Source organism: Solicola agrisoli, assembly GCF_049059935.1.
In the GTDB taxonomy this organism is placed as follows: domain Bacteria; phylum Actinomycetota; class Actinomycetes; order Propionibacteriales; family Nocardioidaceae; genus JAURVT01.
This window is the reverse complement of sequence record NZ_JBMGQR010000025.1, coordinates 1-53082: the sequence shown is the minus strand read 5'-3', so window position 1 is coordinate 53082 and position 53082 is coordinate 1. Positions and strand designations below refer to the sequence as shown.

At 73.5% G+C, this 53082-nt stretch carries 59 protein-coding genes and 1 pseudogene; 32 read left to right on the top strand and 28 right to left on the bottom strand.

From position 1 onward, the window contains the following. Positions 1-169: 169 nt before the first annotated feature. The 3 genes from ACI6PP_RS11195 to pcaH are packed head-to-tail and all read right to left on the bottom strand — an operon-like array spanning position 170 to position 2180. Complete coding sequence (locus tag ACI6PP_RS11195; RefSeq protein WP_421111660.1) at positions 170-847, bottom strand: 3-oxoacid CoA-transferase subunit A; 678 nt, start codon at positions 845-847, stop codon at positions 170-172. After that, the gene (pcaG, locus tag ACI6PP_RS11190; RefSeq protein ID WP_421111659.1) at positions 844-1398 is read right to left on the bottom strand and encodes a protocatechuate 3,4-dioxygenase subunit alpha; all 555 of its coding nucleotides are present in this window, start codon (positions 1396-1398) and stop codon (positions 844-846) included. The genes ACI6PP_RS11195 and pcaG overlap by 4 nt, the downstream gene beginning before the upstream one ends. After that, a complete protein-coding gene (gene pcaH / locus ACI6PP_RS11185) occupies positions 1395-2180 on the bottom strand; it encodes a protocatechuate 3,4-dioxygenase subunit beta (RefSeq protein ID WP_421111658.1) in 786 nt (261 codons plus the stop codon). Before pcaH ends, pcaG begins: the two co-directional genes overlap by 4 nt. An 81-nt stretch (positions 2181-2261) precedes the next feature. On the opposite strand from pcaH, the gene ACI6PP_RS11180 reads away from it, so the two are divergent. Together ACI6PP_RS11180 and ACI6PP_RS11175 are read left to right on the top strand one after the other, a co-directional pair. Further along, positions 2262-3038 (top strand): IclR family transcriptional regulator, encoded by a 777-nt coding sequence (locus ACI6PP_RS11180; RefSeq protein WP_421111657.1) that lies wholly within the window; start codon positions 2262-2264, stop codon positions 3036-3038. Positions 3039-3070: 32 nt separating this feature from the next. Further along, positions 3071-4249, top strand: coding sequence for a 4-hydroxybenzoate 3-monooxygenase (locus ACI6PP_RS11175; protein WP_421111656.1), 1179 nt, complete (start codon positions 3071-3073; stop codon positions 4247-4249). A gap of 102 nt (positions 4250-4351) precedes the next feature. On the opposite strand, the gene ACI6PP_RS11170 is transcribed toward ACI6PP_RS11175, so the two are convergent. Next, positions 4352-5401 (bottom strand): aldo/keto reductase, encoded by a 1050-nt coding sequence (locus ACI6PP_RS11170; RefSeq protein ID WP_421111655.1) that lies wholly within the window; start codon positions 5399-5401, stop codon positions 4352-4354. A 122-nt stretch (positions 5402-5523) separates the two neighbouring features. Here ACI6PP_RS11170 and ACI6PP_RS11165 point away from each other — a divergent pair, with 122 nt between their 5' ends. Together ACI6PP_RS11165 and rraA are read left to right on the top strand one after the other, a co-directional pair. Beyond that, a complete protein-coding gene (locus ACI6PP_RS11165; protein WP_421111654.1) occupies positions 5524-6402 on the top strand; it encodes a DUF4349 domain-containing protein in 879 nt (292 codons plus the stop codon). A 98-nt stretch (positions 6403-6500) separates the two neighbouring features. Further along, positions 6501-7019, top strand: a complete 519-nt coding sequence (rraA, locus tag ACI6PP_RS11160) for a ribonuclease E activity regulator RraA (protein ID WP_421111653.1) — start codon at positions 6501-6503, stop codon at positions 7017-7019. Here rraA and ACI6PP_RS11155 read toward each other — a convergent pair. After that, entirely contained in the window at positions 7016-7435 is a 420-nt protein-coding gene (locus ACI6PP_RS11155; RefSeq protein WP_421111652.1) for an ASCH domain-containing protein, read from the bottom strand. The genes rraA and ACI6PP_RS11155 overlap by 4 nt on opposite strands. A 38-nt stretch (positions 7436-7473) precedes the next feature. Here ACI6PP_RS11155 and ACI6PP_RS11150 point away from each other — a divergent pair, with 38 nt between their 5' ends. After that, a complete protein-coding gene (locus ACI6PP_RS11150; protein WP_421111651.1) occupies positions 7474-8457 on the top strand; it encodes a glycosyl hydrolase family 18 protein in 984 nt (327 codons plus the stop codon). A 54-nt stretch (positions 8458-8511) separates the two neighbouring features. Here ACI6PP_RS11150 and ACI6PP_RS11145 read toward each other — a convergent pair whose 3' ends face one another. After that, the gene (locus ACI6PP_RS11145; protein ID WP_421111649.1) at positions 8512-9063 is read right to left on the bottom strand and encodes a PepSY domain-containing protein; all 552 of its coding nucleotides are present in this window, start codon (positions 9061-9063) and stop codon (positions 8512-8514) included. A 116-nt stretch (positions 9064-9179) separates the two neighbouring features. Next, on the bottom strand, positions 9180-9986 hold the full coding sequence (locus ACI6PP_RS11140) for an alpha/beta fold hydrolase (RefSeq protein ID WP_421111647.1): 807 nt from the start codon (positions 9984-9986) through the stop codon (positions 9180-9182). 199 nt (positions 9987-10185) lie between these two features. Between ACI6PP_RS11140 and ACI6PP_RS11135 the strand changes: the two genes are divergently transcribed. From ACI6PP_RS11135 to ACI6PP_RS11120, 4 genes are read left to right on the top strand one after another with little or no spacing between them, the layout of a single operon-like run. Beyond that, a complete protein-coding gene (locus tag ACI6PP_RS11135) occupies positions 10186-11229 on the top strand; it encodes an ABC transporter ATP-binding protein (protein ID WP_421111645.1) in 1044 nt (347 codons plus the stop codon). Then, positions 11226-11903, top strand: coding sequence for an ABC transporter permease (locus tag ACI6PP_RS11130; RefSeq protein WP_421111643.1), 678 nt, complete (start codon positions 11226-11228; stop codon positions 11901-11903). The genes ACI6PP_RS11135 and ACI6PP_RS11130 overlap by 4 nt, the downstream gene beginning before the upstream one ends. Then, positions 11900-12676 carry an ABC transporter permease gene (locus ACI6PP_RS11125; RefSeq protein WP_421111640.1) on the top strand — a complete coding sequence of 259 codons (777 nt, stop codon included), beginning with the start codon at positions 11900-11902 and terminating at the stop codon, positions 12674-12676. The genes ACI6PP_RS11130 and ACI6PP_RS11125 overlap by 4 nt, the downstream gene beginning before the upstream one ends. A gap of 5 nt (positions 12677-12681) precedes the next feature. Beyond that, complete coding sequence (locus ACI6PP_RS11120; RefSeq protein ID WP_421111638.1) at positions 12682-13608, top strand: ABC transporter substrate-binding protein; 927 nt, start codon at positions 12682-12684, stop codon at positions 13606-13608. A gap of 79 nt (positions 13609-13687) precedes the next feature. Here ACI6PP_RS11120 and ACI6PP_RS11115 read toward each other — a convergent pair whose 3' ends face one another. Together ACI6PP_RS11115 and ACI6PP_RS11110 are read right to left on the bottom strand one after the other, a co-directional pair. After that, entirely contained in the window at positions 13688-14359 is a 672-nt protein-coding gene (locus ACI6PP_RS11115) for a GNAT family N-acetyltransferase (protein ID WP_421111636.1), read from the bottom strand. 76 nt (positions 14360-14435) lie between these two features. Then, a complete protein-coding gene (locus ACI6PP_RS11110) occupies positions 14436-15098 on the bottom strand; it encodes a hypothetical protein (protein WP_421111634.1) in 663 nt (220 codons plus the stop codon). A gap of 312 nt (positions 15099-15410) precedes the next feature. On the opposite strand from ACI6PP_RS11110, the gene ACI6PP_RS11105 reads away from it, so the two are divergent. The 5 genes from ACI6PP_RS11105 (at position 15411) to ACI6PP_RS11085 (ending at position 23485) form a co-directional block, all read left to right on the top strand. Beyond that, on the top strand, positions 15411-16634 hold the full coding sequence (locus ACI6PP_RS11105) for a 4-alpha-glucanotransferase (RefSeq protein ID WP_421111661.1): 1224 nt from the start codon (positions 15411-15413) through the stop codon (positions 16632-16634). Between the two features lie 75 nt (positions 16635-16709). Next, positions 16710-20606 carry a Pls/PosA family non-ribosomal peptide synthetase gene (locus ACI6PP_RS11100; protein WP_421111632.1) on the top strand — a complete coding sequence of 1299 codons (3897 nt, stop codon included), beginning with the start codon at positions 16710-16712 and terminating at the stop codon, positions 20604-20606. Further along, a complete protein-coding gene (locus tag ACI6PP_RS11095; RefSeq protein WP_421111631.1) occupies positions 20603-21928 on the top strand; it encodes a M1 family metallopeptidase in 1326 nt (441 codons plus the stop codon). The genes ACI6PP_RS11100 and ACI6PP_RS11095 overlap by 4 nt, the downstream gene beginning before the upstream one ends. Positions 21929-21998: 70 nt before the next feature. After that, positions 21999-22268 carry a DUF7218 family protein gene (locus ACI6PP_RS11090; protein ID WP_421111629.1) on the top strand — a complete coding sequence of 90 codons (270 nt, stop codon included), beginning with the start codon at positions 21999-22001 and terminating at the stop codon, positions 22266-22268. Between the two features lie 32 nt (positions 22269-22300). Next, a complete protein-coding gene (locus ACI6PP_RS11085; RefSeq protein ID WP_421111627.1) occupies positions 22301-23485 on the top strand; it encodes an NAD(P)/FAD-dependent oxidoreductase in 1185 nt (394 codons plus the stop codon). Between the two features lie 156 nt (positions 23486-23641). Here ACI6PP_RS11085 and araA read toward each other — a convergent pair whose 3' ends face one another. From araA to ACI6PP_RS11045, 8 genes are all read right to left on the bottom strand, one after another. Next, on the bottom strand, positions 23642-25156 hold the full coding sequence (gene araA / locus ACI6PP_RS11080) for an L-arabinose isomerase (RefSeq protein ID WP_421111625.1): 1515 nt from the start codon (positions 25154-25156) through the stop codon (positions 23642-23644). 48 nt (positions 25157-25204) lie between these two features. Then, positions 25205-25882: an L-ribulose-5-phosphate 4-epimerase gene (locus tag ACI6PP_RS11075; protein ID WP_421111624.1), complete on the bottom strand. Its 678-nt coding sequence runs from the start codon at positions 25880-25882 to the stop codon at positions 25205-25207. Continuing rightward, on the bottom strand, positions 25879-27558 hold the full coding sequence (gene araB / locus ACI6PP_RS11070; protein ID WP_421111622.1) for a ribulokinase: 1680 nt from the start codon (positions 27556-27558) through the stop codon (positions 25879-25881). The genes ACI6PP_RS11075 and araB overlap by 4 nt, the downstream gene beginning before the upstream one ends. Further along, positions 27555-28595, bottom strand: a complete 1041-nt coding sequence (locus ACI6PP_RS11065; protein ID WP_421111620.1) for a LacI family DNA-binding transcriptional regulator — start codon at positions 28593-28595, stop codon at positions 27555-27557. The genes araB and ACI6PP_RS11065 overlap by 4 nt, the downstream gene beginning before the upstream one ends. Further along, entirely contained in the window at positions 28592-29620 is a 1029-nt protein-coding gene (gene yjfF / locus ACI6PP_RS11060) for a galactofuranose ABC transporter, permease protein YjfF (RefSeq protein WP_421111618.1), read from the bottom strand. Before yjfF ends, ACI6PP_RS11065 begins: the two co-directional genes overlap by 4 nt. Continuing rightward, entirely contained in the window at positions 29617-30747 is a 1131-nt protein-coding gene (locus ACI6PP_RS11055) for an ABC transporter permease (protein ID WP_421111616.1), read from the bottom strand. Before ACI6PP_RS11055 ends, yjfF begins: the two co-directional genes overlap by 4 nt. Then, positions 30744-32315 carry a sugar ABC transporter ATP-binding protein gene (locus ACI6PP_RS11050; protein ID WP_421111614.1) on the bottom strand — a complete coding sequence of 524 codons (1572 nt, stop codon included), beginning with the start codon at positions 32313-32315 and terminating at the stop codon, positions 30744-30746. Before ACI6PP_RS11050 ends, ACI6PP_RS11055 begins: the two co-directional genes overlap by 4 nt. A gap of 111 nt (positions 32316-32426) precedes the next feature. Further along, positions 32427-33413: an ABC transporter substrate-binding protein gene (locus ACI6PP_RS11045; protein ID WP_421111612.1), complete on the bottom strand. Its 987-nt coding sequence runs from the start codon at positions 33411-33413 to the stop codon at positions 32427-32429. A gap of 325 nt (positions 33414-33738) precedes the next feature. Between ACI6PP_RS11045 and ACI6PP_RS11040 the strand changes: the two genes are divergently transcribed. Beyond that, positions 33739-34590 (top strand): 3-hydroxybutyryl-CoA dehydrogenase, encoded by an 852-nt coding sequence (locus ACI6PP_RS11040; protein ID WP_476712933.1) that lies wholly within the window; start codon positions 33739-33741, stop codon positions 34588-34590. A gap of 10 nt (positions 34591-34600) precedes the next feature. Here the strand turns inward: ACI6PP_RS11040 and ACI6PP_RS11035 are convergent, their stop codons facing one another. Further along, positions 34601-35227 (bottom strand): DUF4232 domain-containing protein, encoded by a 627-nt coding sequence (locus tag ACI6PP_RS11035; RefSeq protein ID WP_421111608.1) that lies wholly within the window; start codon positions 35225-35227, stop codon positions 34601-34603. A 140-nt stretch (positions 35228-35367) separates the two neighbouring features. Here ACI6PP_RS11035 and ACI6PP_RS11030 point away from each other — a divergent pair, with 140 nt between their 5' ends. Next, complete coding sequence (locus ACI6PP_RS11030) at positions 35368-35607, top strand: hypothetical protein (protein ID WP_421111606.1); 240 nt, start codon at positions 35368-35370, stop codon at positions 35605-35607. A gap of 139 nt (positions 35608-35746) precedes the next feature. On the opposite strand, the pseudogene ACI6PP_RS11025 reads toward ACI6PP_RS11030, so the two are convergent. Next, positions 35747-35986 (bottom strand): annotated as a pseudogene (locus ACI6PP_RS11025) (type B 50S ribosomal protein L31); the annotation flags it as partial. Positions 35987-36071: 85 nt separating this feature from the next. Between ACI6PP_RS11025 and rpmB the strand changes: the two are divergent. The 6 genes from rpmB to ykgO are packed head-to-tail and all read left to right on the top strand — an operon-like array spanning position 36072 to position 38222. Next, the gene (gene rpmB, locus ACI6PP_RS11020; protein WP_421111605.1) at positions 36072-36308 is read left to right on the top strand and encodes a 50S ribosomal protein L28; all 237 of its coding nucleotides are present in this window, start codon (positions 36072-36074) and stop codon (positions 36306-36308) included. Next, on the top strand, positions 36308-36475 hold the full coding sequence (gene rpmG, locus ACI6PP_RS11015; RefSeq protein WP_421111603.1) for a 50S ribosomal protein L33: 168 nt from the start codon (positions 36308-36310) through the stop codon (positions 36473-36475). Before rpmB ends, rpmG begins: the two co-directional genes overlap by 1 nt. Then, entirely contained in the window at positions 36475-36777 is a 303-nt protein-coding gene (rpsN, locus tag ACI6PP_RS11010; protein ID WP_421111600.1) for a 30S ribosomal protein S14, read from the top strand. The genes rpmG and rpsN overlap by 1 nt, the downstream gene beginning before the upstream one ends. 3 nt (positions 36778-36780) lie before the next feature. Then, the gene (rpmF, locus tag ACI6PP_RS11005) at positions 36781-36954 is read left to right on the top strand and encodes a 50S ribosomal protein L32 (protein WP_421111598.1); all 174 of its coding nucleotides are present in this window, start codon (positions 36781-36783) and stop codon (positions 36952-36954) included. Between the two features lie 22 nt (positions 36955-36976). Further along, positions 36977-38068, top strand: coding sequence for a CobW family GTP-binding protein (locus ACI6PP_RS11000; RefSeq protein WP_421111597.1), 1092 nt, complete (start codon positions 36977-36979; stop codon positions 38066-38068). A gap of 31 nt (positions 38069-38099) precedes the next feature. Continuing rightward, positions 38100-38222, top strand: a complete 123-nt coding sequence (gene ykgO, locus ACI6PP_RS10995; RefSeq protein ID WP_421111596.1) for a type B 50S ribosomal protein L36 — start codon at positions 38100-38102, stop codon at positions 38220-38222. 16 nt (positions 38223-38238) lie between these two features. Here the strand turns inward: ykgO and ACI6PP_RS10990 are convergent, their stop codons facing one another. Next, a complete protein-coding gene (locus ACI6PP_RS10990) occupies positions 38239-38916 on the bottom strand; it encodes a response regulator transcription factor (RefSeq protein ID WP_421111594.1) in 678 nt (225 codons plus the stop codon). A gap of 150 nt (positions 38917-39066) precedes the next feature. Between ACI6PP_RS10990 and ACI6PP_RS10985 the strand changes: the two genes are divergently transcribed. Continuing rightward, positions 39067-39933, top strand: a complete 867-nt coding sequence (locus ACI6PP_RS10985) for a hypothetical protein (protein ID WP_421111593.1) — start codon at positions 39067-39069, stop codon at positions 39931-39933. A 10-nt stretch (positions 39934-39943) separates the two neighbouring features. Here ACI6PP_RS10985 and ACI6PP_RS10980 read toward each other — a convergent pair whose 3' ends face one another. Beyond that, complete coding sequence (locus tag ACI6PP_RS10980; protein ID WP_421111591.1) at positions 39944-40420, bottom strand: PGPGW domain-containing protein; 477 nt, start codon at positions 40418-40420, stop codon at positions 39944-39946. A 64-nt stretch (positions 40421-40484) separates the two neighbouring features. Beyond that, complete coding sequence (locus ACI6PP_RS10975; RefSeq protein WP_421111589.1) at positions 40485-41063, bottom strand: hypothetical protein; 579 nt, start codon at positions 41061-41063, stop codon at positions 40485-40487. 108 nt (positions 41064-41171) lie between these two features. On the opposite strand from ACI6PP_RS10975, the gene ACI6PP_RS10970 reads away from it, so the two are divergent. The 4 genes from ACI6PP_RS10970 to ACI6PP_RS10955 all read left to right on the top strand — a co-directional run bounded on the left by ACI6PP_RS10970 (position 41172) and on the right by ACI6PP_RS10955 (position 45966). Beyond that, on the top strand, positions 41172-41615 hold the full coding sequence (locus ACI6PP_RS10970) for an SRPBCC family protein (protein WP_421111587.1): 444 nt from the start codon (positions 41172-41174) through the stop codon (positions 41613-41615). 64 nt (positions 41616-41679) lie between these two features. Next, positions 41680-43716: a glycogen debranching protein GlgX gene (glgX, locus tag ACI6PP_RS10965; RefSeq protein ID WP_421111586.1), complete on the top strand. Its 2037-nt coding sequence runs from the start codon at positions 41680-41682 to the stop codon at positions 43714-43716. Between the two features lie 140 nt (positions 43717-43856). Beyond that, on the top strand, positions 43857-44546 hold the full coding sequence (locus ACI6PP_RS10960; RefSeq protein WP_421111584.1) for a maleylpyruvate isomerase family mycothiol-dependent enzyme: 690 nt from the start codon (positions 43857-43859) through the stop codon (positions 44544-44546). 28 nt (positions 44547-44574) lie between these two features. Further along, positions 44575-45966, top strand: a complete 1392-nt coding sequence (locus ACI6PP_RS10955) for a mycothione reductase (protein ID WP_421111582.1) — start codon at positions 44575-44577, stop codon at positions 45964-45966. Here ACI6PP_RS10955 and ACI6PP_RS10950 read toward each other — a convergent pair. Further along, a complete protein-coding gene (locus ACI6PP_RS10950; protein WP_421111581.1) occupies positions 45963-46802 on the bottom strand; it encodes an SDR family NAD(P)-dependent oxidoreductase in 840 nt (279 codons plus the stop codon). The two genes, ACI6PP_RS10955 and ACI6PP_RS10950, sit on opposite strands and share 4 nt — an antisense overlap. A 206-nt stretch (positions 46803-47008) precedes the next feature. Here ACI6PP_RS10950 and ACI6PP_RS10945 point away from each other — a divergent pair, with 206 nt between their 5' ends. Beyond that, positions 47009-47245, top strand: coding sequence for a hypothetical protein (locus ACI6PP_RS10945; protein WP_421111579.1), 237 nt, complete (start codon positions 47009-47011; stop codon positions 47243-47245). A gap of 12 nt (positions 47246-47257) precedes the next feature. On the opposite strand, the gene ACI6PP_RS10940 is transcribed toward ACI6PP_RS10945, so the two are convergent. Then, the gene (locus ACI6PP_RS10940) at positions 47258-47419 is read right to left on the bottom strand and encodes a hypothetical protein (protein ID WP_421111577.1); all 162 of its coding nucleotides are present in this window, start codon (positions 47417-47419) and stop codon (positions 47258-47260) included. Positions 47420-47546: 127 nt separating this feature from the next. Here ACI6PP_RS10940 and ACI6PP_RS10935 point away from each other — a divergent pair, with 127 nt between their 5' ends. Next, positions 47547-48245 carry an alpha/beta hydrolase gene (locus ACI6PP_RS10935; protein WP_421111575.1) on the top strand — a complete coding sequence of 233 codons (699 nt, stop codon included), beginning with the start codon at positions 47547-47549 and terminating at the stop codon, positions 48243-48245. Positions 48246-48251: 6 nt separating this feature from the next. Here ACI6PP_RS10935 and ACI6PP_RS10930 read toward each other — a convergent pair whose 3' ends face one another. The 3 genes from ACI6PP_RS10930 to ACI6PP_RS10920 all read right to left on the bottom strand — a co-directional run bounded on the left by ACI6PP_RS10930 (position 48252) and on the right by ACI6PP_RS10920 (position 50574). Then, positions 48252-48881: a hypothetical protein gene (locus ACI6PP_RS10930; protein ID WP_421111573.1), complete on the bottom strand. Its 630-nt coding sequence runs from the start codon at positions 48879-48881 to the stop codon at positions 48252-48254. After that, entirely contained in the window at positions 48878-49333 is a 456-nt protein-coding gene (locus ACI6PP_RS10925) for a MarR family winged helix-turn-helix transcriptional regulator (RefSeq protein WP_421111571.1), read from the bottom strand. Before ACI6PP_RS10925 ends, ACI6PP_RS10930 begins: the two co-directional genes overlap by 4 nt. Before the next feature lie 284 nt (positions 49334-49617). Continuing rightward, positions 49618-50574 (bottom strand): EamA family transporter, encoded by a 957-nt coding sequence (locus ACI6PP_RS10920; RefSeq protein WP_421111569.1) that lies wholly within the window; start codon positions 50572-50574, stop codon positions 49618-49620. 83 nt (positions 50575-50657) lie between these two features. On the opposite strand from ACI6PP_RS10920, the gene ACI6PP_RS10915 reads away from it, so the two are divergent. After that, the gene (locus tag ACI6PP_RS10915; protein WP_421111567.1) at positions 50658-51545 is read left to right on the top strand and encodes a LysR family transcriptional regulator; all 888 of its coding nucleotides are present in this window, start codon (positions 50658-50660) and stop codon (positions 51543-51545) included. A gap of 20 nt (positions 51546-51565) precedes the next feature. Here the strand turns inward: ACI6PP_RS10915 and ACI6PP_RS10910 are convergent, their stop codons facing one another. Further along, the gene (locus tag ACI6PP_RS10910) at positions 51566-51934 is read right to left on the bottom strand and encodes a hypothetical protein (protein WP_421111565.1); all 369 of its coding nucleotides are present in this window, start codon (positions 51932-51934) and stop codon (positions 51566-51568) included. 218 nt (positions 51935-52152) lie between these two features. On the opposite strand from ACI6PP_RS10910, the gene ACI6PP_RS10905 reads away from it, so the two are divergent. Both ACI6PP_RS10905 and ACI6PP_RS10900 read left to right on the top strand, forming a co-directional pair. Further along, positions 52153-52623: an Asp23/Gls24 family envelope stress response protein gene (locus ACI6PP_RS10905; RefSeq protein ID WP_421111563.1), complete on the top strand. Its 471-nt coding sequence runs from the start codon at positions 52153-52155 to the stop codon at positions 52621-52623. Beyond that, on the top strand, positions 52613-52909 hold the full coding sequence (locus ACI6PP_RS10900) for a hypothetical protein (protein ID WP_421111561.1): 297 nt from the start codon (positions 52613-52615) through the stop codon (positions 52907-52909). The genes ACI6PP_RS10905 and ACI6PP_RS10900 overlap by 11 nt, the downstream gene beginning before the upstream one ends. Positions 52910-53082: the final 173 nt, after the last annotated feature.

Below are 53082 nucleotides of genomic sequence, written 5' to 3'. Positions count from 1 at the left end.
GCGGCCCGGCCCATGCCGAGCATCCCGTTCTCGGTGTGCAGGGTGACGCCGTGGCCGACGTCGAGGTGGTCCGCGACCGTGGTGGGCTGCCCGATGCCGAGGTTCACGTACGCACCGGTGGGGATGTCCGCAGCGACCGCCGCCGCGATCTGGTCCTTCGTCCGGGTCATCAGGCTCGCTCCTCTGCTTCGACGCGGACGAGGCGGTCGACGTAGATCCCCGGCGTGACCACGTGCTCGGGGTCGATCCGGCCGGCCTCGACCACCTGCTGGACCTCGACGATCGTGGTGGCCGCGGCGGTGGCCATGACGGGTCCGAAGTTGCGGGCGGTCTTGCGGTAGACCAGGTTCCCGGCGGTGTCGGCGGTGTGCGCCGCGATCAGCGCCACGTCACCGCGAAGGGGTGTCTCCAGGACGTGTAGGCGCCCGTCGATCTGTCGGGTCTCCTTGCCCTCGGCCAGCATCGTCCCGGCCCCGGTGGGGGTGAAGAACGCCCCGATCCCGGCACCGGCGGCACGCATCCGCTCGGCCAGGTTCCCCTGCGGCACGACCTCGAGCTCGACCTTCCCCGCCCGGTACAACCCGTCGAACACCCACGAGTCGGCCTGACGCGGGAACGAGCACACCACCTTGGACACCTGACCCGCAGCCAACAGGGCGGCCAGCCCCACGTCGGCGTTCCCGGCGTTGTTCGACACCACCGTCAGGTCACGCGCCCCCTGGCGGATCAACGCGTCGACCAGTGTGAACGGCATCCCCGCCAGGCCGAACCCACCTACGAGCACCGTCGCGCCGTCCGCGACGTCGGCCACCGCCTCGTCCGCGGACTCACAGACCCGGGCCCTCATGGGGTCCGACCGTAGCGGAGGAACGTCGTCTGCCGGTCGCCCTGCAGGTGCACGTCGAAGCGCAGGCCGGTCGCGTCCTCGACGGCGACGAGTCCCCGACGCCCCTCGTCGTCGAGCGAGGAGAGCAGCGGGTCGGACGCCAGGGCGTCCTGACCGGGCAGGTAGACGCGCGTGTGCAGGCGGTCGAGCAGTCCGCGGGCGAACACCACCAGCGAGAAGAAGGCCGCACGTCCGGGCTCTGACGTCCCCGGGCGCACCGTGACGAACTGGTACCCGCCGCTGCGGTCGGTGGCCGCCCGACCCCAGCCGGTGAACGTGTAGCCGTCCCGGTGCAGGGAGCCGTGGCGCTGCACGACCGTCCCGTCGGCGTCGGCCTGCCAGAGCTCGAGCAGCGCGTCGGGGACGGGATCCCCGGCGCCGTCGAGCACCCGGCCGTGCAGCCGCACCGCCTCGGGGTGCGACGCCGGGACCAGGTCGGGCCCGCCCTCGAAAGGCAGGGCGTAGCCGAAGAACGGGCCGACCGTCTGGCCGGGCGTGGGAGGCAGGCTCATGCGTCGTCCTCGTCGTCGGTCTCGAAGCGGACGGCGTCCGCGCCGTCGAGCACGATGTCCCAGCGGTAGCCGGTGGACCACTCGGGCCGGGTGACGTCGTGGTCGTAGGCGGCCACGAGCCGGTCGCGCGCGGCCTCGTCGGTGATGGCCTGGTAGATCGGGTCGAGCGCGAACAGCGGATCGCCCGGGAAGTACATCTGCGTCACCAGGCGCTGGGTGAAGGCGCGGCCGAACACCGAGAAGTGGATGTGCGCCGGACGCCAGGCGTTGCGGTGGTTCTTCCACGGGTACGGGCCTGGCTTGATCGTGGTGAACGCGTAGGTGCCGTCGGCGTCGGTGAGGCAGCGGCCGACCCCGGTGAAGTTCGGGTCGATCGGTGCGGGGTGCTGGTCGCGCTGGTGGATGTAGCGCCCCGAGGCGTTGGCCTGCCAGACCTCCACCAGCTGGTGCGGGACGGGCCGCCCGTCCCCGTCGAGCACGCGTCCGGTGACGACCATGCGCTCGCCGATCGGCTCGCCGCCGTGCTGGATCGTCAGGTCGGCCTCGAGCGGGTCGACGTCCTGCGGGCCGAACACCGGCGACACCAGCTCGACGGTCTCGGGGTCGGCGTGGCGGAGGTCCTTGGTGGGGTGACGCAGGAGGCTGCTGCGGTACGGCCCGAAGTCCAGCCGCGGCTGGGGCCCGCCGGGGGTCGACGCCGCCGCGATCTCGGCGCTGATCTCGTCCTGGGTCGCGATCGCCGCGTCCGAGGACGTCGCGGGCTGCTGGGTGGTCTGGCTCACGCGAGCACCGTAGGCCGTCCGCCGTGACGCGCCGAGGTGCGACTTCCGTCAGACGGAAGCACCTCCCCTATCCTGTGCGACGTGCCCCGGGACCACGCGTCGCAGCCGCGGACGGCGTCCGCGCGTCTGCTGGCGGTGCTCGGCGCGTTCGACCCCGAGCACCGCCGGCTCGGTCTGACGGCCGTCGCCGACCGGGCCGACCTGCCGCTGAGCACGGCGCACCGGCTCGTCGCCGAGCTGGTCGCGTGGGGTGCCCTGCGGCGCCGCGCCGACGGCGACTACGAGGTGGGGCGCAGGCTGTGGGACCTCGGGCTGCTCGCACCGGTGCAGTCCGACCTGCGCCAGGTGGCCTCGCCGTTCCTGCAGGACCTCTACGCCGCGACCCTGGCCACCGTCCACCTGGCGGTGCGCGACGGCACCCAGGTGCTCTACGTCGACCGGCTGTCCGGACGTGCGTCGGTGCCGGTGGTGAGCCAGGTGGGCTCGCGGCTGCCGATGCACGCCACCGGAGTCGGCAAGGTGATGCTGGCGCACGCGCCCGAGGCCGTCCTCACGCGAGTGCTCCACGACCTCACCCGCGTCACGCCGTTCACCGTCACCCAGCCCGGCAGCCTGCAGCGCGAGCTCGCCCGGGTCCGCCGCGACGGCTACGCGCAGACGAGCGAGGAGATGAGCCTCGGGGCGTGCTCGGTGGCGGTGCCCGTCAGCGCCGGCGACGACGTCGTCGCGGCCCTGGGCGTGGTGGTGCCGAGCCTCAAGCGCGACCGCCCGCGGCTCGTCGCGGCGCTGCAGGTGGCCGCGCAGGGCATCGGGCGGACGCTGACCGTCGGGCTTCCGCCAGACGGAAGACGCGGGTAGCCGCCCGTCCACCCGCGGCGTCTGATGGACCCATGAGGACCCAGGTCGCCATCGTCGGAGCCGGCCCCGCGGGGCTGCTGCTGTCGCACCTGCTCGCGGCGGACGGCGTGGAGTCCGTCGTCGTCGAGACGAGGACGCGCGAGTACGTCGAGTCGCGCATCCGCGCCGGGATCCTGGAGAGCTCGACGGTCGACCTGCTCGACTCGGTCGGCCTCGGCGAGCGCCTGCACCGCGAGGGCGACGAGCACCGCGGCATCTACCTGCAGTGGCCGGGCGAGCGCCACCACCTCGACTTCGTCGACCTCGTGGGCCGCAGCATCTGGCTCTACGGGCAGACCGAGGTGACCCTCGACCTCGGCCGCGCCCGCGAGGCGGCCGGCCAGCAGATCGTCTACGAGGTCACCGACACCGCGGTGCACGACGTGGAGACCGACCACCCGTTCGTCACCTACACCGACGCGGGCGGTGCGGCCGTCCGCCTGGACGCCGACGTGGTCGTGGGCTGCGACGGGTCGTTCGGCCCGAGCCGTGCGGCCGTCCCCGAGCCGCTGCGCCGCACCTGGGAGCGGACCTACCCGTACTCGTGGCTCGGCATCCTCGCCGACGTGGCGCCGTCCACCGACGAGCTGATCTACGCCTGGCACCCCGACGGGTTCGCGATGCACTCCATGCGGTCGGCGTCGGTCAGCCGGATGTACCTGCAGGTGCCGCCGGGCGAGGACGTCGCCGCGTGGTCGGACGACCGGATCTGGGACGGCCTGGCCACCCGCCTCGGCCACGGCCAGGACGGGTGGGAGCTGACGCCCGGCCCGATCACCGACAAGAGCGTGCTGCCGATGCGCAGCTTCGTGATGGAGCCGATGCGCCACGGCCGGCTGTTCCTCGCCGGCGACGCCGCGCACATCGTCCCGCCGACGGGTGCGAAGGGCCTCAACCTGGCGGTCGCCGACGTCGGCGTGCTCGCGCCCGCGCTCGTCGCGCTGCTGAAGGGCGACGAGCGCCTCGCCGACTCCTACTCCGACGACGCGCTGCGCCGCGTCTGGCGCTGCACCCACTTCTCGTGGTGGATGACCACGATGCTGCACACCAGCGGGGACCCGTTCGACGAGCAGCTCCAGCTCTCGCAGCTGCGGTGGGTCACCTCCAGCGAGGCCGGCGCGGCCGGCCTGGCGGAGAACTACGCGGGCCTGCCCATCGGCTACCGCGGCTGACCCCCACCCCCACCCCCACCGAGTCGCCGAGATACGGGTTCTGCACCACCGGGCGCTGTCGCGTGGTGCCGATGCCGTATCTCGACGACGCGGTGGGGCGCGTCAGGCGGTGCGACGGCGGCGCAGGAACGGGTCGGTCAGGGCCGGCGCGCGGTAGCCGGCGTCGGCGGCGCTGAGCGTGACGCCCGGCGGGACGATCTCGTCGATGCGGTCGAGCACGTCCGGGCTGAGCCGGACGTCGACGGCGCCGAGCTGGGTCTCGAGCTGCTCCATGGTGCGCGGCCCGATGATCGGCGCGGTGACGCCCGGATGCTGCAGGACGAAGGCGATGGCCAGGTGCACCATCGACACGCCGGCCTCCTCGGCCAGCAGCGCGAGGTGCTCGGCGGCGTCGAGCTTGCGCTGGTTGCCGGGGTCGGAGAGGTCGTAGCGCGCGGGCATCCGCTGCGCGCGGCTGCTCTGCGGCGCGTCCTGGCCCTTGCGGAACTTGCCCGTCAGCCACCCCCCGGCCAGCGGGCTCCAGGGGATGACGCCGAGGCCGTGCTGCTCGGCCACGGGCAGCAGGTCGGCCTCGATGCCACGCACCAGGATCGAGTACGGCGGCTGCTCGGTGACGAACCGGCCGAGTGCCCGCTTCTCGGAGATCCACTGCGCCTCGACCACCTCGTGCGCGGGGAACGTCGACGACCCGAAGGCGCGGATCTTGCCGGCGCGCTGCAGGTCGGTCAGGGCCGACAGCGTCTCCTCGACGTCGGTCTCCCGCTCGGGGCGGTGCACCTGGTAGAGGTCGATCCAGTCGGTGCCGAGGCGGCGCAGGCTGTTCTCGACCTTCTTGACGATCCAGCGGCGCGAGTTGCCGCGCTGGAGCGGGTCGCCCGTCTCGCCCATCGCGACGTCCATGGGTCCGTGGAACTTGGTGGCGAGGACGACGTCGTCGCGGCGGCCCTTGAGCGCCTTGCCGACGATCTCCTCGGACTCGCCACGGGAGTACACGTCGGCGGTGTCGATGAAGTTGATCCCGGCGTCGAGGGCGCGGTGGATGATCCCGATCGACGTGTCGTGGTCGGGCTCGCCCCACTCCCCGAACATCATCGCCCCGAGACACAGGGGGCTGACCATCATTCCGGTACGTCCGAGGCTGCGGTAGTCCATGCCGCCAACGTAGGTCGGGGGCGCACGCGACGCAGGGCGACGGGAACCGGGACGGGGACCGCCGCGTCGCACCGTCACCTCGTCACGACCAGCAGCGGTCGAACGCCAACCAGGGGGCTGCCATGACCCGTCCGTCCACCACCGCCCGCGGCCGCGTCGCGGCGCTCGCCGTCGTCGCGCTCGTCGGGCTCACCGCCTGCTCGGGCGGGTCGTCCGACAGCTCGGGGTCGGCCGCCGACCGGGAGGTGGCCGCCGAGTCCGGTGCCGGCCGCTCCGAGGACGCGTCCGCGGCGTCCGCCTCCGGCTCGCCGACCTCGTTGCAGCAGCGACGCATCGAGCGCAAGGGGTCCCTCTCGATCGCCACGGGCGACGTCGCGAAGGCCCGCGCCGACGTGCTGGACGCGGCGAGCGCCCTCGACGGGTACGTCGCCGACGAGCGTTCTAGCACCGACGACGACGGAGGCCTCGACCGCACGACCCTGCGCCTCGTCGTGCCCACGGCGTCGTTCGACGAGGCGATGGCCGGGTTCGCCGGGAAGGGACGCGTCGTCGACCGCCGTCAGACCGCGGTCGACGTCACCGAGGAGGTGGTGGACGTCGACAGCCGCGTCGCGAGCGCCAGGGCGAGCCTGGACCGCATCCGGACGCTGCTCTCCCGCGCCCAGGCGATCGGCGACGTGATCAAGCTCGAGTCCGAGCTCGGCACGCGCCAGGCCGAGCTGGAGTCGCTGCAGGCCCAGCAGGCGTCGCTGAGGACCCGCGCGGACACCGCGACGATCCAGGTGTCGGTGCGCCGCACGTCCGCGGCCGCCCCGTCCGACGACCGCACCGGCTTCCTCGCGGGCCTCGGGGCCGGGTGGTCGGCCCTGGCGGCGGCGTGGACGGGCGCCACCACCGCCGTCGGCGCGCTGCTGCCGTTCATGGTGGCGCTCGGCGTGCCCGCCGCGGCCGTCGCGGTCGCCGTCCGTCGCCTCCGCCGTCGTCGCCCCACCCCCGCCTGACCCGGCCCACCGAGTGGTCGAGATACGGCTCCTGCACCACGCGACGGCGCCCGGTGGTGCAGAAGCCGTATCTCGGCGACTCCTCTAGGGTCGGGGGCATGGACGCCGCGACGCTGCTCACCGACCTCGCCGCCGGACGGGTCGGCACCGCCGACGTCGTCGACGACCTCGGTGAGGACGCGCGCTCGTGCGACGTGCAGCTGCGGTCGTACGGCGGGCGCGAGGCGTTCGGCGGGCCGGTGCGCACCGTCAAGGTCTACGAGGACAACGCGCTGGTGAAGTCGACGCTGGCCACCGACGGCGGCGGCGCGGTGCTGGTCGTCGACGGCGGGCACTCGCTGCACAGCGCGCTGGTGGGCGACCTCATCGCCGCGTCCGCGGTGGAGCACGGCTGGGCCGGCGTCGTCGTGCTCGGCGCGATCCGCGACGTCAGGGCGATGGCCACGCTCGACCTCGGCGTCGTCGCGCTCGGCTCCAACCCGCGCAAGAGCAGCAAGACCGGGGCCGGCCAGTCCGACGTGCCCGTGCACGCGGGCGGCGTCGCCTTCACCACCGACGACCACGTGCTCGTCGACGCGGACGGCGTGCTGGTCGTCGCGAGCTCGTTGCTCGCCTAGAGGCGCTCGACCACGACGAACCGCTCGAGCACGAGCTCGGTGTCGTCGTCGACCGTGTAGGACGGGTCGCGCATCTCCGCCCGGTTCTCCCGCGAGTGCCAGAAGCGCACGTGCCCCTCGCGCCACTGCTCGACGCTCTGATATCCCTCGCCCTCGTCGACCGCGTGCTGCAGGTCGACGTCGGCCAGCCGGACTCGCCGCACCTCGGTCGTCTCGATCACCGCCACGCGCCGCCCGGCCGAGTCCACCAGCGCAGCCAGCTCGCCCACGCGCGGCAGGGGCTCGCCGTCGACGGCGTAGGCCTCCACCGTCGAGGCGGTCGAGGTCTTCGAGCCGTCGAGGATCGCGGCGACCAGCGCGTCGCGCAAAGGGCCGGGGAAGGCGAACTCGGCGACGGGCAGGCGGTCGACGTCCATGCACCCACCCTGCCACCGCGAGGGCGCATGATGTCCCGGTGAGGTGGAGGACGGTGCTCGTCGCGGTGCTGACGGCCGCGTGCGCGCTGATGCTGACGGGCGGCGCACCCGTCGCGGCGGAGCAGGACCCGCTCGCCGTCACCGGGTACGCCGTCGAGGGCGACGCCGCCGCGATCACCCGCGACGCCGGGGCGCTCACCACCGTCGGCGTCGACGGCGTGAACATCAGCGCGACGGGACGCGGCGTCGGACGTCCCACGGCACCGGTCCGCGCCCTGCGCGCCCGCGCCCACCGCGAGGGGCTGCGCACCGAGCTGCTCGTGGCCAACTACTCCGACGCGATCGGCGACTTCGACCCGGTGGCCGCCCGACGACTGCTCGGCTCGGACGCCAACCGTCGACGCGTCGCTCGCCGTCTCGCCGCCACCGTCCGGCGAGGCGGCTGGGACGGCGTGCAGGTCGACCTGGAGTCGCTGGGCGCCGGCGACCGCCGGGGCCTGACGCGGTTCGTCGCCGAGCTGCGACGCCGGCTGCCCGCCGACGCCTCGCTGAGCATGGCCGTCATGGCCAGCACCTCGACCCGGGGGTACCGCCGCCGCGGCTACGATCTCCCGGCCCTGGCCCGGCGCCTCGACCGCGTGGTGCTGATGGCCTACGACCAGCACGGCCCGACGTGGAGCGGGGCCGGTCCCGTCGGGGGCCTTCCCTGGGTGCGCCGCACGCTGCGTGCGCTGCTGCGGCAGGTGCCCGCCCGCCAGGTCGACCTCGGGGTCGCCGGCTACGGCTACACCTGGCCGAAGGGGCGCGACGGCACGGTCGTGTCCGACCGCCGCGCCCGGAAGGTCGCGCACCACGACCGCTGGGACGCCCGGCAGGGCGAGTGGACCGGACGGCTCGCCGGCGGCGGACGCGTCTGGTGGTCCGACGCCCGGTCGTGGCGGGTGCGGCGCGAGCTCGCGTCGTCGCACCACCTGCACGGCCTCGCCCTGTGGTCGCTGGGCCGGTCCGACCCACTGACGTGACGACGCCCCGCGCCCGGAGGTCCGGGGCGGGGCGTCGAGGGTGGTGCGTGGGGCTCAGCGGTCGATCTTGGTGACGTTGAAGCTCTCGTCCAGCTCGACGTCGACGTCCTCGTTGTTGTCCAGGCGGACCTCGACCTCGTAGGCGTGGTCGGCGTCGTCGCTCGTGCCCGAGTCGGTCACGCGACCGCCGCCGGCGGCCTTGATCGCCGCGGCCGACGCCTTCGCGAGGGTGTCGCCGGTCAGCGGCTGGTCGTCGTCGACGGTGGGCGTCGCGGCGGCCGACGGCGCGGCCGTGGTGGGCGCCGCGGACTCGGTCGGCGCGGCGGCAGCGGCGGTGGGCGGGTTGTTGGTGACCTTGAAGTCCTCGTCGAGCTCGACGTCGACGTCGTTGCCGTTCTCGAACTGGACCTCGACGTCGTAGGCGTAGTCGTCGTCGCCGTCGCCCTTGTCGACGTCGGTGACCTGGCCGCCGCCGACGGCCTCGATGGCGGCGGCCGAGGCGCGCTCGCGGTCCTCGCTGGACACGGAGTCGTCGTCGCCGCAGGCCGTGAGGCTGAGGGCGAGGATCAGGCCGGAGGCGGCAGTGGCGAGGGTCGTGCGGCGCATGGTGGTCTCCTGTGGTGTGTCGGCGCCGTCTGCGCCGGTGGTGCGGTGTCCTGCTGACTGGTCCCCATCACACCGGTGGCGCGTGAGCGGTGCGTGAGACGTCCGTGAGGAACGTCTTAGGGACGCCAGGCGCGACGCACCCACGGCAGCAGCACGTCGGCGACCCGGCGAGGCTGCTCGAGACCGGTCAGGTGCCCGACCCCGGGCAGGACGACCAGCTCGGTGTCCGAGCCGGGACGGCGCGCGTCGCGCATCTCCTCGCCGCGGACGGGCGGCGTGCCCTCGTCCTCGTCACCGAACAGCAGCAGGACCGGGCGCTCCAGGTCGCGCAGGGCGTCGGTGGTGTCGTCGCGCGACGCGATCGCGCGGGCCATCCACGCGACGCCGCGCGGGTCGGCGCCGTCGATGATCGAGCGCAGCAGGTCGACCAGGTGGGGCTGGTCGCGGTGCGCCGTGGCGCCGAGGCCGTCGTCCGCGGAGCCGCGGACGGGCCCGGTCGACCCCGAGCGCTCCACCTCGTCGGCGGTGGCCAGACGCTCGTCCGGGACGTCGGGCTCGATCCGTCGCGTCGTCGTGCTGCCCAGGGCCAGGCCCGCCACCCGCTCCGGCGCGTGCGCGGCGACCGCCAGCGCCACGTACCCGCCGGTGGAGACGCCGTGCAGGACCGCCCGTCCGACACCGATCCCGTCGAGCACGCCGAGGACGAGGTCGCGGGCGTGCGCCATCGTCGCGGGCCCGTCGGGCACGGGGCTGCGGCCGAGCCCGGGCAGGTCGACCAGCACGACGCGGACGCCGTCCAGCGCCTCGACCAGCGGCTCCCACGTGCGCGACGACAGCGGGAACGCGTGGAGCAGGACCAGGACGGGGCCGTCGCCGCCGAGGTCGCGGTACCAGCAGCCGGGCGTCGTCTCGGAGTCGCTCACGCGCACCACCCTGGTCCAGGACGCCCCCGGACGCCGACCGGAATCTCGACCCGTCCAGGCAACATTTGTGTTTCATCTGCGTCCCAGATGGTGGGTCCCCGCGACAGGACGGTCAGGACGGTCAATACTCGTGGCTGCCGGCGGGCTCTCCCGCCGCTGACCGCCGCGACCCCTCGAACCCCACGAACGGAGCCCGCGCGTGATCGAGTTCGACCAGGTCGTCAAGACCTTCCCCGACGGCACCACCGCCGTCGACCACCTCGACCTCGTCCTCCCCGACGGCAAGATCACCGTCATGGTCGGTCCGTCCGGCTGCGGCAAGACGACGTCGCTGCGGATGATCAACCGGATGATCGACCCCACGTCGGGGACGATCCGGATCGACGGCGAGGACATCACCGGCAAGGACCCCGCCGAGCTGCGCCGCGGCATCGGGTACGTGATCCAGCAGGCCGGCCTGTTCCCGCACCGCACGATCGTCGACAACATCGCGACCGTGCCGTTCCTGCTCGGCACCGACCGCAAGCAGGCGCGCAACCGGGCGCTGGAGCTGATGGAGCGCGTCGGGCTGTCGACGTCGTTCGCCAAGCGCTACCCCGTGCAGCTCTCCGGCGGCCAGCAGCAGCGCGTCGGCGTCGCCCGGGCGCTGGCGGCCGACCCGCCCGTCATGCTGATGGACGAGCCGTTCAGCGCCGTCGACCCCGTGGTCCGCGACCAGCTGCAGGCCGAGTTCCTGCGCCTGCAGCAGGACCTCGGCAAGACCATCGCCTTCGTCACCCACGACATCGACGAGGCGATCAAGATCGGCGACCTCGTCGCGGTGTTCGCCGAGGGGGGCCGCCTCGCGCAGCTCGCCCCGCCGGCCGAGCTGCTGGCCGAGCCCGCCGACGACTTCGTGGCCGGGTTCGTCGGCCACGACCGCGGGTTCCGCGGCCTGTCGTTCACGCTCGCGTCGGCGCTGCCCGTCGAGGGCGTCGAGACCTCCGTCGACGGCTCCACGCTGAGCCGCGACGACGCCGGTCGGCCGCTGGGCTGGACGCGCGCGGGCGGCGAGGCGCTGCTCGACCACGACGGCACGTTCGGCCCCGAGAACACCGTCCGTGCCGCCCTCGACGTCGCCATCCGATCGCCGCTGGGCGTCGCGGTGCGCGTGGACGCCGACGGCCGGGCCGACGGCCTCGTCCGCCACGAGACCATCGCGGCGTTCCTGCGCGAGCGGCACCAGGCGGGCGGCGTCGCGTGAGCGCCGTCGGCGACTACCTGGCGTCGCTGGTCGACTACCTCGACGTCAACGGGACGCTCGTCTGGGACGCGCTGCAGCAGCACATCTGGCTGGCGCTGCTGCCCGTGGCGATCGCGTTCGTGCTGTCGCTGCCGATCGGGTACCTCGCCGTGCGGTTCTCGTGGCTCTACCACCCGCTGCTCAACCTCTCGAGCCTGCTGTACGCGATCCCGTCCCTGGCGCTGTTCCTACTGATGCCGCTGATCCTCGGCACCCAGATCCTCGACCCGCTCAACATCGTCGTCGCGCTGTCGGTCTACACCCTGGCCCTGCTCGTGCGGACGGTCGCCGACGGCCTGCGCTCGGTCGACCCGATGATCACCCAGGCGGCCACGGCGATCGGCTACAAGCGGGTCCGCCGGCTCGTCGCGGTCGAGCTGCCCATCGCGCTGCCGGTGATCTTCGCCGGGCTGCGCGTCGCCACCGTGTCCAACATCAGCCTGGTCAGCGTCGGCGCCCTCGTGGGGGTCGGCGGCCTCGGCCAGCTCTTCACCCGCGGGTTCCAGCTGTTCTACTCGGTGCCGATCGTGGTCGGCCTCGTGCTGTCGATCGCGCTCGCGCTGCTCGCCGACGTCCTGCTCGTGCTGGCGCAGCGGGCGCTCACGCCCTGGACCCGGGTGGGGGCGACCCGATGAACGACGGCACCTTCTCCTACCTCTTCGACGGCGACAACTGGGCCTGGGGCGCCGCCAACGGGTTCCCCGAGCGGATCCTCGAGCACCTCGGCTACACGCTCCTCGGCCTGGTCATCGCGTTCGTCATCGCCTTCCCGGTGGGCCTGCTGATCGGCCACACCGGACGGTTCGCCTTCCTGGCGATCAACGCGGGCAACGCCGGCCGCTCGCTGCCGACGCTCGGCCTGCTGTCGATCGTCGTGGTGATCAGCGGCATCGGCCTGCTGCCCGTCACGATCGGCCTGGTGGTGCTGGCCATCCCGCCGATCCTCACCACCACCTACGCCGCGGTGCAGGCCGTCGACCGCGCGACGATCGACGCCGCCCGGGGCATGGGCATGACCGAGCCCAAGATCCTGTTCTCCGTCGAGCTGCCCATCGGCCTGCCGCTCGTCGTCGGCGGCCTGCGCAACGCCACGCTGCAGGTGGTCTCAACGGCCACCATCGCGGCGTACGTCGGGCTCGGCGGCCTCGGCCGCTACCTGATCGACGGCCTCGCCGCGCGCGACTACCCGCAGGTGGTGGCCGGCGCGATCCTCGTGGGCGTCCTGGCCGTCGCCCTCGACCTCCTCCTGGCCGGCTTCCAGCGCCTGGTCGTCTCCCCCGGGGTCGACGGTCGGGCCACCCGGAGCCGCGGCACCCGAAACCGTCCCACCGACACCGACACCCCCACCCCCGACGAGGCCGTCCCCACGGCACCGTCAACGGCTGCCCAGCCGACGACCGAGAGGTGACTGCCATGTCACGACGTCCCCTGACCCTGATCGGCGCGGCCCTCGCGGTCGGTCTGACGCTCACCGCCTGCGGCGGCGGAGGTGGCGACGACGCCTTCTCCTCCGGCGACAGCGGCGGTGGCGGCTCCATCACGCTCGGCTCGGCGAACTTCCCCGAGAACGAGCTGCTGATGAACATGTACGCCGGCGCCCTGGAGGCCAAGGGCGTCGACGTGTCCACGCAGCCCAACATCGGCTCGCGCGAGATCTACATCAAGGCGCTCGAGGACGGCTCCATCGACGCCGTCCCGGAGTACAACGGCGCGCTGCTCGCGTTCCTCAAGCCCGACGGCGTCCCCGACACCGTCAGCTCGCCCGAGCAGGTCGAGACCGAGCTGAAGAAGGTGCTCCCCGAGGGCACCGAGATCCTGGCCCAGTCCGACGCCGAGGACAAGGACGCGGTCACCGTCACCAAGGCCACCGCCGACAAGTACTCCCTGAAGTCGATCGCCGACCTCGAGCCCGTCGCGGGCGACCTGGTCGCCGGCGGCTCGCCGGAGTGGCAGACCCGCTACCAGGGCCTCAAGGGCCTCAAGTCGGTCTACGGCCTGACGTTCAAGAGCTACCGCCCCCTCGACGTCGGCGGCCCGCTCACGATCTCGGCGCTCAAGGACGGCACCATCGACGTCGCCGACGTGTTCTCCACCGACTCGGCGTTCACCACCGAGGACTTCGTGGCCCTCGAGGACCCCGAGAACCTGTTCACGTCGCAGAACATCGTGCCGCTGATCAAGTCCGACAAGGTCACCCCGGAGGTCACCGAGGCCCTCGACGGCGTGTCCAAGGCGCTGACCACCGAGAACCTCACCGAGGCGCTCGCCAAGGTCCAGGTCGACAAGGCCGACCCCAAGACCGTCGCCGACGAGTTCCTCAAGGACAACAACCTCGACTGAGACACCCCGGCATCCCAGTAGTCGGTGAAGGCACGAGGGGCCCGTCCGAGCACCTGCTCGGGCGGGCCCGTCGTGCGTCTCAGCCCGGCGCGCGGACGAGCACGAACTGCGGGCTCGAGCGGAGCACGAAGCCGAGACGCTCGTAGACCGACCGTGCCGGGTTGTCGGCCGAGGTGTGCAGGAAGGCGACGTCGCCGCGCGCCTCGATGCCGGCGGCGACGTGGCGCACCAGGCGCGAGGAGAGCCCGCGTCCCCGGTGGGCGGCGTCGGTGCAGACGGCGCTGATCTCGCCGAAGCCGGCCCAGCGTGACCGCTCGCCGGCCATCGCGACGAGCCGGCCGTCGTGGTGCAGGCCGACGTAGCCGCCCAGCTCGTGCGTGCGCGGCAGGAACGGGCCGGGGCGCGTCGCCGCGGTCAGCTCGAGCATCGCGGGGACGTCGGCGTCGCCGAGCGGCCGCACCTCGTCGTCGGGCTGCCCGACCGGCGAGGAGGCCACCAGCTGCACGCCCGGCACCGCCTGCAGCCGCTCCCAGTCGTCCGGCAGGTCGAGCGGACGGGCCGACACCAGGGCCGTGCCCCCGGGTCCGAGCAGAGCGGCCAGCGACGCCCACCCGTCGGCGCCCGAGCCCGGACGCGTCGCCGCGAAGACGTTGACGTCCGGCCGGTAGCGCCGGGCGAGGTCGTCGCCGACGGACAGCCGGCGTCCGTGCCCGTCGAGCCCGTGCCAGAACGCGTGGTCGAGCTCGTCCATGGACGTCAGGCTACGCAGACGGGCCCGGCACCCCCTGGGGGAGTGCCGGGCCCGTCGTGGTGCGGTGTGCCAGGTGTCAGCTGCCGACCTTCTCGGCGGCGTCGCCGGCGGCCTCGACCGCGGCCTCGGCGGCCTTCTTGGTGGAGGTGTTGGTGCGCTTGGCGGCCGTGCGGGTCTGCTTGGTCGCCTTCTTGGCGGTGGTGGCGGCACCCTTGGCGGCGCTGTTGGTGCGCGCGGCGGCCTCGTCCGAGGCCTCCTTGGCCGTGGTCGCGGCCTCCTTGACGGCGGCGTTGGTGCGCTCGGCGGCCTGGTCGGAGGCGTTCTTCGCGGTGGTGGCGGCGCGCTTGGTGGCCGTCTCGGTGCGCTTGGCGGCCTTCGTGGCGGTGGTCTTGGTGGCCTTGGCCGAGCGCTCGGCGTTGGCGACCTTCTTCTTCAGGTCCTGGCTCGACTCCTGGCCACGGATGCGTCCGACGAGGTCCTCGCCGCGCTCGGCCAGACCGACGTAGGCGCCGACGGCCTCGGACAGGATCTCGTTGGCGAGGGCCTGGGCCTGCTCGGGGAGGGCCTTGAGCTGCTCGGGCAGCCCCTTGACCTGCTCGGGGACGGCCTTGACGTCGGCCACGGCCGCGTCGACGTCCTTCTGCGTGGGGACGACCGAGCGCAGGTGCGCCACGACCGCGTCGGTGGCGCCGACGACGGCGTAGATCGGGGTGGTGGGATCGGAGAGCTTGGGAGCCATGGTGAGTCCTTCGGGTCGAGTGTCCGACGCCTCGGGGACGCCGTGCTGTGCGTGGGAGGGGCGGTGGTGCGGTGGTGCCTGCCTCGCTCCCACCCCTCCATGCTTGCAGGCCTGCTTGCAAATGCAAGCGCAGATCGGGGCTGGCGGACGAGACGTCCGTCACCCCGGTATCTCGGCGTTTACCGCCCGGTAACCTCCGTCACGCGCGTGGACCCGTCCCGGACTCGTGCCAGGGCCGACGGCCCCCACCTGGCGTCCTGCAAGCACGTCCCCGTGCCGTGACCGGTCCGGACGTGGAAGGCTGTGGCCGTGATGCTTCCCCACGCCAGCGGCGTCCAGCTCCACGTCACCTCGTTGCCCGACGGACGCCTGGGCGACTCCGCCCGCGCCTTCGTCGACTGGCTCGCCGACGCCGGGCAGAGCGTCTGGCAGGTGCTCCCGGTGTCGGTGCCCGACGAGCACCACTCGCCGTACAAGTCGCCGTCGGCGTTCGCCGCGTCGCCGGCGCTGCTCGAGCACCCGGACGCACCCGTCAGCGACGACGACCTCGCCGCGTTCCGCGAGCGCGAGTCGTACTGGGTGGCCTCGTGGGAGGACTTCGGCGGCGACCTCGCCGACCAGGTGCGCTTCGACCGCGAGTGGGGCGCGCTGCGCGACTACGCGCAGGCGCGCGGCGTCCGTCTGATGGGCGACGTGCCCGTCTACGTCGCCCCCGACGGCGCGGACGAGCGCGCGTGGCCCGGCTACTTCCGCGACGACGCCGTCGCGGGCGTGCCTCCCGACGCGTACACCGCCGACGGCCAGCTCTGGGGCAACCCGCTGTACGACTGGGACGCCGTGGCGGCCGACGACTACCGCTGGTGGGTCGAGCGGATGCGTCGCACGTTCGCGCTGTTCGACCTCGTGCGCCTCGACCACTTCCGCGGGTTCGTCGCCTACTGGGCCGTGCCGGCCGGCGACACCACCGCCAAGGGCGGTGCGTGGGAGCCCGGCCCCGGTCGCGCGCTCTTCGACGCCGCCACCGCCGCGCTCGGCGAGCTGCCCGTGCTGGCCGAGGACCTCGGCGACATCGACCAGCCCGTCCACGACCTGCGCGACGAGCTCGGCTACCCCGGCATGGCCGTGCTGCAGTTCGCGTTCGACCCCGAGGACGAGGAGCCGGGCACCCACGACCCGATCAACCAGCTGGAGCACCAGGTGGTCTACACCGGCACCCACGACAACGACACCGTGTGCGGCTGGTGGGCCGACGCCGAGCCCGCGCGCAGGCGGCTCGCCAAGAAGGCGTTCGCGGCCGCGGGCGTGCGAGCCGACGCCGACGTCGAGCCGTCCTGGGCGATGATCGAGCTGGCCCTCGCGGCCCGCTGCGACCTGGCGATGATGCAGGCGCAGGACGTCCTGGGCCTGGGCTCGGAGGCCCGGATGAACGCCCCCGGCACCGAGGGCGGCTGGGCCTGGCGGATGGAGCCCGGTGCGCTCACGCCCGATCTCGCCGCCCGCCTCCGCGACCTCACCGAGGCCGCCGGCCGCCTCTGAACCGGGAGCTGGGGCGGACGGTTCACCTGGGGTTCGCCGGCGGGCCACCGTGGTCGTCGATGATGGGCTCGTCCTGTGTGCCTGCGCCCCGAGGAGCCTCCCATCGACGACCGCACGTCCCTGCTGCGTGCAGCTGACGCCCCCGCGCCCCGCACCCTGGTGGACGTGCTCGACGCGGTGGTCGACCAGGTGCCGGACTCCCCGGCGCTCGACAACGGCGCCGAGCAGCTGACGTACGCCGAGCTGGTCGAGGCCGCCGACGCGCTGGCCGCCGAGCTCGCCGAGGCGGGCGTCGGACGCGGCGACCGCGTGGGCGTCCGGATCCGCTCGGGCTCGACCGACCTCTACGTCGCGATCGTCGGTGTGCTGCGCGCCGGCGCGGCGTACGTCCCGGTCGACGTCGACGACCCCGAGGAGCGAGCACGCCTGGTGCTCGGCGAGGCCGGCGTGCGCGCCGTCGTGCGCGACGGGCTCACGATCGAGACCGTCGGCACCGACCGCGAGCCCGTGGACGTCGAGGGGCCCGACGTCACCGACGACGCCTGGATCATCTTCACGTCGGGCTCGACGGGCACCCCCAAGGGCGTCGCCGTCACGCACCGGTCGGCCGCGGCGTTCGTCGACGCCGAGTCGCGGATGTTCCTCCAGGACGAGCCGCTCGGCCCCGGCGACCGCGTGATGGCCGGCCTGTCGGTCGCGTTCGACGCGTCCTGCGAGGAGATGTGGCTGGCCTGGGGGCACGGCGCGTGCCTGGTGCCAGCGCCCCGCTCGCTGGTGCGCAGCGGCATGGACCTCGGCCCGTGGCTCGTCGCCAACGGCATCACCGTGGTCTCGACCGTGCCCACCCTCGCGCTGCTCTGGCCCGCCGAGGCGCTGGAGGACGTCCGGCTGCTGATCCTCGGCGGCGAGGCGTGCCCGCCCGAGATCGGCGCCCGCCTGGCCCGTCCCGGCCGCGAGGTCTGGAACACCTACGGGCCCACCGAGGCCACCGTCGTCGCCTGCGGTGCGCAGCTCGCGCCCGACGAGCCGGTGCGCATCGGCCTGCCCCTGGACGGCTGGGACCTCGCCGTCGTCGACGCCGACATGCAGCCCGTCGAGCCGGGCGAGACCGGACAGCTCGTCATCGGCGGCGTCGGGCTGGCCCGCTACCTCGACCCCGCCAAGGACGCCGAGAAGTACGCCCCCGCGCCGACGCTCGGCTGGGACCGCGCCTACCGCAGCGGCGACCTCGTGCGCTTCGACGGCGAGGGCCTGGTCTTCGGCGGCCGCGCCGACGACCAGGTGAAGGTCGGCGGGCGCCGGATCGAGCTCGGCGAGGTCGACGCCGCGCTGCAGCGCATCCCCGGCGTCAACGCGGCCGCCGTCGCGGTGCGCACCACCGCCGCCGGCGGCCAGGTGCTCGTGGGCTACCTGGCGATGTCCGACGGCGTCGAGCTCGACCGCGCCGCCGCCATGCAGGGGCTGCGCGAGGTCATGCCCGCCGCGCTCGTGCCGCGGCTGGCCGTCGTCGACACCCTGCCGACGCGCACGTCGGGCAAGATCGACCGCGACGCGCTCCCCTGGCCGCTCACCGACGTCGCGTCCGACGACGACGCGACCACGCTGCCCGGCACGCAGGGCGCCGTCGCCGCACTGTGGACGGACGTGGTCGGCGCTGTCGCGCGTCGTCCGGACGACGACTTCTTCGACCTCGGCGGCGGCAGCCTCGCCGCCGCACAGGTGGTGGCGCGGCTGCGCCAGGACCACCCCGAGGTCACCATCGGCGACGTCTACGACCACCCGACGGTGGGCGGGCTCGCGGACTTCCTCGACTCCCTGACCGGCTCGACGGTGCTGCGCGAGCAGGCCGTCCGTCCGACGCCGCGCCGGGCGCAGGTCGCGCAGGTGCTCCTCGCCGTGCCGCTGCGCACGATCGCTGCGCTGCGCTGGCTGGTCTGGGGGGCAGCGGCGGGCAACGTCCTCGCCGGTCCGCTCGACGCCGCGTGGGCGCCCACCGTCTCGTGGTGGTGGGTGCTGGTCGGGTGGATCGTGCTCATCAGCCCGGTGGGACGACTCGTGGTCACCGCGGCCGGCGCGCGTCTGCTGCTCGTCGGCGTCGAGCCGGGCACGTACCCGCGTGGCGGCGCGGTGCACCTGAGGCTCTGGGCCGCCGAGCGGCTCGCCGACGAGATGGGGGCGGCGAACCTCGCGGGTGCCGCCTGGATGACCTTCTACGCGCGGGCCCTCGGGGCGAGCGTCGGCCGCGACGTCGACCTGCACGCGCTGCCGCCCGTCACCGGCCTGCTGACGGTGGGCGACGGCGCGTCCGTCGAGCCCGAGGTCGACCTCAGCGGGCACTGGCTGGACGGCGACCGGCTGCACCTCGGACGCGTGGAGGTGGGCGCCCGCGCCCGGGTCGGTGCGCGCAGCGCCGTCGTCGCCGGTGCACGCGTGGGCGACGACGGCGAGCTCGGCGCCGGGTCGACGCTCGTCGACCGCGCACCGTCCGGCGAGTACTGGTCGGGCGCCCCGGCCGGGCGCGTGGCCAAGGCCCGCGGGCCCTGGTCCGAGGAGCGCCCGCCGCTGTTCCGGCGCTGGCTGGTCGCGTACGGCGCGACGGCGATCGGCCTCGCGCTGCTGCCCGTGCTCGCGCTGGCCGTGGGCGGCCTCGTGCTGCTCGGGCCCGTCGCCGACGCGGCGTCGACGTCGGACGCCGCGGTCGCCGCGCTCGTCCGCCTCCCGCTCGCGACGGTCCTGGCGCTGGTCGCCTACGCGCTCCTGGTGCTGGTGGTCGTCCGGCTGCTCGGACTCGGGCTGCAGGGCGGGCACCACCCCGTCCACTCCCGTCAGGCCTGGCAGGCCTGGGCGACGGTGCGGGTGCTCGACGAGGCCCGCACGTGGCTGTTCCCGCTGTACTCCAGCGCCCTGACGCCCCTGTGGCTCCGTGCGCTCGGCGCCCGGATCGGCAGCGACGTCGAGGCCTCCACGGTGCTGATGATCCCGTCGCTCACCACCGTCAACGACGGCGCGTTCCTGGCCGACGACACGATGATCGGGTCATACGAGCTGGGCGGCGGCTGGCTGCGCGTCGAGCGCGCCAAGATCGGCAAGCGCGCGTTCGTCGGCAACTCCGGCATGACGGCACCCGGCCGCAAGGTGCCCAAGCAGGGCCTGGTCGCCGTGCTCTCGGCCGCGCCGCGGCGCAGCGACGCCAAGGCCGGCACGTCGTGGCTCGGCAGCCCGCCGGTGCAGCTGCGGCGGACCGCGTCGTCCGGCGACCAGAGCCTCACCTACCACCCCGCGACGCGGCTGAAGGTCGCGCGCGCCGCCGTCGAGCTCTGCCGGGTCGTGCCGGTCGTCGTCACCCTGGCCATCGCGCTCGGCGTCGTCACCTCGCTGCAGCTGCTCGTCGACGCGCTCGGTCACCTCGGAGCCGCCCTGCTCGGCGGGCTCGTGCTCATGGCGGCGGGCGCCGTCGCGGGGATCGTCGCCACCGCGGCCAAGTGGGTGCTGGTGGGCCGGTTCCGCGCCGGCGAGCACCCGCTGTGGAGCTCGTTCGTCTGGCGCAACGAGCTCGCCGACACGTTCGTCGAGGTGGTCGCCGCGACGTGGTTCGCCCGGGCCGCCCAGGGCAGTGTCGTGCTCAACCTCTGGCTGCGCTCGCTCGGCGCGACCGTCGGACGAGGCGTCTGGTGCGAGACCTACTGGCTCCCCGAGGCCGACCTGATCACCCTCGAGGACGGCGTCAGCGTCAACCAGGGGTGCGTGGTGCAGACGCACCTGTTCCATGATCGGATGATGGCCATGGACGGCGTGACGATGGCCCGCGGATCGACGCTGGGCCCCAACAGCGTGGTGCTGCCGGCCGCGGCGCTCGGCCGCGACTCCACCGTCGGTCCCGGCTCGCTGGTGATGCGCGGCGAGGCCGTCCCCGCCGGCACCCGCTGGATGGGCAACCCCATCGGCCCGTGGGCCGAGGACGCGTCCGCGTGAAGGACCTCGTCTCCAGCATCGTCTCCCCCACCGAGGCCGACGAGTACGTGCCCGGGCACGGCGACCTGTCGTACGACGTCGCCTCGTACGCCCTCGAGCTCGACTACGCCGTCGACGGCAACCGTCTCGACGGCCGCGCGACGATCACCGCCGAGGCCGCCGACGACCTGAGCGTGATCGACCTCGACCTGCGGGGCCTGCGCGCGTCCAAGGTGAGCGTCAAGCGGTTCGGCGTCGACCGGTTCTCGCACGTCCGCGGCAAGCTGCACGTCAAGCTCGGCAAGCAGATCCCGGCCGGCACCACCTTCGAGGTCGTCGTCGTCTACGGAGGCAAGCCCGCGCCCGTCCGCAGCCGCTGGGGCACGGTGGGCTGGGAGGAGCTCGCCGACGGCGCGATCGTCGCCGCGCAGCCGAGCGGCGCGCCGTCGTGGTTCCCGTGCAACGACCGGCCGTCCGACAAGGCCTCCTACACCTTCGAGGTCACGGTCGCGTCGGGCTACACCGTCGTCGCCAACGGCACCCCCACCGGCACGCGTCGCCGCGCGAGCAGCACCACGTGGTCGTTCGAGCAGCCCGAGCCGATGGCCACGTACCTGGCCACCGTGCAGATCGGCCGCTACTCCACCCACACGTCGTACGCCGCCGGCGTCGAGCAGCGTCACGTCCTGCCCGCCGCGCTGCGCGCGTCGTACGACGAGGACTTCGGCCGTCAGCCGGCGATGCTCGAGACGTTCACCGAGCACTTCGGCCCGTACCCGTTCGGGTCGTACACCGTGGTGGTCACCGCCGACGACCTCGAGATCCCGCTCGAGGCGCAGGGCCTGTCGATCTTCGGCGCCAACCACCTCGACGGCCACCGCGGCCTCGAGCGCCTCGTCGCGCACGAGCTGGCGCACCAGTGGTTCGGCAACTCGCTCACGCTCTCGACGTGGGACCAGATCTGGCTGCACGAGGGCTTCGCCTGCTACGCCGAGTGGCTGTGGTCCGAGGCGTCGGGCGGCGCGTCGGCTCACGACCACGCGCTCGAGCACTGGGGACGGCTCGCCGAGCTCGACCAGGACGTGACGGTCGGCGACCCGGGGCCCGAGCTGATGTTCGACGACCGCGTCTACAAGCGCGGCGCCCTGACGCTGCACGCCGTCCGCCGCACCGTCGGCGACGACGCGTTCTTCACGATGCTCCGCGCGTGGGTGGCCGGACGCCGTCACGGCACCGTCACGACCGAGGCGTTCGTCCGGCACGCCGAGGCGTCCACCGGGCAGCCGCTGCGCGGGCTGCTCGAGCGCTGGCTGGACGCAGAGCCCCTGCCACGACTGCCCTGACGGCGTCGATCTGCGATCGGCGGCGGCTCGTCCTAGCGTCGGGTCGAACCCCGACCTGCAGGAGGCACCGATGCCCGAGGACGAGCCCGGACCGAGCGTCAAGGACGACGAGCTCTACGAGAAGCTGCGCGACGAGGGCAACAGCAAGTCCAAGTCCGCGCGCATCGCCAACGCCGCCGCCAACAGCTCGCGCTCGGCCGTCGGCCGCAAGGGCGGCAGCCACCCCTCCTACGAGGAGTGGACCAGGGACGAGCTCTACGAGCGCGCCCAGGAGATCGGCGTCGAGGGCCGCTCGGACATGACCAAGGAGCAGCTCGTCGACGCCCTGCGCGACAGCTGATCGACCTTTTCCCCACGGCCAGGAGGCCTGCAGTGCACCAGAGGTACGACTACCTGATCATCGGCGGCGGCATGGCTGCCGACACCGCCGCGAACGGCATCCGCGAGCGCGACACCGAGGGCACGATCGGCATCCTCGGCGAGGAGCCCACCGCGCCGTTCCCGCGCCCCGCGCTGTCGAAGAAGCTGTGGACCGACCCCGACTTCACCGAGGACGACGCCGCGCTGTCCACGCACGAGAAGACCGGCGCGACGCTCCACCTCGGCACCCGCGCGACCGGCATCGACCGCGAGGCCAAGGCCGTCACCACCGACGGCGACGACACCTTCGGCTACGGGCGCCTGCTGCTCGCGACCGGCGGCCACCCGACCACCATCGACGGGCTCGACGCCGGCGACCGCGTGCTCTACTTCCGCACCCTCACCGACTACCACCGGCTGCGCGAGCTCACCGCCGACGGCCCGCACGTGGCCGTCGTCGGCGGCGGCTACATCGGCACCGAGCTGGCGGCGGCGCTCGTCCAGAACGGCTGCCGCGTCACGCTCCTGCACCCCGACGACACCCTTGGGGCGCCGGTGTTCCCCGCGTCGATCGCGACGCACCTGGAGAAGGTCTTCACCGACGCGGGCGTCGAGGTGCGCGGCGGCTCGAAGGTCTCGGGCGGCACGTCCACGGCCGACGGCGTGAGCCTGCGGCTCGAGCACGGCTCGACCGTCGACGCCGACGTGGTGGTCGTGGGCCTCGGCATCACGCCCGCCGGCGACCTGGCCGGCGCGGCCGGGCTGCGGCAGTCCGACGACGGCGGCATCGTCGTCGACGAGCGGCTCACCACCGACGACCCCGACGTCCTCGCCACCGGCGACGTCGCCGAGTACCCCGACCGGATCCTCGGCCGCCGCCGCGTCGAGCACGTCGACAACGCCAACGAGATGGGCGCCGCCGCGGGCCGCATCCTGGCCGGCTCGGACGAGACGTACGACCACACGCCGTACTACTACTCGGTGCTCTTCGACGACTGGTACGAGGCCATCGGCACCCTCGACTCCTCACTCGAGACCGTCGAGGACCACGGCGACGACGGCAAGGCGGTCGTGTACTACCTCGACGACGGCAAGGTCGTCGGCGTGCTGCTCTGGCTCGTCGAGGACGCCAAGGACGCCGCCCGCGAGGTCCTCGCCTCGGGCACCGGCTCCCCGTCCGGCTCCATCCCCGTCTGAGGCCCCGGACCGCCGCCCTCTGCCCGACGCGCCGAGTGGCGCAAATTCGGGCCCGACACGCGTCGGAGCGCCCGGTTTTGCGCCACTCGCGTCGGGTTTTGCGCCACTCGGCGTTTCGGGGCAGGGCGGGACGAGCGACGGCGGCCGGAGCGACCGTCAGAGGCGGGCGGCCAGGCGGTGGTAGGCGGCGTTCCAGCGCAGCTCGCGGCGGAGCTCGCGGGTGGTGGTGCCGGCGTCGATGACGACGAGCTCGGTGCGGGTCATCTCGGCGAAGTCGTCGAGCTCCTCGGTGCCGATCTGCGAGGACAGGACGGTGTGGTGCGGGCCGCCGGCCATCAACCACGACTCGGCCGAGGTCGCCAGCGACGGGCGCGGCTCCCAGACCGCGCACGCGACGGGCAGCCGGGGCAGGGCCTCGTCGGGCTCGACGACGTCGATCTCGTTGGCGGTCAGGCGGAAGCGTCCACCGAGGTCGCTGATGCCGACCACGACGGCCTCGGCGGGGTCGGCGGTGAAGCGCAGGCGGACGGGGTCCTCGCGGCCGCCGATGCCGAGCGGGTGGATCTCCAGGGTCGGCCTGGACGCGGTGATCGAGGGGCAGACCTCGAGCATGTGCGCGCCGAGGATCTTCTCCTGCCCGGGCACCAGGTGGTACGTGTAGTCCTCCATGAACGAGGTGCCGCCGGGCAGACCCTGTGCCATCGCCTTGGTCGCCCGAAGCAGCACCGAGGTCTTCCAGTCGCCCTCGCCGCCGAAGCCGTACCCGTCGGCCATCAGCCGCTGGACGGCCAGGCCCGGGAGCTGGCGCAGCCCGCCGAGGTCCTCGAAGTTGGTAGTGAACGCGCCGAAGCCGCCCTCGACCAGGAACTGGCGCAGACCCAGCTCGATGCGCGCGCCGTAGCGCAGCGACTCCGCGCGCTCCCCGCCGGGCAGCAGCACGTCCTGGACGTCGTAGGTGTCGGCGTACTCGGTGACGAGCTTGTCGACGTCGCCGTCGGCGACCGCGTCCACCACGGCCACCAGGTCGTTGACGCCGTAGGTGTTCACCGAGACGCCGAAGTGCAGCTGCGCCTCGACCTTGTCGCCCTCGGTGACGGCGACGTCGCGCATGTTGTCGCCGAACCGGGCGAGGCGCAGCGAGCGCGTCTCGTGGCTGCCGACGGCCGCGCGCGCCCAGGCGCCGACGCGTGCGGTCACCCTCGGGTCGCCGACGTGGCCCGCGACGGTCTTGCGCGCGACGCCGAGCCGCGTCTGCACGTACCCGAACTCACGGTCGCCGTGCGCGGCCTGGTTGAGGTTCATGAAGTCCATGTCGATCGTCGACCACGGCAGCTCCGCACCGGCCTGCGTGTGCAGGTGCAGCAGGGGCTTCTGCAGCGCGTCGAGGCCCGCGATCCACATCTTCGCCGGGCTGAACGTGTGCATCCACACGACCAGCCCGACGCACGACGGTGACGCGTTGGCCTCGAGCACCTGCGCGCGGATCGCGACCGAGTCGGTGAGCACCGGCTTCCAGACCACCCGCGCCTGCAGGTCGCGCGACGCCCCCAGCCGGTCGGCGATGGTGCGCGACTGCTCGGCCACCTGGGCGAGCGTGTCCTCGCCGTACAGGCCCTGGCTGCCGGTGAGGAACCAGACCTCGTGGTCGCGGGGGGCTTCGAGCGCTGTCATCGTGCTGTCCGTTCGTGTGGGTGGTGCGTCCGGGTGTGGCGGAGCGGGTCAGGTCTGGCCGTAGACGTTCTGGTAGCGGTCGAAGAGGCTGTCGACGTCGGGCTGCGGGATGGGCAGCGGCTCGCCGAGCTGGCGGGCCAGGTGCACGGTGCGGGCGACGTCCTCGCACATCACCGCGGCCTTGACGGCCTTGCGGGCGGTGGCGCCCACGGCGAAGACCCCGTGGTTCTGCATCAGGACCGCCGGCGAGCGGCTGCCGCGCAGGGTCTCGACGATGCCGCGCCCGATGGAGTCGTCGCCGATCAGCGCGAACGGCCCGACGGGCACCTCCCCGCCGAACTCGTCGGCCATCATCGTCAGCACGCACGGGATCGGCTCGGCGCGCGAGGCCCACGCCGTCGCGTACGGGGAGTGGGTGTGCACCACGCCGCCGACGTGCGGCAGCTCGCGGTAGACGTACGCCTGCGCCTCGGTGTCCGACGACGGCGACAGCTCGCCCTCGACGACGCGGCCGTGCAGGTCGCAGACCACCATGTTCTCGGGCGTCAGGTCGTCGTAGGACACCCCGCTCGGCTTGATCACCAGCAGGTCGTGGCCGGGCACGCGGGCCGAGACGTTGCCGGCGGTCCAGACCACGAGCTGGTAGCGCGTCAGCTCGGCGTGCAGCCGGCACACCTCGTCGCGCAGACCGGCGATCGTCGAGGTCACGTCCATCACCGCGGTCATGCCGAGACCGCCTCGTGGGACGCGACGGCCTCGCGGCGCAGCGCCTTGAGACGTCGCATGACGTCGTTGCCGTGGCGTCCGAAGTGGTCGTGGAGCGTCAGGTACTCGGCGAACAGGCGGTCGTAGACGGCCGCGTCGGCCTCGTTCGGGACGAACGCGCCGCGCCGCACCTTGCCCATCGTCTTCGCGGCGGTGGGCACGTCGGGGTACGCCCCCGCAGCCACCGCGGCGTGGATCGCCGAGCCCAGCGCGGGGCCCTGCTCGGAGTCGGCCACCGACAGCGGCAGTCGCGTGACGTCGGCGTAGACCTGCATCAGCAGGTGGTTCTTGGCCAGGCCGCCGGCGACGATGAACTCCTCGACCGGCACGCCGCTGTCGCGGAACGCCTCGACGATCACGCGCGTGCCGAACGCGGTGGCCTCGAGGAGCGCGCGGTACACGTCCTCGGGACGGGTGGCGAGCGTCTGCCCGACCACCATCCCCGACAGCTCGTGGTCGACCAGCACCGAGCGGTTGCCGCTGTGCCAGTCCAGCGCGACCAGACCGTGCTCGCCGACGGCCTGCGCCGACGCGAGCCGCGTCAGGTGCTCGTGCAGCCCCTCGCCCGCAGCCGCGGCCGCCTCGGCGTACGCGGCCGGCACGCCGGTCCTCACGAACCAGCCGAAGACGTCGCCCACGCCGGACTGCCCGGCCTCGTAGCCGTAGCTGCCCGCGACGATGCCGCCGTCGACGACGCCGCACATGCCGGGCACCTCGCGCAGCACGTCGGCGCTCATCACGTGGCACGTCGAGGTGCCCATGATCGCGACCAGCTGACCCGGCCCCGTGGCCTGCGCCGCCGGCGCGGTGACGTGCGCGTCGACGTTGCCCACCGCCACCGCGATGCCCTCGGGCAGACCGGTCCAGCCGGCCGCCTCGGCGGTCAGCGTGCCCGCGACGGCACCGAGCTCGCCGATCCGGTGCGCCACCTTGTCGTCCACGAAGGAGGCGAAGTCGGGGTTCAGCGCGGCCAGGAAGTCGGCCGTCGGGTACTGCCCGTCCTGCAGGATGCCCTTGTAGCCGGCCGCGCATGCGTTGCGCACGTAGCTGCCGCACAGCTGCCACACGATCCAGTCGGCCGCCTCGACCCAGTGGTCCATCGCCGCGTAGACCTCGGGGTCCTCCTCCAGCAGCTGCAGCCCCTTGGCGAACTCCCACTCCGAGGAGATCAGCCCGCCGTACCGGGGCAGCCAGGCCTCGCCGCGGGCGGCGGCCAGCTCGTTGATCCGGTCGGCCTGACCCTGCGCGGCGTGGTGGCGCCACAGCTTGACGTACGCGTGCGGACGGTCCGCGAAGGCCTCCACCTCGCTCAGCGGGGTGCCGTCGGCCAGCGTGGGCACCATCGTGCAGGCCGTGAAGTCCGTCGCCACCCCGATCACGTCGGCCGGGTCGACGCCGGCCGCGGCGACCGCGGCGGGCACCGCGTGCCGCAGCACGTCGCGGTAGTCCTGCGGCACCTGCAACGCCCACTCCGGGGGCAGCCTGCGTCCGCCCACGGGCAGGGTGTCGGTGACCACGGCGTGCGCGTACTCGTGCACCGCGGTGCCGAGCTCGGCGCCGTCGGACACGCGCACCACGAGCGCGCGGCCCGAGAGCGTGCCGTAGTCGACGCCGACGACGTACTGCGGGCGGGTCATGGGGTTCCTCCGGGTGGGGGTGCGGTGCTGGAGCGGACCACGAGATCCGGCGCGATCAGGCGGGGCAGGTCCTCGTCCTCGGCGACGATCGCGGCGTGCAGCACCTCGATGGCGCGGCGGCCGACGGCGGGGAAGTCCTGGTGGACGGTGGTGAGCGGGGGCACGAGGAAGCCCGACTCGGGGATGTCGTCGAAGCCCACGACGCTGACGTCGGCGGGCACGTCGCGTCCGGCCTCGGTGAGGGCGCGGATGATCCCGACGGCCATCTGGTCGTTCGCGGCCACCACGGCGGTGACCTCGGGGCGTTGCGCGAGCTGCTGGCCGGCGGCGTAGCCGCTGGCGGCGGTCCAGTCGCCCAGCACGGGCTCGGCCGGACGCAGCCCGGCGTCGGTCATCGCCTGGCGCCACCCGTCGCGTCGGGCGCGGGCCTCGGTCCAGTCCAGCGGCCCGCACACGTGGGCGATCTCGGTGTGGCCGAGGTCGAGCAGGTGCTGGGTGGCCATGCGCGACCCGGCGACCTGGTCGACGCCCACGGCCCAGCGGGCCTTGGACAGGTCGCCCTCGACGATGACCAGCGGGACGCCCGGCTCCTGGGCGCGGACGGCCTCCAGGGCCTCGTCCTGCGCGGCGATCATGACGATGCCCTCGACGGCCTGGGCGAGCAGGTGGTCGATCGCGGCGCGGAGCGAGGCGAAGTCCAGGCCGCTGCTCACCGAGCTCGCGAAGTACCCCGCCTCGGCCGCGGCGGCCTCGACGGTGCGGTGCACGCTGGTCGGGCCCCAGTGGCCCGAGAAGCTCCCGATGACGCCGATGGTGGCCGACCGGCGGGTGACCAGGGTGCGGGCCGCGGTGTTCGGGCGGTACCCGAGCTGACGGATCGCGTCCTCCACGCGGGTGCGCGTGTGCGGGCGGATGTGCGGGTGACCGTTGATCACGCGTGACACGGTCTGGTGCGAGACGCCCGCGAGACGGGCGACGTCGGCCATGACGGGGGCGCGTGCCGCCGTCCGGGCCGGCGCGCCGAGGACCTCGGTCACGCCTTCCTCCCCACGAAGAGGCGCTGCATCACGATGAAGATCAGGAGCAGCGTCCCGATCGCGATCTTGGTCCACCATGAGGACAGAGTGCCCTCGAAGGAGATGAACGTCTGGATGGTGCCCAGGACCAGGACCCCGAGCAGCGACCCGACGACGAACCCGACGCCGCCCGAGAGGAGCGTGCCGCCGACCACGACGGCCGCGATCGCGTCCAGCTCCATGCCCACGGCGTGCAGGCTGTAGCCCGACAGCATGTAGAAGCTGAACAGGAGCCCGGCGAGGGCCGAGCAGAAGCCGCTGATGACGTAGACGCCCACCTTGGCGCGCGCCGTCGCCAGGCCCATCAGCCGGGCGGACGACTCGCTGCCGCCCACCGCGTAGACGGTGCGGCCGAAGCGGGTCAGGTGCAGGACGTACGCCGCCACCGCGACGACCAGCAGGGCGACGACGACGCTGGGCGTGATGACGGTGCCGCCCGGCAGCTCGATGACACCGGTGGCGATCGAGCGGAAGGTGTCGTCCTTGATCGGGATGGACTCGACGCTGATCACGTAGCACAGGCCGCGCGCCAGGAAGAGCCCCGCGAGGGTGACGATGAACGGCTGGATCTCGAAGTAGTGGATCACCAGGCCCATGAGCAGGCCGAAGACCGAGCCCATGACGAGCACCGCGACGATCGCGACCGGCGCCGACCACCCGGCCTCCAGGCCGCGGGCGGCGACCATCGTCGACAGCGCCACCACCGAGCCGACCGAGAGGTCGATGCCGCCGGTGAGGATGACGAACGTCATCCCGACCGCGAGCACGATGAGGAACGCGTTGTCGATGAACAGGTTGGCCACGACCTGTCCCGAGGCGAACCCTTCGTAGCGCACCGACCCGACGCCGAACATGGCGACGAACAGCACGAAGGTGGCGATCACCGGGAGAAAGCGCGTGGACACCACCGTGCGGCGGCGGGACGGCAGCGCTGCCGCGGGGGCCTGCGTCTCGGGGCCACGGGGGTCGAGCTGTGCGGCCTTCATCGCTGGCCCACCTTCTGTGAGGACGAGGCACCGGGACCGGGCACGTCGGCGAGCGCACCCAGGTCGGGCAGCGTGGACGGGGTGGTGGCGTCGGGCACGACCGGTGGCGGCGTCCGGCGCCGGCCGAAGGTGGCACGCGCCCTCGGCGACTGCAGCAGGCACACCGCGATGACGACGATCGCCTTGAACAGCAGGGTGATCTCCGGTGCGATGCCCGCGGTGTAGACGGTGGTGGTGAGCGTCTGGATGATCAGGGCGCCCACCAGGGTGCCGGTGAGCGAGTAGCGTCCGCCGGCCAGCGACGTGCCGCCGATGACGACCGCGAGGATCGCGTCCATCTCGATCCACAGGCCCGCGTTGTTGGCGTCGGCCGCGCTCACGTTGGAGCTGATCATCAGGCCGGCCACGCCGGCGCAGAGCGCCGCGAACACGTAGACCGTCCAGATGATCGTGCGGGCCCGGACGCCCGCGAGGCGGCTGGCCTCGGGGTTCACGCCGACGGCCTCGATGAGCATGCCGAGCGCGGTGCGCCGCGTGACGACCGCGACCGCCGCGAGCACCGCGAGGCTGATCAGGATCGAGATCGGCAGCACCAGGAAGCCGGCGCCGATCTGGCGGTAGGCGGGGTTGGTGACCGTGATGATCTGGCCGTCGGTGACGAGCATCGCGATGCCGCGGCCGGCCGTCATCAGCACCAGCGTCGCGATGATCGGCTGGATGCCCAGCACCGAGACCAGGAAGCCGTTCCAGAGCCCGAGCAGGACGCACAGCCCGAGCGCCATCGACAGGCCGACGACGGCGGCGCTCGCGCTGGTCGGGTCGGGTGCACCGGCGATGTAGGTGCAGGTGACGGCGCCGGAGATCGCGACGACGGCGCCGACCGAGAGGTCGATGCCGCGGGTGGCGATGACGAGCGTCATGCCGAGCGCGATGAGCAGCGTGGGGGCGCCGTTCTTGAGGATGTCGATCAGGCTGCCGTACAGGTGGCCGTCCTGGATGCGCAGCGAGAAGAAGCTGGGCGTGACGACGACGTTGACCAGCAGCAGGGCGACGAGCGCCAGCAGCGGCCAGGTGAGTCGGCTCTGGCGGGCGCGTGCCGCGAACGACGGTGCGGTGGCGGTGCTCACGAGGCCCTCCTCTCGGTGTCGGACGACGCGGGGTCGCCGCTGGCGATGAGGCCCATGACCTCGGAGACGGTGACGTCGCGGCCGTCGAGCTCGGCGATCAGGCGACGGTCGCGGAGCACGACGACGCGGTCGCTGAGGCGGACCACCTCCTCGAGCTCGGCGGAGATGTAGACCACGGCCATGCCGGCGGCGGCGAGGTCGGCGACGAGCTTCTGGATCTGCGCCTTGGCGCCGACGTCGATGCCGCGGGTGGGCTCGTCGAGGATCAGCAGCTTGGGCTCGGTGACGAGCCAGCGGGCGAGCAGCACCTTCTGCTGGTTGCCGCCCGACAGGTTGCCGATGAGCGCGTCGGGGTTGCCCGGCCGGATGTCGAGCGCCTCGATGTACTTCGCGACGAGCTCGTCCTTGGTGCGGCGCGGGATGGGGCGCGCCCAGCCGCGCGCGGCCTGCATGGCCAGCACGAGGTTGTCGCGGATCGACAGGTCGGCGACGAGGCCCTCGCCCTTGCGGTCCTCGCTGCAGAACGCGATCCCGGCGGCGATCGCCGAGCGCGGGCTGCGCATCCGCAGCGTCGTCCCGTCGACCTCCACGTGGCCGGTGTCGGGACGGTCGGCCGCGAACAGCAGCCGCGCGAGCTCGGTACGTCCCGAGCCGAGCAGGCCGGCCAGGCCGACCACCTCCCCCGGACGGACCTCGAGGTCGAACGGCTCGATCGCGCCCGTGCGTCCGAGGCCCGTGGCCTTGAGCAGCGGGGCGACGGCGGCGGGCTCCACGTCGGCGACGGCCCGCTCGATCTCCTCGAGCAGGTCCATCTCGCGCCCGAGCATCGCCGAGACCAGCTCGAGGCGGGTGAGGCCCGCGGTCTCGTACTCGCCGACCAGGCGGCCGTTGCGCAGCACCGTCATGCGGTCGGAGATCTCGAAGACCTGCTCGAGGAAGTGCGAGACGAACACGATCGCGACGCCCTCGTCGCGCAACGACCGGATCACGCGGAACAGCTCGGCGACCTCGTCGGCGTCGAGGCTGGACGTGGGCTCGTCGAGGATCAGCACGCGGGAGTCGATCTCGACCGCGCGGGCGATGGCGACCAGCTGCTGGATCGCGATGGGGTGGCTCGACAGGATCGAGCCGGGATCGACGTCCAGGCCCATCCGGGCCAGCACCTCGGTGGCACGGGCGCGCATCGCACGACCGTCGATGCGGCCGAGCCGGCGCGGCTCGCGCCCGAGCAGGATGTTCTCGGCCACCGAGAGGTTCGCGCAGAGGTTGACCTCCTGGTAGACCGTGCTGATGCCCGCCGCCTGCGCGGCGGCCGGGCCGTGGAAGTCGACCTGCACGCCGCCGAGGGTCGTGGTGCCCGAGTCGGCCGTGTAGACCCCGGTGAGGGCCTTGATCAGCGTGGACTTGCCGGCGCCGTTCTCGCCCATGAGGGCGTGCACCTCGCCGGCGCGCAGGGTCAGGTCGACGTCCTGCAGGGCCTTGACGCCCGGGAACTCGATCGAGATGCCACGCATCTGGACCACCGCCTCGGCGGTCGTGGGGCGGGGGTCCGCCTGCGTCTGCGTCATGTCTGCCTCTGCTGGTGCGTCGGGTGCGGGTGTGGAGAGCGACCCCCGCCACCACACCCGGCGGGTGGCGGGGGCCGCTGTTCGTGGTGCGTCAGCGGTGCCTGGTCGGGATCAGTACTGACGGTCCGGCAGGGCGGCCTTGGCCTGCTCCTGGTCGAACGTGGTCTCCTCGGTCTCGATCCGCTTGGGGACCTCGTCACCGGCGACGACCTTCTCGGCGGCGTCCATCAGCTGGTCGCCGAGCAGCGGGTTGCACTCGACGATGAAGTTGATCTTGCCCTCGGACAGCGCCGTCATGCCGTCCTTGACGGCGTCGACGGTGATGATCTTGATGTCCTTGCCGGGCACCTTGCCGGCGGCCTCGATGGCCTCGATCGCGCCGAGACCCATGTCGTCGTTGTGGGCGTAGACCACGTCGATGTCGGGGTTGGACTTCAAGAAGGCCTCCATGACCTGCTTGCCGCCCGAGCGGGTGAAGTCACCGGTCTGCGAGGCGACGACCTTGATGTTCGAGGCGCTCTTGGTGGCGTCCTCGAAGCCCTTCTTGCGGTCGATCGCGGGGGCCGCGCCGGTGGTGCCCTGGATCTCGACGACGTTGGTCGGCTCGCTGCCGGCCTCCTTGACGAGCCACTCGCCGGCCTTCTCGCCCTCCTTGACGAAGTCCGAGCCGATGAAGGTCTCGTAGAGCGAGTCGTCCTCGGAGTCGACGGCGCGGTCGGTGAGGATCACCGGGATCTGCGCGCGCTTGGCCTCGAGCAGGACGGTGTCCCAGCCGGTCTCGACCACGGGGCTGAAGGCGATCACGTCCACCTTCTGCTGGATGTAGGAGCGGATCGCCTTGATCTGGTTCTCCTGCTTCTGCTGCGCGTCGGAGAACTTCAGCTCGATCCCGGCGGCCTTCGCCGACTCCTGCACGGACGTGGTGTTGGCCGTGCGCCAGCCGCTCTCGGCGCCGACCTGGGCGAAGCCCATCGTGATGGCGCCGCCCCCGTCACCGCCCGAGGCCCCGCCGGCGTTGCTGCTGCTCCCGCCGCCGCAGGCGGACAGGGCGGTGACGACGACGGCGCTCGCCGCGACGGTGATGATCTTCTTCAACACTGGTCTTCCTCCATCTGAACCGGGTGCTGTGGCCCTGGCCGGCACCGCTGCGTCCGCGGGGACGACCCCGCGATCCGCTGTGACTGGTGTCACCTGTGGTCAGAGTGTGAGCGTTAACATTCTGCGGTGTCAACCGTTGTCGGCCAACTCGTCGGCGATCCGTCCGCCGCGAGCGGCGAGATAATGTGAACGCTCACAACAGTGAGGTAGGACACATCCCCCATCTGGACGACCTCGACGGCCCGCGCCCCCGTCGGCCCGGCGGGCCGTCACCGGGGCATGCTGGGGGTCGACCGCAGGACCCTGGAGGAGACAGATGAGCAAGATCGCACGTGTGGGCGTCGTGGGCGGAGGGCTGATGGGCTCGGGCATCGCCGAGGTCACGGCCCGGTCCGGCCTGGACACCGTGGTGGTCGAGATCGACCAGGACGCTGCCGACCGTGCGCAGAAGCGGGTCGAGGCGTCGCTGGACCGCGCGCTCGGGCGCGGGAAGATCACCGACGACGAGCACGCGGCGGCCGCTGGCAGGCTCGGCTTCAGCACCAGCCTGGACGACCTCGCCGACCGCGACCTCGTCGTCGAGGCGGCCTCGGAGGACGAGCGGACCAAGCTCGACCTGTTCACCCGGATCGGCGCGATCCTCACCCAGGACGACGCGGTGCTCGCGTCCAACACCTCCTCGATCCCGATCGTCAAGCTCGGCGCGGTGTCGGGACGCCCCGGCCAGGTGATGGGCGTGCACTTCTTCAACCCCGCCCCGGTGATGCAGCTCGTCGAGCTGGTGCCGTCGCTGACCACGTCCAAGGACACCCAGGAGCGGATGCGGACGTTCGTCAGCGAGAGCCTGGGCAAGGAGCCGATCGAGGCCACCGACCGCGCCGGGTTCGTGGTCAACAGCCTGCTCGTGCCCTACCTGCTGTCGGCGATCCGGATGTACGAGGCCGGCTACGCCTCGGCCGAGGACATCGACCAGGGCATGGTCCTCGGCTGCGGCCACCCGATGGGCCCCCTCGCCCTGAGCGACCTGATCGGCCTGGACACGGTGCGCGCGATCGGGCTGTCGATGTACGGCGAGTTCAAGGAGCCGCTGTACTCCCCGCCCCCGCTGCTCGACCGGATGGTCGACGCCGGCCTGGTCGGCAAGAAGACCGGCCGCGGCTTCTACGACTACTCCTGAGCCACCCCGGTCAGCCGGCGACCGGGGACACCTGCAGCTGGTCGACCGACGCCGACGCGCACGCCGTCACCGGCACCCGGACGAAGGCCGACTCCCGGTTGTGCGGCGGGTAGACGCGCAGCCCGTCGACCTCGGTGGTGCGGCACCCCTGCGCACCGGGGTCGACCTGCCGCAGCCGCTCGGTCGCGACACCCCCGGCGGCGAGGACCACGCGGGACCGACGGCCCGCGTCGACCCGCGAGGCAGCCCTGCCCACCTGCCGTCCGGCGTCACCCGCCACGAACGAGACGCCCGACCAGCCGTCCAGGCTGCAGCGGTGGCCGCTGTCGTTGCGCAGCACGAGCTCGCGGTAGGTGGAGCCGGCGGTGCCGCCGCCCGCGGGCGTCCGCAGGCTGACCGCGAGGTCGGGCGTGCCGCACAGGGGCACGCCCGACGAGGCGCCGTCGGTGGCGGGAGACCGCGTCGGTCCGGCCGACGGCGACGCCGACGTCGCGGGCGCCGTGGCAGCGTCGGAACGGGTCTCGACGTGCGCGCTCGGGGCCGCCGGGGCCGCGTCGCCGGCGGAGCCCGCGCCGCACCCCGACAGCACCAGCACGGCGGCCCCGAGGCCGATGAGACATCCGTGTTTCAGTTGCATGTTGCAACCGTATCTCGCGGTCCCCGGCTCTCCACCCGACCGCCACGACGGCAAGAAGTGGCGAAACGCCGCCCCACGCGTCACAGTTACCTCACATGGATGACCGACCGTGGTCGTCCGAGGGAGCACGAGGGACCATCATGGCGACGACGACGAGCACCGACCTCACGGTCGACGAGAGCACCGCGGACGCTGGACTGCCCCTGCCCGAGCCCCAGGACGCCGACGGCCCGATCTTCAAGCAGGTCTGGCAGACCCAGACCGACGCCCTGGACGCGCAGCCGTCGCCGGTCGAGGCCGGCACCGACGACGTCGTCGAGGAGGTCGTCGAGGACGCCCCCGAGGCCGGCGAGCAGCACGGCGGCACGCACAGCGCCTGATCTCGACCGCCCGCCCGTCGGGTGCGGTGTCCGTCAGGACCCTGGCTCGTCAGGATCGAGGTCCGTCAGGACCGACCGCGTCACCACCAGCCCCGTCCCGGGCGTCCGGGGCGGGGCTGCGGTGCGCCTGGCTCCGTCCGCGGCCGTACCGGCGCTCGAACGCCTCGACGCGCCCCTCGGTGTCGAGCACGCGCCCGCGCCCGGTCCACCACGGGTGGCTGGCGACCGAGACGTCCACGTCGACGACCGGGTAGCTGCGACCGTCCTCCCACTCGACCGTCTCGGTCGAGGTGCGCGTCGATCGGGTCAGGAACGACAGGCCGCCCGAGCGGTCACGGAACACCACGGGCCGGTAGGCGGGGTGGATGGCGTCTTGCATTCGAGGGCTCCTCGTGGTCGGATACGCTTATCGACAATGATTGTCATGAGCGACTGTACTCGCTCGTCGGAGGAGGAGGAAGTCCGTGGCGCAGGTCTGCCAGGTGACGGGGGCGCGTCCCTCGTTCGGCAACAACGTCTCCCACTCGCACCGCCGCACGCGGCGGCGGTGGGACGTCAACATCCAGAGCAAGCGGTACTGGGCGCCGAGCCTCGGCCGGAACGTCACGCTGCGCCTGAGCGCACGCGGCATCAAGATCGTCGACCGGCGTGGCATCGACGCCGTGCTCGCCGACCTGCGGGCGCGCGGGGTGAGGCTCTGATGGCACGCAGCACCGACGTCCGTCCGAAGGTCAGGCTGCGGTCGACCGCGGGCACCGGCACCACGTACGTGACGCGCAAGAACCGCCGCAACGACCCCGACCGCCTCCTGCTGCGCAAGTACGACCCCGTGCTGCGACGGCACGTCGAGTTCAAGGAGGAGCGCTGATGGCCAAGACGTCCAAGATCGCCGCCCAGGCCCGGCGCGAGCGCACCGTCGCCCGCCACGCCGAGCGCCGCGCGAGGCTCAAGGAGACGATCCGCACGGCGACCGACCCCGTCGAGCGCGACGCGGCCGTCCAGGCGCTGGCGGCGCTGCCGCGCGACTCCTCGCCGGTGCGCCTGCGCAACCGCGACCAGGTGGACGGGCGCCCGCGCGGCTACCTGCGCAAGGCCGGCGTGTCCCGCGTGCGCTTCCGCACGCTCGCCCACCGGGGCGAGCTGCCCGGCATCACGAAGTCGAGCTGGTAAGCCGTGGCCGTCCCCAAGCGCAGGACCTCGCGCAGCAACACCCGTCACCGCCGCTCGCAGTGGAAGGCCGCGGCGCCCGACCTCGCGCCCGTCACGGTCGACGGCACCACCCACCTGGTGCCGCGCCGCCTGCACCGGGCCGTGCGGCTCGGGCTCGTCGACCCCACCCGTCCCTGACCACCACCAGGAGCCCCCACCGATGACCCCCGTCCCCGTCGTGCTCGTCGCCGGCATCGACGCCGCCGCCATGGAGATCACCACCCTCGCCGCCCAGTGGGACGTGCCGCGCACGGCCGTCGTCCGGCACGACCTCGACCCGGCCAGCGGCACGCTCACCCGCGTCGTCAGCTCGGCCGACGGCGTCCTCGAGACCCACGTCGTGCACCTCGACCACGGCTGCACCGCCTGCGCGCTGCGCGAGGACGTCCTGCCGACGCTGTTGCGCCTGGCCCACTCGGGGCGCTGGGACGTGCTCGTCGCCCACCTGCCCACCACCGCCGACCCGGTGCTCGTCACCCGGGCCATGGAGACGTCCGTCGTCGACGGACGGCCGCTGCGCGAGTCGGCCCGCGTCGGGTCCGTGGTGGTGGCCGTCGACGGCGAGCACCTGGTGGACGACGTGCTCGGCGACGACCACCTCGTCGACCGCGGCCTCGGCACGTCGCCGGAGGACGACCGCGGCGTGGGCGAGACGCTCGCCGGGCAGCTCGAGTACGCCGACGTCGTCGTGCTCACCACCGAGCCCGACGGCACCGGACGCGAGCTGCTCGAGGCGCTGCGTCGCCCCGACTGCGGCGTCGTCGACCGTCCGTCCGACCTGGACGGCACGGTGCTCGTCGCGGGCGTCCGCTCGGTGCGCCGCGCCGACGCCTGGATCGACCCCCTCGGCGCGCACGCCGGCCCGCTGCGCGGCGGCGACGTCGTCTGGACGCGGACGCTGGAGTCGTGGCGCCCGTTCCACCCCGAGCGGCTCGTGCAGAACATCGAGCTGCTCGGCGGCGGACCCCGTCGCTCGCGCGGCTGCTTCTGGGTCCCCGGCCGCACGACCGCGGCGCTCTGGGACGGCGCGGGCGGCCAGCTGTGCGTCGGACCGTGCTCGTCGTGGGGCGACCGCGCCCCGCACACCCGCATCGCCGTGTGCGGCGTCGACGACGACGTCGCCGAGCTGGAGGCCGCGTTCGAGGCCACCTTGATGACCGACGCCGAGCTCGCCGCCGGGCTCGGCCGCTGGCAGGGCCGCCCCGACGGCCTCGAGCCCTGGCTCGGCGCCGTCGACGACCAGGCCGCCTGACCACCCACCCACCCACCGGAGGAGGAACCCGATGAAGGTCCGCAACTCGCTGCGCTCGCTGAAGAAGCTGCCCGGCGCCCAGGTGGTGCGCCGCCGCGGCCGCACCTACGTGATCAACAAGCAGAACCCGAGGTTCAAGGCTCGCCAGGGCTGACCCTCCGTCCCAAGCGTCAGGGGTGGGGTGCGCTCAGGCGGTAGCCCAGGCCCCGCACGGTGTGCACCAACCGGTCGCCGTGCGCCTCGAGCTTGCGACGCAGGGCGCTGACGTGGACCTGCACGAGGTTCTCCGCGTAGTCGTCGTAGCCCCAGACCTGGGTGAGCAGCTGCGTGCCGGACAGGACGCGGTCGCGGTTGGCCGCGAGGTAGGCGAGCAGGCGGAACTCCGTCGCGGTGAGCTCGACCCGGTGCCCGGCGCGCATCACCAGCCCGGCGTCCTCGTCGATGGTGAGGTCGGCGACCTGCACCACCGACCCGATCGCGCCCGACCGGCGCAGCACCGCCGTCACCCGTGCGATCAGCTCGGCCATCGCGAACGGCTTGGTGACGTAGTCGTCGACGCCGGCCTCGAAGCCGGCGAGCCGGTCGGGCACCTCGTCGCGGGCCGTCACCATGACGATGCCCGCCGCCGACGTCGCCCGCACGACCTGCGCGAGGCGGGGCCCGTCGCGCCCGGGGAGCATCCAGTCGAGCACCACCGCCGACGGGCGGAACGAGGCCAGCCGGGCCTCGAGGTCGGACCCGTCGGCCACGGCCTCGACCGCGTGGCCCGCGTCGGCGAGGGCGCCGGCGATGCTCGTGCGGATGGTGTCGTCGTCCTCGACCACGAGGACGCGTGCGCGGGGTGCCATGGCACGAGTGTGTCGACCGGGGCTGAAGGTCGCCTGAAGAACCCGCTGCCCGGGGCCTTCCTTGAGGTCGTCTTCAGGCCCGCTCGTCACGGTGGGGTCATCGCCGGCCCCGACTCCTCGTCGAGGCCCTGACCCAGATGGAGACACCCCGTGACCTCGGACAAGAACCCCCTCGACCAGCTGCGCGCCATGGCCAGCCGCCGGGACGCCCAGCGCGCCGACCAGGACTCGACCAGCACCACCACCGAGATGCCCGCCGTGGGCCAGGCCCGCAGGCCCGGCCGTGGTCGGATCGCCGGTGGGCTCGCGGCGCTCGCCGTGGCCGGAGCGGTCGTCGCGTTCGCCGTGCCCGCCATCGCCGGCGGCGGCGGCTCCGACACCGTGCAGACCACCTCGGCCTCGGTTCGGTCGGGCGGCGACGGCGGCTCCACCCCCGCGCCGAGCGACGGCGCCACCCAGGACTCCGGCAGCTCGTCCGACGACGCCGCCACGTGCCCCGCGCCGCCGGCGAAGGGCGACAAGAAGGACGCGCCGAAGCCGCCGGCCGACGCCCCGAAGCCCGGCGCCGAGAAGGGCGAGGCGAAGGGCGACGCACCCAAGCCCCCGACCCCGCCCAGCGACGCACCCAAGCCCGACGCGAAGCAGGGCGACGCCACGAAGGGCGACGCCCCCAAGCCGCCCACCCCGAGCAGCGACGCACCCAAGCCCGACGCGAAGCAGGGCGACGCCGCGAAGGGCGACGCCCCCAAGCCCCCGACCCCGCCGAGCGACGCCCCGAAGCCGGGCGCCGAGAAGCCGGCGGGCCCCGACGGCGAGTGCGGACCGGCGGGCGGCCCCGCGGCGGAGAAGGGCGACGCACCCGAGCCCGGTGCCGACGCACCCAAGCCCGGCGCCGACGCACCCAAGCCCGGCGCCGACGCACCCAAGCCCGGCGCCGACGCCCCGAAGCCCGGAGCGGACGCACCCAAGCCCGGCGCCGACGCCCCGAAGCCCGGCGCGACGCCGTCGGCCAGCTGACGACCGTCGGTCAGCTGGTGGAGGCGACCGTGGCGTCGGTGCCGTCGGCATCGGCGCCACGGAACCGCCGGTAGCTGTAGACGATCATCGCGAGCGCGATGATGCTCGAGCCGATGAGCGTGGCACCGGTGCCCCAGCCGCCGATCAGCCACCACGACTCGCGCAGCGGCCACCAGCCGGGCGCGTCGGGACGCAGCCCCCACACCACGCCGATCACCGCGAGCGACAGGGCACCGAGCGTCGAGGCGATGATCCGCGGCCACGTCTGCACGCCGTCTGCGGCGGCCTTGAAGGCCGCGCGCTTGACCGGCTCGAGGCGCCGCTCGGCCCACTCGTACTGCTGCGAGAGCACCGCGAGGCCGGCGAAGAGCGCGAGCAGGCCGGGCCCCGGGAGGACGAGCGCGGCGACGCCCACGACCACCAGCCCCCAGCCGAGCACCTCGAGGGCGACGCGACGGGCGGCTCGTGATCCGGGCAGGGGGCTCATGCCCCCCAGGGTCTCAGGTCCGGGGTGGACCCACCTCCCGATCGTCCGAGATGTCCGCAGTCGCTCAGGCCCGCCGGGTGGTGATCCCGCTGACGTCGTCGAAGGCCCTCGGGTCGCTGACGTCGACGTCCCGGTGGCTGGGCTCGCCTCGCGGTGGGAGGACTCCGACCTGCTTGTCGGCCCCGCGAACGCCCGCACCCACCCGGCGTCCCGGCTCGCCACCGAGACACCTCTGCGGCACGACGATCCTCGCGCGCCCGTTCCGGCCGCGGTCCCAGGTGCCTCGCAGACCTGGGCAGTCGAGGCGAGCCGGACCGGCGGAGCCGGCGCCGTCGCCCGTGTCGACCAGCCGGGTCACGTACCGACCTCCGCTCACCGGGATGCTCTCGATCCGCAGGTCCGACACGTCGCCCTCGCGTCCGAGGTCGACGGTCACGGCGGTGTGCCGGCGGACGACCCGCGCGAACCGCACCGACAGCACGTACGACGTCCGCCCGTCGCGGACGCGCACCGACGTGACGTCGTCGGTCCGGAGCGCGTCGCCGCGCGGGTCGTCGCGGACCTTGGTCTGCGCGGACGACGGGCCCGCGGTGAGCGCGACCGCGAGCACGGACACGACGGCGGACAGCAGGGCTCGACGCACGGTGGCCTCCCGGTCGGACAGGACGCCGCCAACCTAGGGCGCGCAGGCACGGCACGTCCGCCGAACGCGCGACCTGCGACGTCCCGCGTGCGGTCCTAGCCTGGGCCGATGCTCGCCCAACGCTGCGTCGTGGACTCGCCCGTGCACCTGCGGTGGGTGTGGCCCGCGCTCGTCGACGTCGACAACATCGCCACCTGGAGCGGGTTCGACCGGTGCCTCGGCGACGAGCAGGGGATGCTGCACCCGGCGTCCGAGCTGAGCTGCACGCTGGCGATCGGCGACCAGACGGTGGGCGCCACCCTGAGCGTGGTCGAGTCCGTCGAGCCCACCCTGCTCAAGCTGCGCACCGAGGCCGGCATCGCCACGGTCTTCGAGACCATCGGGCTCGAGGCCACGGGGAGCGGCACCCGGCTCTCCTACGAGCTCGACGTCCACTCGCCGCTGCTGCGGGGTGCGCTCGAGCCGTGGATCGCCGAGCACGTCGGGATCGTCCACGGAGGGCTGCAGGAGTTCCTCTCGGGCACCGGGGAGTGCTGGTCCGGACGGGTCTGACCACCCCGTGTGACCTGCGACGCTCGTTCGGCACCCCCCTCCCCCGGCACCCATAGTGGAGGGCGTGCCTCGACCCTCGCGCTCCGTCCCGTACCCCCTCGGCGTCACCGTCGTCCCCGACGGGGTGGACGTCGCCGTCTACTCCGAGACCGCCGAGGCGGTTGAGTTCTGCCTGTTCGACGACGACGGCGAGCACCGCACGCGCCTGGCCGAGCGCACCGGTCACGTCTTCCACGGGATCGTCCCGGGCGTGCGTCCCGGCGCCCGCTACGGCCTGCGCGTCCACGGCCCGTGGGACCCCGCCAACGGCCTGCGCCACAACGCGTCCAAGCTGCTGCTCGACCCGCACGCGCGTGCCGTCGAGGGCGGGTACGACTGGGGCCAGCAGGTCTTCGGGCACGAGTTCGACGAGCCCGACACGATCGAGCAGACCGACGACGCCGACTCAGTGCCGCGCTGCGTGGTCACCGACGACTCGTTCGACTGGGGCGACGACGCACCGCCGAGCGTCCCGCTGTCGGAGACGGTCGTGTACGAGGTGCACGTCAAGGGCTTCACCGAGCAGCACCCGGACGTCCCCGAGGCCGTGCGCGGCACGTACGCCGGGCTCGCCGACCCGGCTGCGATCAAGCACCTCACCGACCTCGGCGTGACCGCCGTCGAGCTGATGCCCGTGCACCAGTTCGTCCAGGACAGCCACCTCGTCGAGAGCGGTCTGCGCAACTACTGGGGCTACAACTCGATCGGCTTCTTCGCCCCGCACGGCGAGTACTCCTCGGCCGGCGACGGCGGCGAGCAAGTGGCCGAGTTCAAGGCCATGGTCAAGGCGCTGCACGCGGCGGGCCTCGAGGTCATCCTCGACGTCGTCTACAACCACACCGCCGAGGGCAACCACATGGGCCCGACGCTGAGCCTCAAGGGCATCGACAACGCGTCGTACTACCGCCTGGTCGACGAGGACCGCTCGAGCTACTTCGACACCACGGGCACCGGCAACTCCATCAACGTCGGCCACCCCGCCGCGCTCGGCCTGATCATGGACTCGCTGCGGTACTGGGTCACCGAGATGCACGTGGACGGGTTCCGCTTCGACCTCGCCACCACGCTGACCCGCCAGGACGGCGACGCCGAGATCCACAGCGCGTTCCTCACCCTGATCGAGCAGGACCCGGTGCTCGCGCCGGTCAAGATGATCGCCGAGCCGTGGGACACCGCCGGCTACCAGGTGGGCGGCTTCCCGGCGTCGTGGGCGGAGTGGAACGGCAAGTTCCGCGACGACGTCCGCGACTACTGGCACGGCACGGACGGCACCCTCGGCACGCTGTCGCAGCGCGTGCTCGGCAGCCCCGACGTGTACGAGGACTCCCGCCGCGCGCCGCTGTCGAGCGTCAACTTCGTCACCGCGCACGACGGCTTCACCCTCGCCGACCTCACCGCGTACGACGACAAGCACAACGAGGAGAACGGCGAGGACAGCCAGGACGGCGAGAGCGACAACAAGTCGGCCAACCACGGCGCCGAGGGTCCGACGGACGACGCCGAGGTCAACGAGCTGCGCGGCCGTCAGCGCCGCAACTTCCTGGCCACGCTGCTGCTCTCGGCCGGCGTGCCGATGCTGCTGGGCGGCGACGAGCTCGGCCGCACGCAGGGCGGCAACAACAACGCTTACTGCCAGGACAACGAGGTCTCGTGGTTCGACTGGTCGAGCGTCGACGCCGACCTGCTCGCCTTCACCACCGAGCTGCTGACGCTGCGCCGCGAGAACCCCGCGCTGCGTCCGCCGTGGTTCCGCCAGGCACCCGGCGACGACGCGGACGACACGGTCCTCGTGCTGCGCAGCGACGCGCACGACTTCGAGGACGGCGACTGGGACGAGCCGCTGGCCCGCGCCATCACCTTCGTCCTCGGGCACCCGGGGGCGGACTCGTTCGCCCTGCTGCTCAACGCGGCCGACACCGTCGTCGAGTTCACCCTGCCCGGTGACGAGCCCGGCTCGTGGCAGCTGGCGCTGAGCAGCGACCCCGGCCAGCAGGTCGACGGCACCGGCGAGACCCTCCTCGTCCGCGACCGCTCCTTCACCCTGCTCCGCCGCCCCGGCTGACCGCCCACCTCACGATGTGACGCGTTTCGGTCCTCGACACGCCGACGCGGGCGACCGAGAGGCGTCGAATCGTGGGGACAGGTCTGCTCGGGCAGACTGACGAGCGGTCCACCAGCCCCCCCCTCACGTGAGGAGCACGCATGCCCGACGACACCCCGAACGGCGACCCGGCCGCCGCCCGCGAGTGGCGCGCCGCCTACGAGCGCGTCGTGGAGCTGGTGGAGGACGCGGGCGACGAGGCGATGGAGCTGACCGTGCCCGCGTGCCCCGACTGGACGGCCCGCGAGCTGCTGTCGCACGTCATCGGCCTCGACCACGACGTCCTCGCCGGCGACGAGGCCGACGACCACAACAGCGTGTGGACGCAGGAGCAGGTCGACGCCCGCGCCGACCGGTCCGTCGCCGAGCTGCTCGAGGAGTGGGCGTCGGACGCCGACGCGCTCGAGGCGTACGTCCGCACCCAGGACCCCCGTCCGCTGGGTGACCTGCTCATCCACGAGCAGGACCTGCGCGGTGCCCTGGACGAGCCCGGCGCCCGCGACACCGACGGCCTCACCTCCATCCGCGGCAGGATGGCCGGGCGCCTGGCCGCCGAGGTCGACGACGCAGCGGCGCCCGTCCGCCTGGAGTCCGACGACTGGTCCTGGCAGTCCCACGACGGCGACCCGGGCGTCGTCCTGCGCGCGTCGACGTTCGACCTCACCCGCGCGCTCACCAGCCGCCGCAGCGAGGCCCAGCTGCGCTCGTGGGTGACGGCCGGTGACCTCGACCCGTACCTCGACGCGTTCACCCACCTCGGGCCGCTGCCTGAGTCCGACCTCGCCGAATGACCCGACGCACCACCTCCCGGAGGAACCCGTGACCCACTACGACCTCGTCATCGTCGGGGCAGGATCGGGCAACTCGATCCTCGACGAGCGCTTCGACCACCTGAAGGTGGCGATGGTCGAGCGCGGCCCGTTCGGCGGCACCTGCGTCAACCGCGGCTGCATCCCGTCGAAGATGTACGCCTACCCCGCCGAGGTGGCCGAGTCCGCCGCCCACGGCCACGAGCTGGACCTCGACACCTCGATGGACGGCGCCGACTGGCGTGCGATGCGCGACCGGATCATCGGCCGCGTCGACGGCATCGCGAAGGGCGGCAAGGAGTACCGCGAGGGCCTGGAGAACGTCGACGTCCTCACCGGCACCGCCCGCTTCACCGGCCCGCGCGAGCTGGCCGTCGAGCTCGAGTCCGGCGAGACCGTCGCCCTCACCGCCGACCAGGTCGTGCTGGCCGCCGGCGGACGTCCCGTCGTCCCCGACGTGCCCGGTCTGCACGACGTCGTGCACCACACCAGCGACACGATCATGCGCATCGACGCCCTCCCGGCCCGCATCGGCGTGCTCGGCGGCGGCTACGTGGGCAGCGAGCTCGCCAACGTCTTCGCCTCGCTCGGCTCGCAGGTCGTGCAGATCGACTCCGCGCCGCGGCTGCTGAACAGCCACGACGAGCAGGTCTCGCAGCTGTTCACCGACACGGTCTCCGCGCGCTGGGACGTCCGCCTCGACGCCAGCCTCGACGAGGTCACCGGCGACGCCGACGGCCCCGCCACGCTCCACCTGTCCGACGGCACCACCGCCGAGGTCGACATGGTCCTGGTGGCCGCGGGCCGCTCCACCAACGCCGACCTGCTCGACGTCGAGAAGGGCGGCATCGACCTCGACGACGCCGGCCGCGTCGTCGTCGACGTGCACCAGCGCACGTCCGCCGAGGGGGTGTTCGCGCTCGGCGACCTGTCCAGCCCCGAGCCGCTCAAGCACGTCGCCAACCAGGACGCGCGCATCGTCCAGCACAACCTGCTGAACCCCGACGACCTGCAGGTCTCCGACCACCGCTTCGTGCCCAACGCCGTGTTCGCGCACCCGCAGGTCGCCGCCGTGGGGCTCACCGAGCAGCAGGCGCGCGAGGCCGGGCTCGACGTCGCCGTCGGCGTCCAGGAGTACGGCGACACCGCGCACGGCTGGGCCATGCGCCTCGACGACTCCGGCTGCTTCGTCAAGCTGGTCGGCGACCGCGCCACCGGCCTGCTCGTCGGCGCGCACCTGGTCGGGCCGCAGGCGTCCGTGCTGATCCAGCCGCTGATCCAGGCCATGAGCTTCGACCAGCCCGTGGCCGGCCTTGCCCGCGGCCAGTACTGGATCCACCCCGCCCTCACCGAGACGGTCGAGTCGGCGCTGCTCGCGCTCGAGGCCGACCTCGGCGTCTAGCGGAGCACGTTGCCCGTGTTCGCCTCGACGTCGGTGCGCTGGTCGGTGGCGCCGGCGCGGAAGAGCGGGCCGACGAGGGCGTCGAAGAGCCCCGGCGCGAGCGTGAAGGCCAGGCGCAGCGCGGTGTTGGCGACGCCGACCTGGGTCGAGCGGCGCGGGCGGTCGAGCTGGCGCATGCAGGCGCGCGCGACGACGCCGACCGAGACCGGCAGCGGCGCGCGTCCCGGGCTGCCCGAGTAGTTGGCGGCCTTGTCGTAGATGTCGGTGTCGACGCCGCCGGGCACGACATAGCCGATGCGGACGCCGCGCCTGTCGCGGTTCTCGATCTGCAGCTGACGGGCGAGCGAGCGCACGCCCCACTTGCTCACCGCGTACGGCGTCATCGACGGGACCGCGATGTGGCCGATCACCGAGCCGACGAGCACGAGGGTGCCGTTGTCGCGCTCGCGCATCAGCGGCAGGACGTGGCGCACGACGTTGACCGAGCCGATCAGGTTGGTGCGCACGACCGCCTCGAACACCTCGGCCGGCACCTCCTCGGCGCGCCCGTAGGCCGCGACGCCGGCGGCGTGCACGACGGCGTCGACGCGCCCGTGGACGGCGACGGCCTTGGCCACCGCCTTCTCCACCTCGACGTCCTCGGCCACGTCGGCGACGCACGTCAGGGTGCTGGCGGCGCCGAGCCCGTCGCAGACGAGGGCGACCTCGTCGAGGACCTCGTCGCGTCGGGCCACCAGGACGAGGTGGTCGCCGGCGCGTGCGCCGAGCTCGGCGGTGGCGCGGCCGATGCCGCTGGTGGCGCCGGTGACGAGCAGGACGCGGGGCTCGGAGGTCATGCGGGGGCCCATCTGCAGGGGGAAGGTCGGACCCGTTCCACCGTAGGCACTCCCCCACCGTCGGCACGACGAGGCGCGTAGGGTCCGCGGGCTGGACGCGTCGACGTCCGGCTACAGTTCTGCCCGGTTCGAACAGCAGCCGTCAGCACCTCGCTCGTCGCGTCCCCGCGGCTCGAGCGGCCCTGCCCGTGGGAGAAGCGCGCCGCATGACTGCCGACCCGAACGACGACGTCCTGCCGGACCTCGAGCGCACCCTCGGCGCGCTCGACGGCGTGCTGCAGCGGCTCGTCGTCGAGTTCAGCGACAGCTTCACCACCGCCGAGATCTGCGGCGCCGTCCGGGCGTCCGCGCGCGAGGTGGCCACCGAGCCGGCGGCCGACCGCGAGGCGCGTGTCGAGCAGCACGCCCGCGAGCGCCTACGTCAGGCGTTCGACGAGGCCTGAGCCCTCAGGGCGTCAGGCGTGCTGCGGGTCGGCGTCGAACGCGTCGGGCGCGACACCGATGCGGTCGTGGGCCGACCAGGTGGCGGGACGACGGCTGCGGCTGAGCAGGGCCGCGGGCGCGGCCAGGACGACGAGGGCCACGATGCCCAGGACGACGATCAGCAGGGAGCTCACGGGACAACCTTCCAAGAGTGGGTCCGGCCCGAGTGCGGGTCGACGTGACAAGAATACTTTGTCCTGACGTCCGGTCGTGATCGGGGGCCGATCAGCGGACGACGCCCCGCGACGGAACACTCGTCCCATGCCCGCCCGCGAACGGACCGACGGTCCTCCCGCCGCACGCCTCGTCAGCACCCGCTCGCCCCGCTCGCCCGAGGCGGTGGCGCTCGTCCTGCACGGCGGCGCGTCGCGACCCGACCGCACCGTGGTGAGCGCGACCCAGCCGTCGGTCCTGCGGATGGTCCCGGTGGCGCTCCGCCTGGCCCGTGCCGGACGCGGCCGGCTCGCCGTCGTCCGCCTGCTGAACTCCGCCCGTGGCTGGGACTCCCACCGCACGCCCGTCGACGACGTCGACTGGGCGCTCGAGGAGGTCCGCCGCGAGCACGGGGACCTGCCGGTCGCGCTGGTCGGCCACTCGCTCGGCGGACGAGCGGCGCTGCTCGCGGGCGCACGCGAACCGGTGCGCACCGTCGTCGCGATGGCTCCGTGGCTGTACGACTCCGACGCCGACGTCGACCTCTCGGGCCGCCGGGTGCTGTTCGTGCACGGCGACGGCGACCGCATCGCCTCCCCCGCGACCGCCGCCCGGGTCGCGACACGACTCCGGCCCCGCGCCGACGTCGGCTTCGTCGGCGTCCGCGGCGGCAAGCACGCGATGCTCGGCCGGGCCGGCACGTTCGACGGGCTCGCCGCGGAGTTCGTGGCGGCGACGCTGCTCGGCGACCGCCCCGGACCGGTGGTCCGCCGGGTGCTCGACGGCGAGCCGACGGTCGTCGTCTGAGCCCGGTCAGGCCGAGGCGGCGGCGCGCACGTCGCGGGCGAGGTCGCGCGGGTCGTCCGCCCACAGGCTGAGCCGGACGATCGTCATCGGGCCGCGCGGGGTGCGCACCTGCGTCGGCTCGACGAGCGTGAGGTGCACGTTGACCCGGCCGCTGACGCCCACCCGGAGGTGGGTGCCGCGCTCGGTCTCGATCGGCTGCAGGCTGCGGATGGAGGACTCGAGGTCCTCGTCGCCGGTGCCGACCGACTCGACGGCCGCCCACGGCACCGCGACGTCCACGAGGGCGCCGCTGCGCACCCGCAGCCGGTCGCGCTCGAGCAGGTGCGGGAAGACCCGGTACGACGCGAGCAGACCGAGCATCCAGACCAGCCCCCAGACGCCGAGCACCAGCGCGACCAGCTGCACCACCGGCCACGGGATCAGCACGTGCAGCACCACGACCTCGACGGCCGAGCCGAAGATCCACAGCCAGAGCATCGGGCCGACCAGGCGGGCGTAGCCGTGCGGGCGCGCGTCGGGGCCGCCGAGGCTCGGCCGGCGGGCGACCCACCGCGCGAGGCTGCGGTACATGCCCACCTCGTAGGCGAGCGCCCACCGGACCCGCTGCCACCAGGTCCGACGCTCCACCGCTGTCACGACCGGGCCTCCGCGTCGGCGGCGATCGCGGCACGGAGCCGGTCGAGGACGCCGTCCATGGTCGCGACGAACCGCTCGGCCTCGGCCGGCGGCACGTCGCCGAACAGCTGACGGGCGAGCTCGGCCCGGCCCGCCGTGAGGGACGCGACCGCCGCGACCCCCTTCGCGGTGGGCGTGACGAGGGCGGCGCGCCGGTCGGTGGGGTGCGGCTCGCGGGTGACGAACCCGGTCTCGACCAGTCCGTCGACCAGGCCGGTGACGGTGCGCGGCGTGACCCCGAGCGCCTGCGCGAGCGGCCGCTGCGGCGACGGCCCCGTCTCGCCCAGCACCCACAGCAGGTGCGCCCGCGACTCCGTCAGCCCGTCCCGCGCCAGCCCGGCCGCCATGTCCTGCCCCAGCAGCACCGTCAGCTCGAGCAGCCGGTCGAGGGCGTCCGTGGCGCGTGTCCTCATGTCATGAGCCTACCTCACCATGTATCTGCCTCTCAATATCCCGCGACCCGCCGAGTGGCGCAAATCCGGGGTCGACACGCGGCGCCGGGCCCGAACTTGCGCCACTCGGTGCGGGTTTTGCGCCACTCGACGGCTCCGGCGCGGCCGCGTGAGGCGAGCGTCCGACCGACCCGAGCCGGCAGGGGGGGGCGACCCGGCCCACGGGCGCCTCACGCCCGCCGTCCCACGCCACTCCCGCCGAGTGGCGCAAACGCGTGGCCGAGTGGCGCAAACTCGGGCTGGTGTCAGCGTGTCGACCCCGGATTTGCGCCACTCGGCGTCTCGGTGGGGGCACTCGGGGGTCCCGGGGCGGTGGTCGGTGTGCCGGGCGTCGGGGTGGGGGTGGGGCGGGAGCCGGTGCGCTCGGCGCCGATGCCGGCGGCGACGACGAACGCGATGCCGACCACCGGGAGCGGGCCGGGCACCTGGCCGAGGACGACGAGGCCCACCACGAGGGCGATCGCGGGCTCGAGGCTCATCAGGGTGCCGAAGGCGGCGGTGGTGAGCCGGCGCAGGGCGAGCAGCTCGAGCGTGAACGGCACCACCGGCAGCAGCACCGCGATCCCGAGCCCCGCCAGCACGAGCGGCCAGGTGACGTCGCCGAGGGACGACGGCCCGACGACCAGCGTCGCGACGACCCCCGCCACCGGCATCGACACGCCCAGCGCCTGCACGCCGTCCACCTCGTCCCCGACGCGCTGCGTCAGCAGGATGTAGGCCGCCCAGCAGCAGGCCGCGCCGAGCGCGAACGCGACCCCGACGAGATCGGTCTCGCCGTGCCACGGCTCGGTGAGCAGCAGGACGCCGACCGCCGCCAGCGCCGGCCACACGATCGTGGCGCCCCTGCCGCGCAGCACGGCCACGGCGAGCGGGCCGAGGAACTCGAGCGCGCTCGCCGTCCCGAGCGGCAGGCGCGCCACCGCGGACATGAACAGGATCGTCACGGCCGCGGTCACCACCCCGAGCGCCACGCAGGTCCAGAACGCGCGGGTGGTGAACTGCGACGGCCGCGGCCGCACCAGGACGAGCATCAGCACGCCGGCCCACGAGAGCCGGAGCCAGGCCGCACCACCCGCACCCACGAGCTCGCTGACGCCCACCGACGCCGCCAGGCCGAGCTGGACGCAGGTCATCGACGCCAGGGCGAGCAGGGCGCCGTCGCGGGCGGGCCGGCGCGCGGGGACGGTGGCGGACGAGGTCATGGGTCCAGTCAAGACCGGACCCACCGTCGGCGTCCACGCGAGATTCCTGGACGTACCGTCCGCACTTCCTGGACGATGGGGCGGTGGACGTCCGTCGGTTGCGCATCCTGCGCGAGCTCTCTCGCCTCGGGACGATGGCGGCGGTCGGCGAGTCCCTCGGCCTGACCACCTCGACGGTCTCGCTGCAGGTGGCCGCCCTGGCCCGCGACGTCGGCACCGACCTCGTCGAGCCGGACGGGCGCCGGGTCCGCCTCACGCCGGCCGGACGTCGCCTGGCCGAGCGCGCCGGGTCGATCCTCGCCGCCACCGACGCCGCGCTGCGCGACCTCGACCCGGACGCCGAGCCCGCCGGCACCGTGCGCGTCGCGGGGTTCGCCACGGCGATCCGTCGCTCGTTGCTGCCCGCGGTCGCGGTCCTCGCCGAGCAGCACCCCGCGGTGACCCTGCAGATCCGCGAGCACGAGCCACCGCAGTCGCTGCGGATGCTCGCCGACGACGAGGTCGACCTCGCCCTGGTGTACCGCTACGACCTCACCCCCACGAGCACGCCGCCCGGCGTCGAGCTGACGCCGCTGTGGTCCGCCGCATGGGGCCTGGGCGTCCCCGCCGACCTGGACCTGCCCGACGACGGCGACTCCCGGGCCGTCGTCGGCCACCTGCGCGACCACCCCTGGGTGGTGGACTCGCGCGACGTCGCCGACGAGCAGGTGGTGCGGACGATCGCCGGCGGCGCCGGGTTCGAGCCGATCGTGACGCACCGGGCCGACAGCCTCGACCTGCTCCAGGAGTTCGTCGCCGCCGGGCTCGGCGTGGGGCTGCTGCCGATGGACCGTCCGCCGGTCGCCGGGCTGCGCATGGTGCCGCTGCGCGACCCGGGCGTGACGCTGTCGTGCTCGGCCGCGGTGCGGGCGGGGTCGGACGCCTGGGCTCCGCTGGCCCTCGTGCTCGACCTGATCGCCCGCACCGACTGACCGGGCCCTGCTCCGAGGGGTCAGGCGGGCGGGGCGACGTCGGCGACGTGCACGCGCACGCCGCGCTCGGCGTCGAAGGCGGGGTCGAGACCGACGACGTCGACGACCGCGGCCCGGACGTCGTCCGCCGCCCGCGCGGCGGCGAGACGCAGGTCCGCGTCCCAGGCGCACACGATCTCGACGGCCACCGACACGAGCCGCTGCGCGTCGTCGACGTGCACCGCCACCGACCCCGGCCTGGACGGCGAGACCTCGAGCGCGGCCCGGACGGCGGCGACGACGTCCCGCCGCGCGACCGTGACCCGTGCGCCGGACTCCTCGTGCACGGGGATGCCGTCGCGCGTGTGCACGACGAGCCGTCGCCCTGCTGCCCTCGACGTCGCTCGCACCCGCGCATCGTCTCAGCCCGTGGACGGGTCGGGTCGACATGGGTGACGAACCTGGACCAAAAGGCGGTTGAAAGTGCAACTACATGTCGCCTCGCGGAGCCTGGAGACAGCCCGGACCGGCGTCGTGACGCAGATCACACCGTGACCGCGTGACGGATCGGTGCCGGGCCACGACCAACCATTACGAGCACGTCAGCATCGATCGGAAGGCCACACCTATGAGCGACAGCACCGACAAGACCACCGGCTCCGGCTCGGAGGTCGCGACCACGTCCGGCGGCCCCCTGGTGACCGAGCAGGGCCGCACCACGATCGCCGACACCGTCGTGTCGAAGATCGCCGGCATCGCCACCCGCGAGGTCTCCGGCGTGTACGCGCTCGGCGGTGGCGCCGCCCGCGCCGTCGGCGCGATCCGCGACCGCTTCCCCGGCTCGTCGGTCAACCACAGCCAGGGTGTCTCGGTCGAGGTCGGCGAGCGCCAGGCCGCCGTCGACGTCGACCTGGTCGCCGAGTACGGCGTCTCGATCGCGGACCTGTCCGCCGGCGTCCGCCGCAACGTGATCGCCGCGGTCGAGCGCATGACCGGACTCGAGGTCACCGAGGTCAACATCACCGTCAACGACGTCAACCTCGACGACGGCTCCGACGACGACTCCGAGGACGACGCGGCCAAGAGCCGTGTCCAGTGATCTGACGGCCGAGAGCACCGAGCCCGTCGACGTCGTCGCCGACGCGGTGCGCTCGGTCCCCGGTGTCGCCGACCTCCACGCCGGCTCGTTCGGCGAGGTCGCGACCTACCTGCCGGGACGACGCGTCGCCGGCGTCCGACTCACCGACGACGGAGCCGACGTCCACGTCGTCCTCACGTGGGACGCACCGGTCGACGCGACGGCGGACGCCGTCCGTCGTGCCGTCGCCGCCCACGTCACCGGCGCGGTGGACGTCACCGTGGAGGACGTCGCTCCTCCCGCGTAGCCACGACGGGGCCGGGCCCGATCCTCGCGGCCCGGCCCCCGCACACCCTCGAGCCTCGCTCGACCGGCACCACAACCGCAGCACCCCACCCCTTGCTCAGGAGACACCATGACCACCTCGACCGTCGGCCTCATCGCCGGACTGCTGTTCGCCATCGCCATCGCCGTCGGGGG

What these genes read in the sequence shown, in the direction of transcription:
- ACI6PP_RS11195 (WP_421111660.1), bottom strand. Translation starts at nt 847, where the DNA reads ATGAGGGCCCGGGTCTGTGAGTCCGCGGACGAGGCGGTGGCCGACGTC.
- pcaG (WP_421111659.1), bottom strand. Translation starts at nt 1,398, where the DNA reads ATGAGCCTGCCTCCCACGCCCGGCCAGACGGTCGGCCCGTTCTTCGGC.
- ACI6PP_RS11175 (WP_421111656.1), top strand. Translation starts at nt 3,071, where the DNA reads ATGAGGACCCAGGTCGCCATCGTCGGAGCCGGCCCCGCGGGGCTGCTG.
- ACI6PP_RS11170 (WP_421111655.1), bottom strand. Translation starts at nt 5,401, where the DNA reads ATGGACTACCGCAGCCTCGGACGTACCGGAATGATGGTCAGCCCCCTG.
- ACI6PP_RS11165 (WP_421111654.1), top strand. Translation starts at nt 5,524, where the DNA reads ATGACCCGTCCGTCCACCACCGCCCGCGGCCGCGTCGCGGCGCTCGCC.
- rraA (WP_421111653.1), top strand. Translation starts at nt 6,501, where the DNA reads ATGGACGCCGCGACGCTGCTCACCGACCTCGCCGCCGGACGGGTCGGC.
- ACI6PP_RS11155 (WP_421111652.1), bottom strand. Translation starts at nt 7,435, where the DNA reads ATGGACGTCGACCGCCTGCCCGTCGCCGAGTTCGCCTTCCCCGGCCCT.
- ACI6PP_RS11145 (WP_421111649.1), bottom strand. Translation starts at nt 9,063, where the DNA reads ATGCGCCGCACGACCCTCGCCACTGCCGCCTCCGGCCTGATCCTCGCC.
- ACI6PP_RS11125 (WP_421111640.1), top strand. Translation starts at nt 11,900, where the DNA reads ATGAACGACGGCACCTTCTCCTACCTCTTCGACGGCGACAACTGGGCC.
- ACI6PP_RS11120 (WP_421111638.1), top strand. Translation starts at nt 12,682, where the DNA reads ATGTCACGACGTCCCCTGACCCTGATCGGCGCGGCCCTCGCGGTCGGT.
- ACI6PP_RS11115 (WP_421111636.1), bottom strand. Translation starts at nt 14,359, where the DNA reads ATGGACGAGCTCGACCACGCGTTCTGGCACGGGCTCGACGGGCACGGA.
- ACI6PP_RS11110 (WP_421111634.1), bottom strand. Translation starts at nt 15,098, where the DNA reads ATGGCTCCCAAGCTCTCCGATCCCACCACCCCGATCTACGCCGTCGTC.
- ACI6PP_RS11105 (WP_421111661.1), top strand. Translation starts at nt 15,411, where the DNA reads ATGCTTCCCCACGCCAGCGGCGTCCAGCTCCACGTCACCTCGTTGCCC.
- ACI6PP_RS11090 (WP_421111629.1), top strand. Translation starts at nt 21,999, where the DNA reads ATGCCCGAGGACGAGCCCGGACCGAGCGTCAAGGACGACGAGCTCTAC.
- araA (WP_421111625.1), bottom strand. Translation starts at nt 25,156, where the DNA reads ATGACAGCGCTCGAAGCCCCCCGCGACCACGAGGTCTGGTTCCTCACC.
- ACI6PP_RS11075 (WP_421111624.1), bottom strand. Translation starts at nt 25,882, where the DNA reads ATGACCGCGGTGATGGACGTGACCTCGACGATCGCCGGTCTGCGCGAC.
- araB (WP_421111622.1), bottom strand. Translation starts at nt 27,558, where the DNA reads ATGACCCGCCCGCAGTACGTCGTCGGCGTCGACTACGGCACGCTCTCG.
- yjfF (WP_421111618.1), bottom strand. Translation starts at nt 29,620, where the DNA reads ATGAAGGCCGCACAGCTCGACCCCCGTGGCCCCGAGACGCAGGCCCCC.
- ACI6PP_RS11050 (WP_421111614.1), bottom strand. Translation starts at nt 32,315, where the DNA reads ATGACGCAGACGCAGGCGGACCCCCGCCCCACGACCGCCGAGGCGGTG.
- ACI6PP_RS11035 (WP_421111608.1), bottom strand. Translation starts at nt 35,227, where the DNA reads ATGCAACTGAAACACGGATGTCTCATCGGCCTCGGGGCCGCCGTGCTG.
- ACI6PP_RS11030 (WP_421111606.1), top strand. Translation starts at nt 35,368, where the DNA reads ATGGCGACGACGACGAGCACCGACCTCACGGTCGACGAGAGCACCGCG.
- rpmG (WP_421111603.1), top strand. Translation starts at nt 36,308, where the DNA reads ATGGCACGCAGCACCGACGTCCGTCCGAAGGTCAGGCTGCGGTCGACC.
- rpsN (WP_421111600.1), top strand. Translation starts at nt 36,475, where the DNA reads ATGGCCAAGACGTCCAAGATCGCCGCCCAGGCCCGGCGCGAGCGCACC.
- ACI6PP_RS11000 (WP_421111597.1), top strand. Translation starts at nt 36,977, where the DNA reads ATGACCCCCGTCCCCGTCGTGCTCGTCGCCGGCATCGACGCCGCCGCC.
- ykgO (WP_421111596.1), top strand. Translation starts at nt 38,100, where the DNA reads ATGAAGGTCCGCAACTCGCTGCGCTCGCTGAAGAAGCTGCCCGGCGCC.
- ACI6PP_RS10990 (WP_421111594.1), bottom strand. Translation starts at nt 38,916, where the DNA reads ATGGCACCCCGCGCACGCGTCCTCGTGGTCGAGGACGACGACACCATC.
- ACI6PP_RS10980 (WP_421111591.1), bottom strand. Translation starts at nt 40,420, where the DNA reads ATGAGCCCCCTGCCCGGATCACGAGCCGCCCGTCGCGTCGCCCTCGAG.
- ACI6PP_RS10970 (WP_421111587.1), top strand. Translation starts at nt 41,172, where the DNA reads ATGCTCGCCCAACGCTGCGTCGTGGACTCGCCCGTGCACCTGCGGTGG.
- ACI6PP_RS10960 (WP_421111584.1), top strand. Translation starts at nt 43,857, where the DNA reads ATGCCCGACGACACCCCGAACGGCGACCCGGCCGCCGCCCGCGAGTGG.
- ACI6PP_RS10950 (WP_421111581.1), bottom strand. Translation starts at nt 46,802, where the DNA reads ATGACCTCCGAGCCCCGCGTCCTGCTCGTCACCGGCGCCACCAGCGGC.
- ACI6PP_RS10945 (WP_421111579.1), top strand. Translation starts at nt 47,009, where the DNA reads ATGACTGCCGACCCGAACGACGACGTCCTGCCGGACCTCGAGCGCACC.
- ACI6PP_RS10935 (WP_421111575.1), top strand. Translation starts at nt 47,547, where the DNA reads ATGCCCGCCCGCGAACGGACCGACGGTCCTCCCGCCGCACGCCTCGTC.
- ACI6PP_RS10925 (WP_421111571.1), bottom strand. Translation starts at nt 49,333, where the DNA reads ATGAGGACACGCGCCACGGACGCCCTCGACCGGCTGCTCGAGCTGACG.
- ACI6PP_RS10920 (WP_421111569.1), bottom strand. Translation starts at nt 50,574, where the DNA reads ATGACCTCGTCCGCCACCGTCCCCGCGCGCCGGCCCGCCCGCGACGGC.
- ACI6PP_RS10905 (WP_421111563.1), top strand. Translation starts at nt 52,153, where the DNA reads ATGAGCGACAGCACCGACAAGACCACCGGCTCCGGCTCGGAGGTCGCG.